Source organism: Aquibacillus kalidii, from assembly GCF_014280935.1.
Taxonomy (GTDB): Bacteria; Bacillota; Bacilli; order Bacillales; family Amphibacillaceae; genus Aquibacillus_D; species Aquibacillus_D kalidii.
This window is the reverse complement of record NZ_JACLZI010000039.1, coordinates 57672-109252: the sequence shown is the minus strand read 5'-3', so window position 1 is coordinate 109252 and position 51581 is coordinate 57672. Positions and strand designations below refer to the sequence as shown.

57 protein-coding genes (1 of these 57 only partly in view) are annotated in these 51581 nt (G+C 35.2%); 43 read left to right on the top strand and 14 right to left on the bottom strand.

Annotated elements, in window-relative coordinates; all coding sequences use genetic code 11:
• Positions 1–136: 136 nt before the first annotated feature.
• The 4 genes from H7K77_RS11600 (at position 137) to H7K77_RS11585 (ending at position 2813) form a co-directional block, all read left to right on the top strand.
• Positions 137–340, top strand: a complete 204-nt coding sequence (locus tag H7K77_RS11600) for a TNT domain-containing protein (RefSeq protein WP_186578013.1) — start codon at positions 137–139, stop codon at positions 338–340.
• A 13-nt stretch (positions 341–353) separates the two neighbouring features.
• On the top strand, positions 354–962 hold the full coding sequence (locus tag H7K77_RS11595) for a hypothetical protein (protein ID WP_186578006.1): 609 nt from the start codon (positions 354–356) through the stop codon (positions 960–962).
• 284 nt (positions 963–1246) lie between these two features.
• Positions 1247–1525 (top strand): hypothetical protein, encoded by a 279-nt coding sequence (locus H7K77_RS11590; RefSeq protein ID WP_186578005.1) that lies wholly within the window; start codon positions 1247–1249, stop codon positions 1523–1525.
• Between the two features lie 262 nt (positions 1526–1787).
• A complete protein-coding gene (locus H7K77_RS11585; RefSeq protein ID WP_186578004.1) occupies positions 1788–2813 on the top strand; it encodes an ADP-ribosylglycohydrolase family protein in 1026 nt (341 codons plus the stop codon).
• Between the two features lie 265 nt (positions 2814–3078).
• Here H7K77_RS11585 and H7K77_RS11580 read toward each other — a convergent pair whose 3' ends face one another.
• From H7K77_RS11580 to H7K77_RS11560, 5 genes are all read right to left on the bottom strand, one after another.
• Positions 3079–3996, bottom strand: coding sequence for a DMT family transporter (locus H7K77_RS11580; RefSeq protein ID WP_186578003.1), 918 nt, complete (start codon positions 3994–3996; stop codon positions 3079–3081).
• Between the two features lie 810 nt (positions 3997–4806).
• Positions 4807–5934: a GerAB/ArcD/ProY family transporter gene (locus H7K77_RS11575; RefSeq protein WP_186578002.1), complete on the bottom strand. Its 1128-nt coding sequence runs from the start codon at positions 5932–5934 to the stop codon at positions 4807–4809.
• A 32-nt stretch (positions 5935–5966) separates the two neighbouring features.
• Positions 5967–6203, bottom strand: coding sequence for a hypothetical protein (locus H7K77_RS11570; RefSeq protein ID WP_186578001.1), 237 nt, complete (start codon positions 6201–6203; stop codon positions 5967–5969).
• Positions 6204–6209: 6 nt separating this feature from the next.
• Positions 6210–7415: a Ger(x)C family spore germination protein gene (locus H7K77_RS11565; protein ID WP_186578000.1), complete on the bottom strand. Its 1206-nt coding sequence runs from the start codon at positions 7413–7415 to the stop codon at positions 6210–6212.
• A gap of 23 nt (positions 7416–7438) precedes the next feature.
• Positions 7439–8983 (bottom strand): spore germination protein, encoded by a 1545-nt coding sequence (locus tag H7K77_RS11560; protein WP_328701098.1) that lies wholly within the window; start codon positions 8981–8983, stop codon positions 7439–7441.
• 178 nt (positions 8984–9161) lie between these two features.
• On the opposite strand from H7K77_RS11560, the gene H7K77_RS11555 reads away from it, so the two are divergent.
• On the top strand, positions 9162–10256 hold the full coding sequence (locus H7K77_RS11555; RefSeq protein ID WP_186577998.1) for a GerAB/ArcD/ProY family transporter: 1095 nt from the start codon (positions 9162–9164) through the stop codon (positions 10254–10256).
• Positions 10257–11271: 1015 nt separating this feature from the next.
• Positions 11272–13542 (top strand): MMPL family transporter, encoded by a 2271-nt coding sequence (locus tag H7K77_RS11550; RefSeq protein WP_186577997.1) that lies wholly within the window; start codon positions 11272–11274, stop codon positions 13540–13542.
• Positions 13543–13710: 168 nt separating this feature from the next.
• On the opposite strand, the gene H7K77_RS11545 is transcribed toward H7K77_RS11550, so the two are convergent.
• Positions 13711–14226, bottom strand: coding sequence for a sigma-70 family RNA polymerase sigma factor (locus H7K77_RS11545; RefSeq protein ID WP_186577996.1), 516 nt, complete (start codon positions 14224–14226; stop codon positions 13711–13713).
• 371 nt (positions 14227–14597) lie between these two features.
• Here H7K77_RS11545 and H7K77_RS11540 point away from each other — a divergent pair, with 371 nt between their 5' ends.
• The 4 genes from H7K77_RS11540 to H7K77_RS11525 all read left to right on the top strand — a co-directional run bounded on the left by H7K77_RS11540 (position 14598) and on the right by H7K77_RS11525 (position 17204).
• Positions 14598–15062 carry a GNAT family N-acetyltransferase gene (locus H7K77_RS11540; RefSeq protein ID WP_186577995.1) on the top strand — a complete coding sequence of 155 codons (465 nt, stop codon included), beginning with the start codon at positions 14598–14600 and terminating at the stop codon, positions 15060–15062.
• Positions 15063–15268: 206 nt separating this feature from the next.
• Complete coding sequence (locus H7K77_RS11535) at positions 15269–16141, top strand: phosphotransferase family protein (protein ID WP_186577994.1); 873 nt, start codon at positions 15269–15271, stop codon at positions 16139–16141.
• Between the two features lie 270 nt (positions 16142–16411).
• Positions 16412–16711 (top strand): hypothetical protein, encoded by a 300-nt coding sequence (locus H7K77_RS11530; protein WP_186577993.1) that lies wholly within the window; start codon positions 16412–16414, stop codon positions 16709–16711.
• 181 nt (positions 16712–16892) lie between these two features.
• Complete coding sequence (locus H7K77_RS11525) at positions 16893–17204, top strand: inner-membrane translocator (RefSeq protein ID WP_186577992.1); 312 nt, start codon at positions 16893–16895, stop codon at positions 17202–17204.
• Positions 17205–17432: 228 nt separating this feature from the next.
• On the opposite strand, the gene H7K77_RS11520 is transcribed toward H7K77_RS11525, so the two are convergent.
• The 3 genes from H7K77_RS11520 to H7K77_RS11510 all read right to left on the bottom strand — a co-directional run bounded on the left by H7K77_RS11520 (position 17433) and on the right by H7K77_RS11510 (position 20749).
• Positions 17433–18569: a 5-methyltetrahydropteroyltriglutamate--homocysteine S-methyltransferase gene (locus tag H7K77_RS11520; RefSeq protein WP_186577991.1), complete on the bottom strand. Its 1137-nt coding sequence runs from the start codon at positions 18567–18569 to the stop codon at positions 17433–17435.
• Between the two features lie 96 nt (positions 18570–18665).
• Positions 18666–19583 carry a LysR family transcriptional regulator gene (locus tag H7K77_RS11515; RefSeq protein WP_186577990.1) on the bottom strand — a complete coding sequence of 306 codons (918 nt, stop codon included), beginning with the start codon at positions 19581–19583 and terminating at the stop codon, positions 18666–18668.
• 140 nt (positions 19584–19723) lie between these two features.
• Complete coding sequence (locus H7K77_RS11510) at positions 19724–20749, bottom strand: thermonuclease family protein (protein ID WP_235988916.1); 1026 nt, start codon at positions 20747–20749, stop codon at positions 19724–19726.
• Positions 20750–21149: 400 nt separating this feature from the next.
• On the opposite strand from H7K77_RS11510, the gene H7K77_RS11505 reads away from it, so the two are divergent.
• The 13 genes from H7K77_RS11505 (at position 21150) to H7K77_RS11445 (ending at position 31792) form a co-directional block, all read left to right on the top strand.
• The gene (locus H7K77_RS11505; RefSeq protein WP_186577989.1) at positions 21150–21338 is read left to right on the top strand and encodes a hypothetical protein; all 189 of its coding nucleotides are present in this window, start codon (positions 21150–21152) and stop codon (positions 21336–21338) included.
• Between the two features lie 465 nt (positions 21339–21803).
• Positions 21804–22088 carry a hypothetical protein gene (locus H7K77_RS11500; RefSeq protein ID WP_186577988.1) on the top strand — a complete coding sequence of 95 codons (285 nt, stop codon included), beginning with the start codon at positions 21804–21806 and terminating at the stop codon, positions 22086–22088.
• A 310-nt stretch (positions 22089–22398) separates the two neighbouring features.
• The gene (locus tag H7K77_RS11495; RefSeq protein WP_186577987.1) at positions 22399–22674 is read left to right on the top strand and encodes a hypothetical protein; all 276 of its coding nucleotides are present in this window, start codon (positions 22399–22401) and stop codon (positions 22672–22674) included.
• Between the two features lie 596 nt (positions 22675–23270).
• Positions 23271–23561 carry a hypothetical protein gene (locus H7K77_RS11490; RefSeq protein ID WP_186577986.1) on the top strand — a complete coding sequence of 97 codons (291 nt, stop codon included), beginning with the start codon at positions 23271–23273 and terminating at the stop codon, positions 23559–23561.
• Positions 23562–23778: 217 nt separating this feature from the next.
• Positions 23779–24504, top strand: a complete 726-nt coding sequence (locus tag H7K77_RS11485; protein WP_186577985.1) for a GntR family transcriptional regulator — start codon at positions 23779–23781, stop codon at positions 24502–24504.
• Positions 24505–24812: 308 nt separating this feature from the next.
• Positions 24813–26009, top strand: coding sequence for a NupC/NupG family nucleoside CNT transporter (locus tag H7K77_RS11480; protein ID WP_186577984.1), 1197 nt, complete (start codon positions 24813–24815; stop codon positions 26007–26009).
• 145 nt (positions 26010–26154) lie between these two features.
• The gene (locus H7K77_RS11475; RefSeq protein WP_186577983.1) at positions 26155–27459 is read left to right on the top strand and encodes a pyrimidine-nucleoside phosphorylase; all 1305 of its coding nucleotides are present in this window, start codon (positions 26155–26157) and stop codon (positions 27457–27459) included.
• Positions 27460–27549: 90 nt separating this feature from the next.
• Positions 27550–27723 carry a DUF1427 family protein gene (locus H7K77_RS11470; protein WP_186577982.1) on the top strand — a complete coding sequence of 58 codons (174 nt, stop codon included), beginning with the start codon at positions 27550–27552 and terminating at the stop codon, positions 27721–27723.
• Between the two features lie 32 nt (positions 27724–27755).
• Positions 27756–28937: a phosphopentomutase gene (gene deoB, locus H7K77_RS11465; RefSeq protein ID WP_186577981.1), complete on the top strand. Its 1182-nt coding sequence runs from the start codon at positions 27756–27758 to the stop codon at positions 28935–28937.
• 10 nt (positions 28938–28947) lie between these two features.
• A complete protein-coding gene (locus H7K77_RS11460; protein WP_186577980.1) occupies positions 28948–29772 on the top strand; it encodes a purine-nucleoside phosphorylase in 825 nt (274 codons plus the stop codon).
• A 19-nt stretch (positions 29773–29791) separates the two neighbouring features.
• A complete protein-coding gene (gene cdd / locus H7K77_RS11455; RefSeq protein WP_186577979.1) occupies positions 29792–30196 on the top strand; it encodes a cytidine deaminase in 405 nt (134 codons plus the stop codon).
• 26 nt (positions 30197–30222) lie between these two features.
• Positions 30223–30891 (top strand): deoxyribose-phosphate aldolase, encoded by a 669-nt coding sequence (gene deoC, locus H7K77_RS11450; protein ID WP_186577978.1) that lies wholly within the window; start codon positions 30223–30225, stop codon positions 30889–30891.
• 145 nt (positions 30892–31036) lie between these two features.
• Positions 31037–31792, top strand: coding sequence for a DUF4367 domain-containing protein (locus H7K77_RS11445; protein WP_186577977.1), 756 nt, complete (start codon positions 31037–31039; stop codon positions 31790–31792).
• Positions 31793–32417: 625 nt separating this feature from the next.
• Here the strand turns inward: H7K77_RS11445 and H7K77_RS11440 are convergent.
• Positions 32418–32780, bottom strand: coding sequence for a DUF2200 domain-containing protein (locus H7K77_RS11440; RefSeq protein ID WP_186577976.1), 363 nt, complete (start codon positions 32778–32780; stop codon positions 32418–32420).
• Positions 32781–33109: 329 nt separating this feature from the next.
• Here H7K77_RS11440 and H7K77_RS11435 point away from each other — a divergent pair, with 329 nt between their 5' ends.
• From H7K77_RS11435 to H7K77_RS11400, 8 genes are all read left to right on the top strand, one after another.
• The gene (locus H7K77_RS11435) at positions 33110–34066 is read left to right on the top strand and encodes a hypothetical protein (RefSeq protein ID WP_186577975.1); all 957 of its coding nucleotides are present in this window, start codon (positions 33110–33112) and stop codon (positions 34064–34066) included.
• Between the two features lie 263 nt (positions 34067–34329).
• Positions 34330–34668: a PadR family transcriptional regulator gene (locus H7K77_RS11430; RefSeq protein ID WP_186577974.1), complete on the top strand. Its 339-nt coding sequence runs from the start codon at positions 34330–34332 to the stop codon at positions 34666–34668.
• 1 nt (position 34669) lies between these two features.
• A complete protein-coding gene (locus tag H7K77_RS11425; protein ID WP_186577973.1) occupies positions 34670–35008 on the top strand; it encodes a DUF1048 domain-containing protein in 339 nt (112 codons plus the stop codon).
• Between the two features lie 218 nt (positions 35009–35226).
• Entirely contained in the window at positions 35227–35718 is a 492-nt protein-coding gene (locus H7K77_RS11420; RefSeq protein ID WP_186577972.1) for a DUF2975 domain-containing protein, read from the top strand.
• A 9-nt stretch (positions 35719–35727) separates the two neighbouring features.
• Positions 35728–35949: a helix-turn-helix domain-containing protein gene (locus H7K77_RS11415; protein ID WP_186577971.1), complete on the top strand. Its 222-nt coding sequence runs from the start codon at positions 35728–35730 to the stop codon at positions 35947–35949.
• 82 nt (positions 35950–36031) lie between these two features.
• Positions 36032–36787 carry an isoprenyl transferase gene (locus tag H7K77_RS11410; protein WP_186577970.1) on the top strand — a complete coding sequence of 252 codons (756 nt, stop codon included), beginning with the start codon at positions 36032–36034 and terminating at the stop codon, positions 36785–36787.
• Between the two features lie 113 nt (positions 36788–36900).
• Positions 36901–37008 carry a YjcZ family sporulation protein gene (locus H7K77_RS11405; protein WP_186577969.1) on the top strand — a complete coding sequence of 36 codons (108 nt, stop codon included), beginning with the start codon at positions 36901–36903 and terminating at the stop codon, positions 37006–37008.
• A gap of 404 nt (positions 37009–37412) precedes the next feature.
• Positions 37413–37574 carry a hypothetical protein gene (locus H7K77_RS11400; protein WP_186577968.1) on the top strand — a complete coding sequence of 54 codons (162 nt, stop codon included), beginning with the start codon at positions 37413–37415 and terminating at the stop codon, positions 37572–37574.
• Positions 37575–37604: 30 nt separating this feature from the next.
• Here the strand turns inward: H7K77_RS11400 and H7K77_RS11395 are convergent, their stop codons facing one another.
• The gene (locus H7K77_RS11395) at positions 37605–37778 is read right to left on the bottom strand and encodes an aspartyl-phosphate phosphatase Spo0E family protein (RefSeq protein WP_186577967.1); all 174 of its coding nucleotides are present in this window, start codon (positions 37776–37778) and stop codon (positions 37605–37607) included.
• A gap of 265 nt (positions 37779–38043) precedes the next feature.
• Here H7K77_RS11395 and H7K77_RS11390 point away from each other — a divergent pair, with 265 nt between their 5' ends.
• From H7K77_RS11390 to H7K77_RS11350, 9 genes are all read left to right on the top strand, one after another.
• Positions 38044–38427, top strand: coding sequence for a hypothetical protein (locus H7K77_RS11390; RefSeq protein ID WP_222599339.1), 384 nt, complete (start codon positions 38044–38046; stop codon positions 38425–38427).
• A gap of 40 nt (positions 38428–38467) precedes the next feature.
• Positions 38468–39001 (top strand): ClbS/DfsB family four-helix bundle protein, encoded by a 534-nt coding sequence (locus H7K77_RS11385; protein WP_186577965.1) that lies wholly within the window; start codon positions 38468–38470, stop codon positions 38999–39001.
• A 299-nt stretch (positions 39002–39300) separates the two neighbouring features.
• Complete coding sequence (locus H7K77_RS11380) at positions 39301–40308, top strand: DUF3231 family protein (protein WP_186577964.1); 1008 nt, start codon at positions 39301–39303, stop codon at positions 40306–40308.
• A 10-nt stretch (positions 40309–40318) separates the two neighbouring features.
• On the top strand, positions 40319–40798 hold the full coding sequence (locus H7K77_RS11375) for a hypothetical protein (RefSeq protein ID WP_328701097.1): 480 nt from the start codon (positions 40319–40321) through the stop codon (positions 40796–40798).
• A 1477-nt stretch (positions 40799–42275) separates the two neighbouring features.
• Complete coding sequence (locus H7K77_RS11370; RefSeq protein ID WP_186577963.1) at positions 42276–43352, top strand: HD-GYP domain-containing protein; 1077 nt, start codon at positions 42276–42278, stop codon at positions 43350–43352.
• Positions 43353–43612: 260 nt separating this feature from the next.
• The gene (locus H7K77_RS11365; RefSeq protein WP_186577962.1) at positions 43613–44002 is read left to right on the top strand and encodes a GntR family transcriptional regulator; all 390 of its coding nucleotides are present in this window, start codon (positions 43613–43615) and stop codon (positions 44000–44002) included.
• Positions 43990–44862 carry an ABC transporter ATP-binding protein gene (locus H7K77_RS11360; protein ID WP_186577961.1) on the top strand — a complete coding sequence of 291 codons (873 nt, stop codon included), beginning with the start codon at positions 43990–43992 and terminating at the stop codon, positions 44860–44862. Before H7K77_RS11365 ends, H7K77_RS11360 begins: the two co-directional genes overlap by 13 nt.
• Positions 44850–45455, top strand: coding sequence for an ABC-2 transporter permease (locus H7K77_RS11355; RefSeq protein WP_186577960.1), 606 nt, complete (start codon positions 44850–44852; stop codon positions 45453–45455). The genes H7K77_RS11360 and H7K77_RS11355 overlap by 13 nt, the downstream gene beginning before the upstream one ends.
• Positions 45456–45656: 201 nt before the next feature.
• A complete protein-coding gene (locus H7K77_RS11350) occupies positions 45657–46694 on the top strand; it encodes a TDT family transporter (RefSeq protein ID WP_222599338.1) in 1038 nt (345 codons plus the stop codon).
• 527 nt (positions 46695–47221) lie between these two features.
• Here the strand turns inward: H7K77_RS11350 and H7K77_RS11345 are convergent.
• Positions 47222–47602, bottom strand: a complete 381-nt coding sequence (locus H7K77_RS11345; RefSeq protein WP_222599337.1) for a hypothetical protein — start codon at positions 47600–47602, stop codon at positions 47222–47224.
• A 313-nt stretch (positions 47603–47915) separates the two neighbouring features.
• On the opposite strand from H7K77_RS11345, the gene H7K77_RS11340 reads away from it, so the two are divergent.
• From H7K77_RS11340 to H7K77_RS11330, 3 genes are all read left to right on the top strand, one after another.
• Positions 47916–48347, top strand: a complete 432-nt coding sequence (locus tag H7K77_RS11340) for a hypothetical protein (RefSeq protein WP_186577957.1) — start codon at positions 47916–47918, stop codon at positions 48345–48347.
• A gap of 57 nt (positions 48348–48404) precedes the next feature.
• Entirely contained in the window at positions 48405–49151 is a 747-nt protein-coding gene (locus tag H7K77_RS11335; protein WP_186577956.1) for a TcaA 3rd/4th domain-containing protein, read from the top strand.
• Between the two features lie 131 nt (positions 49152–49282).
• Entirely contained in the window at positions 49283–50104 is an 822-nt protein-coding gene (locus H7K77_RS11330; RefSeq protein WP_186577955.1) for a nuclease-related domain-containing protein, read from the top strand.
• Positions 50105–50205: 101 nt separating this feature from the next.
• Here the strand turns inward: H7K77_RS11330 and H7K77_RS11325 are convergent, their stop codons facing one another.
• Both H7K77_RS11325 and H7K77_RS11320 read right to left on the bottom strand, forming a co-directional pair.
• Positions 50206–51054 carry an alpha/beta hydrolase gene (locus H7K77_RS11325; RefSeq protein WP_186577954.1) on the bottom strand — a complete coding sequence of 283 codons (849 nt, stop codon included), beginning with the start codon at positions 51052–51054 and terminating at the stop codon, positions 50206–50208.
• A gap of 13 nt (positions 51055–51067) precedes the next feature.
• Positions 51068–51581: the 3' portion of an ABC transporter ATP-binding protein gene (locus tag H7K77_RS11320; RefSeq protein ID WP_186577953.1), read on the bottom strand. It continues 299 nt past the right edge of the window; 514 of the gene's 813 nt are visible here — the last part of the coding sequence; its start codon lies off the right edge, out of view; it ends in the stop codon at positions 51068–51070.

The window sequence follows — 51581 nt, the reverse complement described above, 5'->3', positions numbered from 1 at the left end:
CGCAAGAAAAAGTGGAGCAGATAGCTAAATCCGCGGCAACCGATGTGGTAAAGTCTCCTTACTTTTGGAAGTATATGGGGAGAGTAGATCCTGATATGAAGGAGTTAGGGGATAAGCTAGCTGATCGTTTCCAAGCATAGCTTTAGCCCCACATAGTGAAAACGCGCCTTATTATGTTTATGAGGTTATTGATGATTGTGAAGCAACTTTAGGGGAGATTGCTCCTTGGTTTGACCAACCTGGTGGAGGGACACAAATTATTAAATATAAACCTAATGGTCGACCTTATTCTATAGAAGAACTAATAGAGCTTGGTATGATTAAACAAATAAACCCATAAAGGAGTGTGTAATTTGGACATTAATGGCATATATCATTTAATTGAAACAGAATTTAAAGTGATCAAAAAGGAAAATGATACTATTTCAGTAGCCCCCTTAAGTGAAGGAGATTATTCCGAAACTACTGTTAAATTGACTTTAAATGAAGTAAATAATCATTATGACCTTTTTGAAGTTGTTAGAGGAAAAGAATACAAAGTAGATACTTTTTCAGATAAATATAATTCCTTAATAGCTTTATATATTTTCTCGAAAAGTAAATTAGAAGTAAGAAAATATAATACAAATGGTCAAAAGGAGATTGAAAGTGCAATATCATTAAATGATATTCAAAATATCTTAGAAAATTATTCAGATAAACATTATTATTCATTTTTCAATCTCAAACCAAATAGCATAATTTTAGAAAAAAGCGCGAATGATAGATATAATGTTTTATTTTTAGGAAAAGGCGACACTAAGATATACATAACTAAATCTAGAAACTTGAATAGTGCCTCGATTGTTCTTTACAATTTTTCTTTTAAACTAAGCCTATTTAATGATGCTATTAATCAGATTGAAGTAAGAAATGATCCTGAATTTATAGAAGCTCTAAAGGTATTATATCTTTTAGGGTGAAAGTGCGAATATGAGAAGTAGAGGAACGGTTCTTCTACTTCTTTTTAAGTTAATGAAGAAAAAGTGCCGTCCCCTTGCTTCCTTTAATACCCCATCCCCTTTATACTCAATTAAAATAGCCACACCATTTTCAACATTTGCTACTCTGGTAATTCAACAACCTCAGTTCTGGTATAGTTATATCATACTCTGTACAGGTTTCTAGAAATCAAGAACGAAGGGGTTTGTTCCCTTTAATATCGTTCAGTACCAATATAGCTATTGAAGTGATGAGGATGGATGCCATGAATAAAGAACTACAATTAATTGACCAAATAAAAATAGTGCTAGGGATATTGGAAAAAGATTATATCCAAGATATTAGTAGTGGTGTTTTGCAGCTTATATATAAACGGTACAAGAATGCAAGAGGAGTATTAGAGGCTAGAAAGGATATTAAAGCAATAAATATTAAAGGTGGCGTTCGCGCATATATGGATAGTTATAATGACTATAATAATCCATTATTAGAAGAAATGTATAAAGCTGAAAAATTAACTGAAGAACTATTGCTGCAATTATAAATTCTTTGTCCTTATTTCTTACCAATTAACGTCCATGAATTCAACATTTTTTTCTATTTCTATTAATTGGAGCATTGGATGTTCTGGGGAGATAAATATTCCAATTAATGCAGCCTATGTTGTTAAAATCAGTCATTATCCAGATGAAGCGGAGTTACTTTTGAATTCCGGGTAAGAGATGGTAATAAAGAGTGTTGATATTGATAGTAATGGAAGACTAGATATTGTTTTAGATTTGAAATTAGATAAGTAGGTGAAAAATATGTCTGGTAGAAGAATGACAGATAGATGGAATGATGATAATAAAATCTTTCTCGGTTTCAATATAAAGAAGAAAGTGCTTCCAACTATGTACGGTGGGATTATAGGAGATTTAATGGGGGTTCCTGTAGAATTTAAAAAAAGAGGTACCTTTTATATAAATGATGTAATGGGTTACGGCACATATAATCAGCCACCAGGTACTTGGTCAGATGATACCTCGTTAACGTTATGTTTGGTAGAGAATATCATAGAAAAAGGGACAATAAATAGTTTAATGGATAAATTTGTACGATATAGAGATTCTGGTTATTGTACCCCTTATGGCGAGACATTTGATATTGGTGTATCGACTAGCGAAGCCATTTCAAAATTTAAGAACGGTGTCCCAGCATCAAATTGTGGTGGAACCTCTGAGTATGAAAATGGAAATGGAGCAATTATGAGAATATCACCACTTGTTTTTCTACTCCATAATGAATTTAGTTTTGAGAAAAAAGTAGAATTAATTAAACAATATACGGAAATTACGCATTCTCATCCTCGCGCAATAGTAGGATCTATCATTTATGTTGAGCTATTACTTAGGTTATTTCATAATAATTCGCTAGAAAAGTCTATAAAAGATATAAGTGAATTATTCTATGAAAATTTTAATGATAATCATATATATAGAAAAGAGTTAAATCATTATAAACGTATTTTTGAAGAAAATTTTTGGGAGGTACCCATAGACGAAATTGCTTCAGATGGATATGTGGTTCATACTTTAGAGGCAGCGATTTGGAGTCTAGGAAATACCAAAAGTTTTAAAGATGCAATACTAACAGCTGTTAACTTAGGTGATGATACGGATACTGTCGCATCTATTACTGGTGCATTAGCAGGTATGTATTATAAAATGGATGGAATTCCAGAAGAATGGTTAGCAAAAATAGTTAAAAAGGAAGATATAGATCATTTAATAGAGAAGTTCTATGAATTTTGTGCCAATAAAGCCATTGTGGAAGAGTATGGTAATATCTAAAAAATAATAACGTATTCATTAGATATAGAAACAGAGTTAAAGGTGGACTATCCTCTAATGGACACTTGTCTAAAGGAAAGTCCAGCTTATTTGCTAGATATGTTTCGCTATACCCCTCAAATCCCCCTTTTTTGAATGTAATAAAGGAAGCATGCGTTAGTGATTTAGAATGGAGCTATGAAATAAATGTAATAATATGTGGTCACCATCTTAAACGCTACGAAAGCTATAAATAGTGAAAAAGAGCCTTCTCCTCATTAATTTTTCAAAGAGAAGGCTCATCAGATAAGAAAGCTTGTTTGTAAGTCTTTTGGGATTTTTCTTGAACAAAAATGACAGCTGAAATAACGAAAATGATTCCAACATATTGCCATAGGTTTAATTGTTCCTGAAATAAGATAAATCCTGTTAGCGCTGCTACTACAGGTTCAATGGTTGCTATGATGGATGCGCGACTGGATTCTATTACGCTTAATCCTTTTGTGTACAAGAGGAAAGGCAGCATGGTGGAGAGAAGGCCTAGACCAATGATATAAAGCCATACATGCAAGTTTGCAAATAAAGGGGCAACTTTCCAAATACCACTAAAAGGAATAATGGCTATTGCTGCGAATAAAAAGGTATAGATCGTGACCGTTAAAGCGTCATACTTTAAGAGCGCAAACTTCCCAAATATGCTGTATAGTGCATAAAAGAAACCTGAACCAAGTCCAAGAATTAACCCAAGAGTTGAGAAATTTCCATTGGAATGAGGAAGGATGCCAACCACGAAGGAGCAGCCAACAATCGTAATCATCAAAGCGATAACCTTTCGAGTCGTGAGAGATTCCTTGAAAATAATTCTTGAGAAAATCGTTACAAATGCTGGTGCAGTATAAAGAAGAATGAATGCAATTGAAATAGACGTTTCTTCCATGGCGCGAAATAAGCACCAATTAAAAAAGACAATACTAATCACACCAGTTCCAACAAAATACTTACTATCGGCTATCTTAATTTTGAACAGTTCTCGATTTTTAATGAGAACATAAACGGTTAAAAATATGGAAGTGGATATGACACGAATGGTCACGACATGTGTTGGTGTAAAGCCCATATCGTAAAGGTAGGTTACAAACACCCCGATAATCCCCCATAACGAAGCCCCTATACCAATATATAATAATGCTAAATTACTATTCATTATGCTCTCCTCTCCTATGTATTTGGTAATTTAATTTCGTTAAGTTTCATTATATGAAAAAGGAGAGCTTTAGAGAATGATAACATTCCCATTTGTCACTCACATCATATATTCTCCGTGAAAATGTAAGGTTTATTATCTCTGATTAAACACTATCACAAAGATTAAAGATAGAAAAAAGGTATCAAGTAGCAGTCAACTACTCGATACCTACAACTACAGACCGTATAAAGACGGTTGACCAGAAATGTTATATCTAAAGAAGAAGTAACCACATCCTTGGTCTGGGGCGGTTACTTCTTTTTTGTTTAGATAGACGACAATCGTAACAATGAATTACCCCTGCTGTAAGTAAAATGTTAGATTGTACTATTAAACTTAATGAATCAAATATCGTCATCTTTACTATCTCCCCTCTTGAAGGAAGATGGCCAACCGCCGACTAATGTAGTTGTGTAAATTATCTATCCTATTGTTTAATAGATTTTACACATAAATAAGAAGTGTATGTGTGGGAAAGGGAGGTGAGAATCTTACTTCATGCGATATAAGGGTCGGACCAATTGTGTAAAACTATATACATCGTTGGGGCTGAGGACGGAAATTAACGTTAAGAAGAACGGATAGGCACCCTGAACTGAATCGGGGTTGATAAAGGCTGACTCTCTGTACTAAACTAAGTCCGTAATTATAAGAGCTATTATACCAATAGCTATACTCGAAACCCCTTATATTTCCTTCCACGTTAAACAGTTTCCCTCTTCATTGATTTATGGAATAAAATAAATCACTAAGTCTTGTAAACACGTTTTATTTTTGAATAGTCTTACTCACTGTGCGTTTTACTAGATGTATAAGTAAAATTAATATCGGAACAAATACTTGGAGCGGAAGGTGCAAATATAGAGGTACAATTCTTATCCCTATCTGTAAATGTTCTGTTAGTCCCTCAGCCATCACTATAGACAATGTAAGAATGGATACTCCTGAAATTAGTAAAAGATACTTTCGCCTATTTTCCTTTAGTCTCCATATTTTTTCAAAACCATATACACTGCAAAAATAGAAAATTACAATCTTGAAGTATATGCCTATAATTAGGATGACAAGAGCAATTGGATCAAGACGTTGTATAATATCGGCAATACTTACTTTCGAGATTGCCTCCAAAAAAGGAAACTGAGTACTACTACTTAATGTAGGTCCAAGGATACTAAGAATAACAGTCATCGTTACAGTTAGTAGCAATCCACTGAATAGAAGTGCAATAAGACCAGTTTTAAATAGTGCTTGTTTTCGGTTTAAAAATGGGAAGATCATCGTGAATACAATGAGCTCTCCAAAAGGAAATGTTAACGTTGTGGGAAATGCTGCTTTTACAACAGGCATCCATCCATTCTCAAGAACTGGTTGAAGGTTTTCGACTTTAGGTAATTGAGCTACGAATACAAATAGGAAAAATAAAAAAGCCAACATAATCCATATGATAAAAAATATGTTTCCTGCCCTGGCGATCACTTCAATCCCTAGATGACAACTATACATGACTAACAGCACAATGATCAGGTTTATGACCAACAAAGGTGTTTGGCTAAGTGTGGTTGTAATAAGTAAGTCTCCGAAATCACGCAACACTCTAGCAGCAATATAAAGAAAATACATCACATAAACGAGTGCAACTAACTTACCAATTAGTTTCCCGAATACTAATTCTACGTATTCTGTCAGTACATAATTAGGGAATTGGTAAAACAATAGTGCATAAACAGTAAATAATAAGATACCGCCAATCAATGCTAGTAAGATTGCTAGCCAAGCATCTTGCTTGGCATCAAAACCTATCCCGACAACAATAGAACTTCCTACTTCGAAGAGAAAAATTAAAACAAATAATTGGGTTGTGTTTATTTTATAACTTGTAATAGGAAATCCCTCCAAAACTGCTACATTATCTACTAGCGATTATGGTGCTAATTTAATAGTGCCTGGACATAATCACTAATTGGTTTATAAATGATGATAAGTACTTCCAGAGGACTAGTAATGTTAACCTCAAAAATCAGAACGATATTCAATACCACACCAACAAGAAGTAGAACACTAAATGCACATAATTCCTTTATCCCTTTTTTTCGCACAAGTAACGGTACTTCAGTAAAAATAATGAGAGAAACAATGAGAGTTAAGCCTATTATTTTCCAAATCATAAAAAGTTACTCCTTTATTTCAGTAAGGAATGAATTACTGATTTTACCTAAGCGGCGTATTTTCACATCTACTTTTACGTCAACTTCAAGCTCAGAAAAATGCTTCTCATTCCATTCCTTTTTCAATGATTTCCAAGAATTCTTATCAGAACGATGAATAGTGTCACCGAATCCGAATATGTCAACACTATACTCATCTTGTACACTTTTAATTGCATCCTGTACAACATGTTTAAGATCTGACTCAATTAACTTCTGTAATTTCTCTATTGTAGTCTGCTTCGTTAGGTCAAGCTCACAATTCATTTCTCCAATATTTCCTTCAGCTTTAATAGAAACATTTATTTTAGGTGTGTTGTTTCTTACATTAGCTGTTACTTCTGCTTGTGATTTCTTAATTTCAAAGTTAAATTTTTTTTTATCTGGACACCTAACATCAGCTATAGTACTTTCCACATTATTCATAATTAGGTTATAGCCCTTACTTTGTTCTCTATCTAACCAACCTAACATTTTTCCCTTCTTGAAAACTGCGATACTTGAATATTTTAAATAGGAGGAAGGGGTTATACTTTCAATGTTCTGTTTAGACTTTCCATTAGAAGGGTCTCCAATAATTTCTATTCCAGGTAATACAGGATTTTTTCCTTCGGTTACCAAATCTTGAATAAGTTCATCTAATTTAACTGCAGTTGTTGGTGCCCATGTTTTCTCAGAAGTTTCAAGAGAAGAAACAATACTATTTGCGGGAATCTTTTCGATCGCAGTTAATATCGAAAGAACATTTTCAGCACTTGTATCCTTTGCTATAACAATATAAAAGTCAGTCCTAAGTTCATGATCTCTAGAGAAATAGTCTAAAACTTCATCAATACCTTTTCTAGCTAATTCTTCCCCTATTACTAGAACGCGAAGATGTGAGTGATATATTATTCTTGGGCTTACTGTTGTCATTTCTCGCATAGCTTCAAAAACAGTATCTTCTTTCGTAGTAAAGAGTCTAACAGGTATATTAGAGCTTGACCCAGTCGACTTTGAAGCAATCTCACCAGGTATGACAATTTGAGTGGATATCCTATAACTATCACCTTCTAAGTCAATTCCTTCACCCAAGCTTATTGCGAGGTCATTTAATTCACGACGATTCCAGCAACCAGTTATGAATAGAAGAAGGATACATGGAAGTAAAAGTATAATTATTTTTTTTGTCATCTAATAAAGCCTCGATTCTTTTTCTACTTATCAAATGGTGGTTTCGGATAACGACTTTCCATTCGTTTTCTGTTTTGTTGACTAATTAAACGTGGCCTAGTTTTGAATCCCCAAAGAGGGAACCTGAACAATGAATCTTTTTGATCCTGAACATTGAAAGGGCCAAATGGGCTCATATAAGGTACACCAAAGGATCGCAAACTACATAAGTGTAGGATCAGTCCAATAAATGCAATCGTAATCCCAAACAAACCAAAAGATGCAGCCAATCCCATAAATATAAACCGGATCATTCTTATAGAAATACTCATGTTGTATGCAGGTATGGTAAAACTGGCTATAGCTGTTATGGAAACAACGATTACCATAGCTGCTGAGATAAAACCAGCCTCAACCGCAGCTGTTCCAATAACTAATGTTCCAACAATAGATATGGATTGACCAACAGATTTGGGCATTCTGATACCGCCTTCACGTAAAATCTCAAAGGTTATTTCCATCATTAATGCTTCAATAAATGCAGGAAATGGAACTCCTTCACGTTGTGCTGCTAAACTAATAAGAAGTGGGGTAGGTATCATTTCTTGGTGAAAAGTAGTGATCGCAATAAATAATGATGGAGCTAATAAGGTAATAAAGAAGCTCATTATACGAAGTGTACGAATAAACGTACTAAAGTCCCAACGCTGGTAGTGATCCTCTGCAGCGTGAAAAAACTCAATAAATAAGGAAGGTACTACTAGAACAAAGGGCGTACCGTCTACGAGTATTGCTACACGTCCTTCCAATAGAGAAGCGGAGACAACATCAGGGCGTTCCGTATTATTTATCGTGGGAAATGGAGAAAAGGTTTTATCTTGTATTAACTCCTCAATATAATTACTTTCCAATATTCCATCAATTTCTATTTTGTCAAGACGTGTTTTTACTTCCTTTAATACCTTTTTATTGACAATACCATTTATGTACATAAGAGAGATTTTTGTTTCCGTGACTGTTCCTATATTCATCGACTCAACCCAAAGATTTGGACTGTTTATCTTTCGACGAATTAATGCTGTATTGGTTCGTATCGTTTCAGTAAAACCCTCCTTAGGGCCTCTAATTACAGATTCTTGAGAAGGTTCTGTTACATTCCTAGATTTTCCACCACTTAATCCAACAGTAAACCCCTTCGTAAATCCATCAAAGAGAATAATAACTTGTCCAGAGAAGAGTGACGATAAAGCCGTATCAAGATGATGTGCATCTTGAACCTTTGCGACTGAGACAATGGATTTTTGGATGACAGTAGGTAAATCATTTTGTTGGTCTATATTTTCTAATCGGACCATTAGCGGGTCTAGAATGAAATCATTTATATGTTGTGTATCTACAAGTCCCTCTATATAAAAAATACCTATTTCCATTCTATTTTCTTGCCCTACACTAATGATTCTTGAAACAAGGTCATCACTATTTCCTAATGTTTCGTTGATATACTTTATATTTTGATCTAAACTAATCTTTATTTTCTGCTGTTCCTCTGAGTTGGATGAAATGGAATCAGTTGTCTTCTGTTTAAACATTTTTTTGAAAAGCTTCATATATTCACCTTTTTTAGTATATTTGTTTTTTATGTTTCGCATTATGAAAGAACTTATTCTTCTTTTAAGTTATTAAGTTTCTAAATCTATTTCGGACATAAAAAGTAAAGTTTAGGACAATATTAATAATAGATATTTCCGATTTTTAAAGGAGAATGTAATGAATAATTCTAATCATAGAATTAGTGCACAACAGCTTACTGTGCTAATAATTATTTATGTCGTAGGTGATGCCATCTTAATAATGCCGTCTATTATTGCAGCGGAAGCTAAGCACGACGTATGGATTGCAGCATTATTCAGTTTGGTTGTAGGGCTCCTAATAGTAATGTTTTATTATCGTATTCATAAAGTATTTCCTGATTTAACATTAATTGAAGCTCTTCAGATGGTGATGGGGAAATTTATTGGGAATTTCATTGCTCTTCTTTACATATCTTATTCATTTTTGTATGCATCTGTAGCCTTAAGAGAAGTTGGGGATTTTATAACAACGGAAATGCTACCAGATACACCTATTGGGGCTGTCCATATTCTTTTTGCGTTAATCATTGTTATGGGTACCAGACTTGGTCTTGAAACCATTGCTAGAAGTGTGGAGATTTACTTTCCCTATGTCTTTTTACTACTTGTATTTACCATGCTTGCATTGATTCCACAAGTTAATTTAGACAATTTGAAGCCGGTTTTGGAGGATGGAGTAAAGCCAGTTGCTCGGGCTTCTTTAACATTTGTTACATACCCTTTTGTTGAACTGATTCTATTTATGATGTTCTTACCTTATGTTAATCAAAAGGATAAAATAAAAAAGAGTTTATTCGTGGGTACTTTTATTGGGGGGGCCATACTAGTTGTCTTTACTATTGTTACCGTCTTAGTCCTTGGTTATGAACAAACATCCAGATATATGTATCCGGGATATATCTTAGCCAAAAAGATAAATATTGGTGAATTTTTATATCGAATTGAAGTAATCCTTGCTGGAATTTGGTTTATAACTATATTTTTTAGAATTACTATTTATCTTTACTTTACTAGCCACGGACTAGCCCAAGTATTAAAACTTAAGGATTATAGACCGCTAGTTTATCCATTAGGATTGATTATGATTGTTCTTTCCATCATTATCTCACCAAGTATTACCTATATAAATCAAATGAGTTCTATTTGGCCATACTATGACCTTACAATGGGGATCCTTATACCCTTGATATTGTTGTTTGTAGCCTTAATAAGGAGAAAGTTTAGTAAGTAAAAGTGTCCAATGGAAATTGAAGATTTAATAACTAAGCACCTGTTGTTTAAATGCAACAAGTGCTTTTTGTTAAGAGTTCATAGGTACGTAAAGTATGTAGAGTAAATTCATTAATAGAAAAGTACATGATTTTCAAAATGGCAACATAGGTGCTTTTTTTACATGTGAAATAAACAGCCTTACAGAGTTTATTGATTAAGAAGGGATGGTCTGTATTTGGAGTCTGTTTGAGCTGTTTAAGTTAAAAACTTAGGAACAGGGTCAGCTCCTACGTGTGTACAGATGAACACTGGAAGGATCTGACCCTGTATTTGTTGGTTTGAACTCTCTATGACTATATTATAGCTCTTTATCTATACTTATTCATACATGCTGCCAAGTTGGGTCACATTACCCAACTCAAAACCCTCTTCTTCTACCATATAACTCCTAAAAAACTTCAAATCGATTCCGGAAATTCGATGAATAAAATTCAATTCGACCATCCAATCATTTTCAATCATGTGGCGAAAATCAATCATTCCTTTTTTAACAATAAGACCTATTATCGATTTTACTTTTTGAGGTTTCTGAATTGGTAATGTTTCATCTAGCGGCTGGACGGTTCTGCTGCTGTTTTTAGTTTAAGAGAAGCATCAGAAAAGTTCCCATGCTTCTTCACAGGTGAGGATAAATATTAAATAAATAATACATAAATAATACATAAATAATACATAAATACTTCCAAATTGATAATTTATTTTTGATATTAGGAGTTTAGACGTAGTGGGAAATGACTAAAGATCATCCCTGCAAGAACATAATTAAGTACATATTAAGTATAAATAGATGATGGTCTAACTTCATATTAAATCAATGTAAAATTTCTTTTACAAACAATTAATATTGTTAAGAATTCCAAGAAAAGTAAAATAGACATTGGAGAGCAATACTAATAAATTAAAACTATCATTAAAAAAGTATAAAAAATTTCTAGCTTTACTAAGAGAACTATAGTCAATAGAAAGGAGTATTTATGCATAATTTTTTTGATTTTCTAAGTAATATAATATCAAAATTAAGATGGGGAATCGTTACAGTATGGATGATTGTCCTTCTTGTCGCTGGAATGTTTGCTGGTCAATTGACCCCACTTTTAAGTGGAGGAGGTTGGACAGTTGATGGATCAGATTCTTTAAAAACTAATGAGTTGCTTTCTAAGGATTTTACAGGTCGTTCAGGAACATCCATTACCTTAGTCGTTAGAGATAAGGAGAATGGTGTTAAAACCGAGGCCTATCAGAAAAATTTACAAGAAGCAATTGATTATATAGAGAACAATAAAAAATTAGAAGTAGCAAGTATCTATACCTATCTTAATGCACCTGAAGATGCAAAGGAAAGTTTAGTGGGTGATGAAAATACAACTCTAGCATTTATTGGGTTTAATGAGGATGATGGTTTTGCAAGAAATGAATTACCTTCTCTTCAAGAGGATATTAAAAAGCACTTTAAAAACAGTGGTCTTGACATCTATCTGGTAGGTGCTGCCTCATTCTGGGGAGAAATTAATGTATTAAGCCAAGAAGGATTAGCTAAGGCTGAATTAATAACATTGCCATTGGTGCTTATCATATTATTGTTAGTTTTTAGATCATTGGTTGCTGCAGTTACCCCTTTAATTGTTGCTGTAGCATCAGTTGTGACAACTTTAGGGATTATGACATTTATTGCACAGCAAATAGAGCTGTCCATGTTTGTTACAAATGCAGCTACAATGCTTGGTCTTGGTGTTGGGATTGATTATTCATTATTTATGGTTAACCGCTTCAGGGAAGAAATAGCGAAGCATGGAGATAAGAAAAAGGCTCTATCTACAACAATGAAAACTGCTGGGGACGCTGTTTTCTTCTCAGCACTAACAATTATTGCATGTATGTCTGTATTATTCATGGTTGATTTAGGAGTTATTCAATCGATTGCAATCGGTGCAATCGCAATAGTTGCAATAACATTACTAGTGAGCTTAACATTATTACCTGCTGTTTTGTATATTTTGGGTACTAATATTAATAAAGGGAAAATTCCATTTCTATCAAGAAAGAAAGAAAAATCAAGTTTTTGGTACAATTGGTCTCACAAAATAATGAAGAGACCTGTGATATTTTTAATTCTTTCCTTGATTATATTAGGTATGCTGGCTATCCCTTCAAAAGATTTAAGTACATTTACACCAGATGCAAGAATATTGCCAGAAGAATCTGATTCACGAATGGGTTATGAAATTATTCAAGATGATTTTAGTGAAGGCTACACATCACCTATTTATGTTGCCGTTGAATCTAGTGGTGATAGCTTTGAACAAGTAAAAAACGTTGAGTATCTTATAACCTTATCCGAACGGTTAAGTGAACTAGAGCATGTAGATATCATTAATTCTCTTCCAGCTATCTTTAAAAATACTGATCCAAATACAATTGTTCAAACATTAAAAGGATTTGAACAAGTTCCAGAAGACTTACAAGGATTAGTGAATCGCTATTTAGATGATGAGAAACAGGTCGCGATTATAGAGGTTATTCCTGAACATGCTGCTGCATCGGACCAAACAAGAAGTTTAGTAGCTGAAATTAAAAAGGAAATAAAAGATATTAATATACCAGAAAACGTAAGTGCATACGTTGGTGGGGAAACAGCTGAAGGAATAGATAGTAATCAGGTCATTGAAGACAGCTTTACAAAGGTTCTTGTTGTAATGCTTATCATTGGATATTTCATTCTGTTATTAACTTTTAAAAGTGTATGGTTGCCGTTAAAAGCAATTTTAATGAATTTAATATCCCTTGGCGCAACTTATGGAATTCTGATTTTTGTATTTCAATATGGTTACGGTTCAGAATTGTTAAATTTCACACCTGCTGATTATGTGCAAAATTTTGTTCCCATTCTACTACTTACCTTATTATTTAGTTTAAGTACAGACTATGAAGTATTTTTAATTAGTAGAATAAAAGAAGATTATGAAAAAGGGTTTGATAATGAAGAAAGTGTTGCGACAGGCCTACAAGCCACTGCACCAATGATATCCGGTGCGGCAATCCTTATGATCGCTGTGTTTGGTGCGTTTACAATAACGAGTGTCTTACCAATTCAACAACTAGGTTTAGGAATGGCAGTTGCAATCGCTATTGATGCAACGATAATTCGGTTAATCGTTGTGCCCGTGACGATGCGGTTATTGGGGGACTTAAACTGGTGGTTCCCTGGTAAAATGGTAAAAAAACAAACAAGAGAAATGGCAAAATAGTAAAAGAAGCAGAGGGGACGATTCCTCTGCTTCTTGTTTTTAGGTTAGAGTAGCTACCAAGTTTAATTTGGAAATATGAACCTGTCTTTCATTATCTGAACCCTGCGCCTTTTAACCTCTAATAGAAAATCCATCTTATTATTGTTCTATTTTCCTAAAGTAGTTTGATCACATCAGGACAATTAACTGTAGCTTTTTCTTCGCAAGTCTACCCCAGTTCTTTACAGCAGTAGCCGATACTTTCTCGCGACTAGCTATCTCTTTAACAGAAAGATCTTCGAGGATATATAAGGTAAACCACTTCATTTGGTTATCTGTTAGCACCTTCCTTATGTGATCAAGCAGGTATGGATCAATACGATTATCATCTTCTATCGTAGTTGTTACCTGTTGCAAATCGGTAGATACCTGATTAAGGTAATTTTTTTCTTTTGTTGCACGGTTGGTTTTCGTACGTATTAGGCTTAGTAGAGTCTTTTCAACCATGAAGTAGGCATAACTAGAGAACTTCCCACGCTTTACATCATATGTTCTCATTGCGTTCCAAAGTGCAATAACCCCTTCCTGGTAGAACTCCCTTTCCGTATCCCAAATCCCGAATTTATTTATCAAGTGGTAAATAATATTTTCGTACTGCTGTAAAACCTCATTGAAATCATCTGTCACCTGCATTGCTTGCCCCATTCTACTAGGCGCCTGTTACGTTATTCCGCGGTAAGTTCATGATAAGAAATAGAATGGGTTTGGTCAGCTTAGCTAAGCTGATGTTTGGTAGGTTAAATTTGAAAAGTTCTGCATGTGTTTCTGTTTTCTAGAAAGGAAAATCCTATTTTGTGAGGTCTAACTTTATGTACAGTGATAAAATTGAACACAGGTTGTTTCGCCTTAAAATGACTCGTTTCATTATGTAATGATTGTGATGAACAATTTTAAAGAATTTTATTTAGCTAGACGCTTATTAAATTAATGGGAGCGAATGTTAAACAAGGGTATTCGCCTTTCCCTTGTTAAAGCAAAAGGGGCGGGATTATGGAACAAGAGGGAAGGAGATATTTATGACTTATAAGTTTGAAATTATGACTCAGGAACAAGCCGAGGACATTGCATTTAACTGGCATTATGATGGAGAATATTCTTTTTATGACATGGAGGCTGACAAAGAGGATTTGGATGAATTTATAGATCCAGAAAAACGAGGGGACTTGAAGTATGCTGTTATTAATAATGATGAATTAATCGGGTTCTTTAGTGTTAATGCGGTAGAGGATAAAACATGTGATATTGGAGTAGGGATGAGACCAGACCTAACTGGTAGAGGTAAGGGGTTAGATTTTCTAAAAGCAGGTTTAGAGTTTGTAATAAAGGAATATAAACCAGCAAAAATAACATTATCAGTGGCAACCTTTAATCAAAGAGCGATAAAAGTATATAGAAAGTTGGGATTTAACGATATTAATACTTTTATGCAGGATACAAATGGTAGTACATTTGAATTTCTAAAAATGGAATACGAATGTTAACTTTATTCTTCTTATTGTATTAACGGCTCCAATAGGTAAACAAGAGGAACGTCAATCGGCGTTCTTTTTCTTTGAAAGTAACAAGATTAATTGGAATTTTATGTTAAAATTAATGTATGGATAGTTGGTGTTAAAGTAACGGGCAGGAATGTTTAACAAGAATTTTGAGTAGAAAAAAATAGAAATACTGTAAAGGGAGATTTTTTTTGAGTAGTAAGCATATTGAGATAATTAAACAGGTTTATCCAAATTTTTTCATTGAGGACTTTTGCCATAATGAAATTGGACAAAATAATGATGTATTAATAATAAACAACTCTTTAGTATTTAGGTTCCCGAAATACCAAAAAGGAATATTGCAATTAAAAAGAGAGACGGAAATTTTGGAGCAAATCAAAGACCTTGTTCCAATTCCAATTCCAGAACCAATATATTGCTCTTTTGAAGAATTAGTGCCAGGAAGGGTCTTTACTGGTTACAGTCTAATAGATGGCGTTCCTTTATGGAAAGATAGTTTAGAAAAGATTAAAAGTGATCAATTGATAAAAAGGCTGGCATTACAACTCGTCGATTTTCTTATAGAAATTCATTCTATTTCAGAGGAAAGAGTAAAGGGTGTTTTGAAACTTGAAGATAACAATCCGCGAGAAGAAATGTTTAAACTATATGATAAAATACAAAACAAACTATTTCCTTATATCAGAAAAGAAGCTCTAATTGAAATTACTCAATCTTTTAAAACTTTTTTAAACGGGAAAGGGTTGGATATAAAAACTACACTAATACATGGTGATTTCGGAGCTTCCAATATATTATGGAACCCAGAAGCAAGTAGGATTACAGGGATAATAGACTTTGGTGGTTCAAGTATAGGAGACCCAGCATATGATTTTGCTGGATTATTTTCCAGCTATGGTAAGGATTTTTTTAATATGTGTATAAAGCTATATCCTAACGGAAATGCAATTTCTGAGCGTGTGATGTTTTACAAAAGTACATTCGCATTACAAGAAGCACTTCATGGGCTTGAAAATAACGATAGTGAAGCTTTTGATAATGGAATTAAAGATTATAGATGATTACTTATTCCAACTAAATCAGTTAATATAAACTTAGTGAATTTTTGTTGGTTCCAATCTGCTGCATCAGAGGCATTTATGGGAACAATTCCTTGGTTGTTTAATCAGGTGGTTGCTATCATATTATATTTTATATTAATCGTCATTACATGGTTTGTGTATAGGAAAGCAAATAAGAATGCTTATATAACGGAAGAATTGAAGAAGGAAACCAGAGCCAAATTCCTTAGCATCTAAATGCTAAGGAATTTGATTAGAGGGTGTGTTTAAATGCAACAAATATTACAAGATTTTTTAGAAGTTGAGATTTCGGATCAAGAATATTATGACGGCATTATTCGCTTTATTAATTCTGGTAATATCAGGTGTGGAGAATATGAATGCAATCAATTTGTTGTTAAAAAAATGGACTTATTAAATTTTATTGTCTTTGAAGAATATGTAATTGAGGGAGAGAGAGAGATCCATAATTCATTATCCGTATCTAAACATCAACTACTTAAAGAGATTAATAAATATGCCAAGAAACAAGGCTTTAACATGAGAAGTTTTGAGTGGGCTAATAGTTAATGTACACAAGAATTGACTGTCTACATGATGCTTGAGTCTTAGTGTTTTAACCTGTCGAAGTACTAATTTTGTTATTCAACCAACGAGGGCGAATGCTTAACAAGTCTATTCGCTTTTTCTTTAAGTAAAGAGGCATGTTTTATTTTTTGTGAAAAAATCAACTGATGAAGGGGGATATATTATGGAAGGGTTAATATTGGCATTATTTATCTTATTTTTAATATCGCTTAATGTAGTTTTCTTCATATTATTAAAAAAAGAAAAATTAAACCTTATGGTATCAGGCATCATTATGATGGTACTTGCTCCAGTTATTGGTTTTTTTAGTGGGGCATTATTTCTTCATTTCTATGACTGGAGTTCGGGAGGAACAGGAGAAGGTGCAGGGTATGGTGGAGCATTTCTTGGACTTATAACATTAGCTAATGGGCTTCTTATTCTTGTGATTGGAACTATAAGGTGGTTTCTACATTTCGTGAAAAAAGCGAGCTAACCTTCTTTAGTTGAAGAATAGTTTAATCCAAAATATATTATTTATAACTCGGTTCTCTGAATTGGGTTATTTTTTTGCAAACAAAAAGCACCGTGAATATGGTGCTTTTCTAGATAACAAATTGGTTCACATGATATAGTTTGGGAAACGAATTCCTTAGACGGTTCTGCTGCCTCTCTTTTAGTTTAATCGAAGCACAAGAACCGTCCTCTTGCTTCCATTTACTTTTTATCCCCAAATCTCGTCTGCTACTTCTTTAATGAGGCGGAGTTTATTCCATTGTTGTTCTTCTGTTAAGATATTTCCTTCTTCTGTAGATGCAAAGCCACATTGTGGGCTAATGCATAGGTTGTTGATGTCAACGTATTTTGTTGCTTCAGCGATACGGGCTTTAATCGTTTCTTTATCTTCTAATTCACCAGTTTTCGATGAGAAAAGACCAAGAACGACGAGTTTTTCTTTACTTAAGTGTGCTAATGGGGAAAAGTCACCAGCGCGCTCTGTATCAAACTCCAAGTAGTATGCTGACACATTTTCTTTTTTGAACAAAATCTCTGCAATTGGATCATAACCACCGGAAGATGCCCAAGTAGAATGATAATTTCCACGACAAACATGGGTGGTTACAATTAAGTCTTCTGGTGCATTCTCTATAGCTAAATTGTTAACGCGTAAAAATAGCTCGCCAACTTCTTTTACCTCAGCCTGGTCTGCTCGCATCGTTTTGCCAAAATTAGGATCACACAGCATACCCCAAGTGCAATCGTCCAGCTGCAAGCTTCTGCAACCAGCTTCGTATAAATCAGCGATAAACGTCTGATAGGCCTTGGCAATATCTTGAACTAGGTCTTCTGTGTCAGGATAGATTTCCAATGTACGCTTTATATTATCCGGACGTTGTAGCTCTGCTAGAAACTGAGCAGGAGCTGGGACTGTATGTCGGGCTACAACATCATCCGTTGCAAATTGTTGAATAAATGTAAAGTCTTCCACAAATGGGTGGTTATCCCCACTAATTTTTCCTATCAAATTAGCTGTTTCAGGTCTCGTTTCTTCCCCATGGAAAACATAGCCTCGTTCTACAGTATCCTTTTGTACGCCATTTAATCCCCACATAAAATCTAAGTGCCACCAAGAACGACGAAATTCTCCGTCTGTAATGGCTTGAAGACCTACATTTTTTTGTTTTTCAATTAAATCGATGATACACTCGTCTTCCACCTTTTTCAGGTCACTTGCTGAAAGATTGCCTTCTGCAAAAGAAGCGCGTGCTTTTAATAATTTTTCCGGACGTAAAAAACTCCCTACATTATCAAAACGAAATGGTGTTACCGTTCTTTTCCCTGCTTTGCTTTCTACTGCCATGCTAACCTCTCCCTTAATGCTTGTTGTTATGTAGTGTAGCATGGGGGAGTTACTATAACATAAGACATAAAATCTATGCTTTGGTATAGTTTGAAGCTATGGCAGAAGTTGTTCTGTTTCGATTGTTTCTCTTAGATATTGGATATAAATAGTAGCCAACGGACTGTTTGAAACATGTTTATGGGTAATAAATCCAACAGTGATCAGCTCATCCACTTTTAATGGAACAGCTACAATGTCGTCATCGTTTATATCATAGCTAATAATGCCCGTCGATATGGTATAGCCATTTAAACCAATAAGTAAGTTAAATAAAGTAGCCCGATCACTAACGCGTATATTTTTCTTTCTAGAAATCGTACTTAAAATCTCTTCAGAAAAATAAAAAGAGTTGTAGTCTCCCTGTTCAAAGGATAAATAAGGATAAGGTTCTAAATCGGATAGTGTTACATAATCCTGTTTTACGAGTGGGTTCTTGGAGCTAATGAAAACATGTGGTTTTGCTACGAACAGCTCATGAAACATTAGGTTCCCTTCCCTAAGAAACTTTTGAATCACCTTTCGATTGAAATCATTAACATAAATAATACCAATTTCACTACGTAGATTCTTTACGTCTTCGATAATTTCATATGTTTTCGTTTCGCGTAAGGCAAATTCGTATTCATCGCTATCGTAATCGGATAGTAACCGGACAAATGCACTTACCGCAAACGCATAATGCTGCGCCGATACTGAAAAATGGTGCTGTGGTGATTGTGTGTTGGAATAGCGATTTTCAAGCAAGTCTGTCTGTTCAATCACCTGTCTGGCATATTGTAGAAATTCGGAGCCTTCAGGTGTGATGATGATTCCTCTATTCGTTCGTGAAAAAATCGTGATACCAATTTCCTTTTCTAACTCTTTTAATGCGTTGGAGAGACTCGGTTGGCTAATAAAAAGGTTTTGTGCAGCCTTACTTATCGAACGACTTCTTGCCACTTCAATCACATACTTTAACTGCTGTAATGTCATCTTTTCCCCCCTCATGGAACAACTCTAATTAAGCGATACATTCATTTTAACAGAAGGAGGGAGCAGAGAGACGGTTCTGCTGCTTTTTTTTAGTTGAAAAAGGGAAGCAAAGGAACCGTCCCCTTGCTTCCCCCTTAATTCTACAGACTCTCGCACACGAGGCCATCGTTATCATTTCCGTCTAGTCGGTGTGGATCTTGTGTGGGACCGCCTGCTGCTTCATAGAAATCTTGTGCTTCTTGTTGGGTGTCAAAGTCACCGCAATTTCGATCGATTCCATTTGGATCATAGTTAAGACTGGAGCTATTGTTTTGTTCTGTTTCCGCATCTGGAGTCGGTTCGGGCTCTGTCTTAGCTACCGGTTCTGGTTGATTAAAGCCTTCTTCTGTCACATACCCATCGATCCTCCAAATTCCCTTACCAGCATCTTTTGCACGGTTCTGTGCCTTCATATATGCTTCGTAATGTGTGTAAGGTGGATCATACACATAGGCTAGTCTTGCGAGTCCTTCTTCTAACAATAGCTGATTAAACATTTTTCCATCTACCCATAAATAAGCAAGAAGACGATCGTATTTATCTCGCTCAGGTCCATCCTTTTCAATCTGAACATTTTTACCTGTAAGTGTGTCTTTCGCAAATTGGCTTGCCTCTGGACCGAAATCTTGTACAGGTAAGCTAGGGTGTTTTGTCTCTGGTGTATCAACTAATAATAAGCGGATCACATCTTCTTTCCCGTTTATACTAACCTCAATCGTGTCTCCATCCACAATTCTCGTAACGGTTGCTTCAACTAAATTAGAGTTCATTTCTGAAGTCACGTCTGATTCTACTTCTGTTGCAGACGAGGAGGTATCTTCAAGTGATTGTTTTTCTGTATTTTCCTCTAACGTGTCTGTTTCACCTTCACTAGATTTCGTTTCGTCAGACTGTTCTGCTGGTATCGTAGTTTCTTCCATATCAGCAGGGTTATCCTCATTAGTGGCTTGAGCAGAACAACCACTGAAGAGAATGAAGACACCAATAAGCGCAATCAGAGTTGGCATTTTGGACTTATTTTTCGTAGCAATACGCTGATTATACGAAATGCCGGTTCCAGGAATGGAAGTGCTGTCTGATAAATCTTTTGAACTAGTATTTATTTTTCTATGAAACCGAAAACCCATCTATAATTCCTCCCGACTTTTGCATACAAAATTACCAATCTAGCAACATATAACGATCCATTTGATAAAAATGGACAGTGTATGCTATGCAAAATTCCATTTTACATTAGTATAGATTGATAAACAAAGGGAAAATAAGCTAAATGAATGAGGGAATTATTTTTGGAAGATAGAAACGATAGAACGTAAATTAGTTAGACAAAATTTTCATCCAGTCATTTTATACCTATCATTCTATTTATTTAAAAAGTAGTTAGGAATTTATGTTAATATATCTAGTAAAGATAACATCCTTTTTTAATATGATAATATACTCATATAAAATAGAGCATTACTGGGTAAGGAAGACACTATTGTGAACAATTTTCAAAAAGAAAATAAATAGAAATACATTTTTAAAATGGCATTGTTATGGTCAATTATATTAGGATTTTTTAATTCACTTATTGGTGGACCTCTAAGCAATGAACCAGCAAAGCTTATAGTCGGAATTATTGTGGAAACGATTGCTTTCGTAGTAATTACCTTTCCACTTGGAATAATTGTAGGTTTATTGTTATGGAAATCTAATAAACGAAGAATGGCCTAAATAAGGTTTAGATAAGTGTTTAACTTAATGGTGTAATTTAAAGTGTAGGGTGCATTTCACAAGAATGCATCCTTTAATTTATTGATTGTGAGTTAGTATGAAGGTCATTTTAATGTACACAAAACTATTAACCCCCCAAGCAAATAGAAAAGGCCAAAAATGATTAATCCCATATTAATTAGTATGCGTCGGTTAAAGTTAAACATAAGTAAACTATTGAATTGCATTATAGAATAAGACCTTTCACTTTTTTTAGTAGTTTTTCTTGCATAGCATAGCGAGATTTGTAATAGGCGAGTGTTATCCATTAATAGAGATCAAGCAGCTATTTTTATATAAGGGTCTAATTGTGGAACAAGAAAGATGGATATTTATGTTAAAATAAGAGTGGCTTTGTGAAGAAAAACACTTAAACTAAATGGTAGAAGAGTTTAATATTTAAATATGGAAAGGATATCACGCATAATGAATTGGTTAAATAAAAATGACTTGGCATTACTGCTATCTGGGATTACAACAGTTTTAATTTGTGCCTTTGTATTCAATCCCTTAATAAAAGGACCGATTGATGAAAATGTATTCACAATAGTCCCAGTCTTATTTGTTATCCTTATAATTTTAACTGTATTAACATCAGGATTTCGAAGATTGTTAGGACCGAAAAATAAAACAATTGGGAAGGGTTACTTCGCATTAAGTGTAGCTTTATTAGCTATATTTATAACGGTAATGAAAACGCTAATTTTGTAAAAGGATGTTAAGCTATCGAGTGCTTATGTTGAACAAGATCACATAATAATATAAAGTGATTTGCTTCGAAGTATAAAACTACTAGTAACTATATACTATTCATTCCTTAATGACGATCACTTTTTAGGGTTATCGTCTTATTGTATTTGACCTATACTGCAAAGCGACGATTGCCAGTAAAATTGGAAAAATCAATCAACTATTTGGTATCTTCTGATATATTTTAAGTATGGAGATTTGTGACGTTGTGAAGTGTTGATCTTCAAGTAACGGGCAGTTAAGTTAAATAACAAATATTAGGGGGAATATTATGAGTAAAAATTTTCAGTCTATATCTATTATTATTTTAGGATTGTGTATTCTTGTGGGGTGTTGGTTTATCTCGCAATCGTTAAGTTCCAGTCAGGAAACAGAAGTAGAGTCACAACAAGAACAACTTAGGTATGAACTTATATCTCCAAATGAAACCAACATTATCATCTTTGATAAACAAACGGGTGATTATTGGAGAAAATTCATTGCACCAAATGAAGGACCAAGTAATTGGGAGAAACAAGATACACCTATATCTACTATTTCAGAATAGTGCAATCGTCATGTTAAGCTAAATGGTAGCAATCTTGAATAAGAATAATTTAAAGATTTTATACAAGGCAGGGATAATAGTGAATTTTAAGTGGTTAAATAGAATTTGGCTACCATCTACATTGATCGGTTTTTTTTATGTATTATAGTGCCTTCACTTCAGGTGCCTACAATTCTGTTGTTTATTCTTTTACCAATCAGTATCGTGTTATCTCTTTTTGGAATAGCGACATCAATTATTGCAATACAAGATAATTCCGATACTTAATACTTATAATTTGTCCAACTGATCGGGGCGATTATTTTATGGAAAAAGATAGTATGACCGTTTAAGAGGTGAAATAAATGATTGTCGTCATGTTTTTAATCATCCACATACTAATTGGTTTAGCTTTCATTTACTTTTATGGCGAGCTGCCCAAGTGGTTTATGACATTTATGATTGTCTTTTTGAGTATGAGTTTTACATATTTTGGAGTAGTTCTATTAAATTCATTTTTATAACTGTTGGGCAACAAATGTTTAAAAGGATTTTGGCCTGTTCTTGTATAGGTGGTTTTTAACAATTATTTTGACGATTAAAGTAGGAGGGTTAATATGCAAAGCGGAGAAGAAACATCCAACAATTCAAATAGATTTCTTTTTATTTGTAGAAACATAATTCTTGTTGCCATCCTCTTGGTAGCTGCACAGTTTTGGTTTGATGATATTCCCACAAATGACCATATTGGTTGGTTGGCATTCGTTGTTTTTTGGACTTTGAGAAGTTTGTTCGACTACATTGATGATAGAAAAAACGGTAAGAATAAGTCAGCAATTATAAATTTGCTTCTCATAGTTGTTGGTTTTGGTATTTTAATTTGGGGTGTAATAAAATACATGGTTTGAACGCTTCAATCATAGGGTGCATATATGAACAAGAGATACAGTCTTTATCTCGTTGCCGGATAGACAACTCTTTTTTTCAATAGTTGCATCCCGTTAATTTTATTACACCATCTTTCTTATACATAAAATTATATAGAATCCAGACTTGCTCGCATTTGTTTTAGCTTGTAACGTTTTCATAATCCATGTAAAATAATGTCATATGGGGGGCATGTCTATGAATTATGGCTATCAAACACCACGATACCTTGTTGTTATTGAACAGATTAAAGGTAAAATTAATGATGGAGAGTTAGAACCGGGGGAACGTTTGCCCTCAGAAACTGATTTTGCTAAAGAATTACGTGTTTCTAGAAATACATTAAGGGAAGCGCTTCGTATATTAGAAGAAGAGAATATTATTGTTCGCCGACACGGTGTGGGAACATTCGTTAATAAGAAGCCTGTTTTCTCTGGTGGGATTGAAGAGTTATTTAGTATTACGGATATGATTGAGCGAGAAGGAAAAGAACCGGGAACGGAACTATTGTTTACAGGATACGTGGATCCACATAGTGATGATATTAAAGAGCTTAATTTAAATCAAGATGAAAAAGTGCTGCTTGTTAAGCGAGTTCGTACCTCAGATGGACAGCCACTTGTTTATTGTATTGATAAAATTCCTGCTAATCTACTTGCAAAAGACTATAAACTCAAAGAAGAATCGATGCTAACATCGCTTCAAATAGATGCAGGCATTACGATTAGTTATGCTAAGGCTGATATAAAGACGATTGGTTATCATGAAGAAATATCAGAAATACTTAGTTGTGAGCAGGATACACCCTTAATGATTTTAAAGCAGATTCACTTTGATTTATATGACAATCCGGTGTTGTACTCTCTTAATTTTTTTCGATCAGATCAAATTAGTTTTACAGTACACAGAAAGCGAACGATATAAAAAAATAAAACCTATGTCAATTTCTTATACACTTGGCATAGGTTTTGTTGTGTTAAAAACCTATGCATGACAAGGGGTTTCCCCGATAACCACCTTAATTCCTATTTATGTAAACATAAAAAAAATATAAAATATAGTTGACTTGTAGGACGTCTCACCTTTATAGTATGAATGTAGCTACTTTTGAAAGGGCATACATTAACGTTTAGTTGTTGGACGTCCTACTGAAATATTGAAATAGTTTGAATGAAGTTTATTAATCTGAAGAGATTAAGAGAGACGATTAAGCATCGAGGAGGAAAAATAGCATGAATATTATTTGGGGTATTTTCGGTATATTTGTAGTACTAGCTATTGCATTTTTATTTTCAACAAAAAAGAAAGCGATTAACTATAGAACGGTACTTGGTGGAATAGGGATTCAATTATTATTTGCATTCATCGTACTAAAATGGGACGCGGGTCGCACGGCGCTTAAAAAGTTTACGTTGCTTGTACAAAATGTGATTGATTATGCGAATGAAGGAATTGGCTTTCTATTTGGGTCATTAGCCGATGGAGATAAATTTGGAACTATATTTGCTTTTCATATTTTACCTGTCATTATTTTCTTTTCTGCTCTAATTTCTGTTTTATATTATTTAGGAATCATGCAATTGTTTATTAGATTCATCGGTGGAGGGCTGTCTAAGCTATTAGGAACGAGTAAAACGGAGTCAATGTCAGCAGCAGCAAATATTTTCGTTGGGCAAACGGAAGCACCACTTGTAGTAAAACCGTTTATTGCTAAAATGACACAATCAGAATTATTTGCCGTTATGACTGGTGGTCTTGCTTCTGTAGCGGGTTCTGTATTAATTGGTTATTCCTTACTAGGTGTACCATTAGAATACCTTTTAGCAGCAAGCTTCATGGCTGCACCGGCAGGTTTGGTAATGGCAAAGATCATGATGCCAGAAACAGAAAAGTCAGAAACAGCTGATGAAATTAAATTAGAAAAAGACAAAGATACAGCGAACGTTATTGATGCAGCAGCAAAGGGTGCTTCAGATGGTTTGCATCTAGCGCTAAACGTAGGTGCGATGCTCTTAGCTTTTATTGCACTAATTGCTTTAATTAACGGAATCTTAGGTATCTTTGGTGGCATAACACTAGAAGGTATTCTAGGTTACGTCTTCTCACCAATTGCCTTTGCGGTAGGTGTACCATGGTCAGAAGCTATTACAGCAGGAAGCTTCATTGGGCAAAAGCTAGTATTGAATGAGTTCGTTGCTTATGCAGCATTTGCACCTGAAATGGAAAACCTTTCTGATAAGACGAATTTAATTGTTAGTTTTGCATTATGTGGTTTTGCCAACTTAAGTTCGATGGCGATTCTTCTAGGTGGATTAGGTGGACTTGCCCCAAATCGTCGAGGAGATATTGCAAGACTTGGACTTCGTGCTGTCGCAGCAGGTATGCTAGCATCCCTGTTAAGTGCAGCTGTTGCAGGAATGTTCTTCTAATAAATTAGGAAGCTCTGCAAGACCATTCAACGTAGTAATATTTTTGAAACAAGATAAAGTGTAACTAGGCTATCGCCTATGCCTATTGGCTATGGCGATAGCCCAGGTTTTTTTATAAAACTGTAGTAAAAGGATGATGATAGCAATGAGAATGGTGGATATTATAAGCAAAAAAAGAAATGGGGAAGCATTAACGAAGCAAGAAATCGATTATGTGATAAAAGGATATACATCTGGAGATATTCCAGATTACCAAATGTCTGCATTAGCGATGGCTATTTATTTTCAAGACATGACAACGGATGAGCGTGTCAATTTAACAATGGCAATGGTGGAATCTGGTGACCAAATTGATCTTTCTGATATAGATGGTATTAAAGTAGATAAGCATAGTACCGGTGGAGTAGGGGATACAACGACGTTAATCCTGGCACCACTTGTCGCGGCTGTCGGTGTTCCGGTAGCGAAGATGTCAGGAAGAGGTTTGGGGCATACAGGAGGAACGATTGATAAGCTCGAATCCATTGAAGGCTTCAAAGTGGAATTAGATGCTAAACAATTTAATGAACTAGTGAACCAAAACAAAATCGCAGTTGTAGGACAAAGCGGCAACTTAACTCCTGCGGATAAAAAATTATATGGCTTACGTGACGTAACGGGTACTGTTAACTCGATTCCGCTTATTGCAAGCTCGATTATGAGTAAGAAAATTGCTTCAGGTGCGGATGCAATTGTCCTTGATGTTAAAATGGGTTCAGGTGCATTCATGACCGAAATTGAAGATGCGCGTGAATTAGCTCAGGCGATGGTGAAAATCGGAAATGGTGCTGGTAGAAATACGATTGCTGTTATCTCTGACATGAATCAGCCATTAGGGTTTGCGATTGGGAATGCATTAGAAGTAAAAGAGGCCATAGATACGTTGAATGGTGAGGGGCCAGAAGACTTACATGAGTTATGTTTAACGCTTGGAAGTCAAATGGTGTACTTAGCAGGTGAAGCTAAAACATTAGATGAGGCGAGAGAAAGACTGGAAAACGCGATTGATTCAGGGGCGGCTATTGAAAAATTTAAGACATTCATTGCTTCACAGGGTGGAGATCCGACTGTGGTAGATGATCCAAGTAAGCTTCCAACTGCTGCCTATACGTTTGAAGTAGAAGCAAAAGAAGATGGCTATGTATCGGAGATTATTGCCGATGAAATTGGAAATGCAGCGAGCATTCTAGGAGCTGGCCGTACAACGAAGGATTCGGTTATTGATTTAGCAGTAGGACTTATTCTCCGTAAAAAAGTAGGAGAGAAAGTTCAAAAAGGGGAGTCACTTGTGACCATTCATAGTAATAGCAAAACTGTGGAGGAAGTCATTCAAAAAATTTATAACTCCTACCATATTACTAAAGAACCAGTGGAAGCCAATCCGTTGGTGTATGATATTATTCGTAAATAAATAGAAAGTGGGTCCAATTAGTTGGGCCCATCTTTCGCCATTAAGAGGTAGGACGTCTGATGACGTTGCTACATAAAGGGAGAAATATAAATGAAAGAATTGATATTAAGTCTATTAGCAGGATTAGTTATTGGAATTGTATTTAAATTATTACGTTTACCATTGCCTGCACCTCCCGTGTTGGCAGGTGTGATAGGGATATTTGGTGTTTTTTGTGGAGGAGTATTAGTAGATTGGATCGCTAAGACATTTTTCCAAGCATAAAGGAAGAATAAGAATAGAGGAGGAATGCTGTGATGGGAGCAGATTTTAAGCGAGTATTTTTAATAGTGCTAGATTCAGTAGGGATTGGGGAAGCACCTGATGCCGCTGCCTATAACGATCAAGGAGCAGATACACTTGGACATATTGCCTCGCACCGAAACGGATTGAATATGCCGAATATGGGGCAGCTAGGCTTGAGTAATATTCGTGCGTTGAAGGGAATTGACAGCAGTGACAATCCGTTAGCTTACTATACGAAGATGCAGGAAGCGTCTGCTGGAAAAGATACGATGACTGGACACTGGGAAATCATGGGTCTTCATATTGACACCCCTTTTCGTACCTTTGAACAGTTTCCTGATAAGTTAATAAAGGAAATTGAAATACGATCAGGAAGAAAAGTTATTGGTAATAAACCAGCCTCTGGAACTGGGATTTTGGATGAGTTAGGTGAACAGCATTTGAATACAGGGGATCTGATTATCTACACATCAGCTGATTCTGTCTTACAAATAGCTGCTCATGAAAATGTAGTCCCACTAGAGGAACTATATGAGATTTGTGAAATGGTACGTGAGCTAACGAAGCAACCAGAGTATATGATTGGTCGTGTTATTGCTCGTCCGTTTATAGGGGAGCCTGGTGCATTTGAACGAACACCGAACCGACATGATTATGCACTAAAACCATTTGGCAGAACTGTGATGAATGAACTAAAAGACGCTAATTACGATGTTATTTCGATTGGGAAAATAGCAGATATTTATGACGGAGAAGGGGTTACGAAATCGCTTCGAACTGTATCAAACATGGATGGGATGGATAAGTTGATCCAAACAATGGAGGTGGACTTCACTGGGTTAAGCTTTTTGAATTTAGTTGATTTTGATGCAGTGTATGGCCATAGACGTGATCCAGATGGATATGGAGAAGCATTAGAAGCGTTTGATAAACGGTTAGCAGAGGTTTTGCAAAAGATGACAGATGATGATTTACTCGTTATCACGGCAGACCATGGAAATGATCCGGTTCATCATGGAACTGATCATACAAGAGAGTATGTACCATTACTCATACATCATAAAGCAATTAATAAAGGGTTACCATTACCAATACGAGAAACATTTGCAGATATTGGTGCAACGATAGCAGACAATTTCGCCATTGCAAAACCGAAGTATGGAAAAAGCTTTTTACAAGATATCAAAGGTTAGGAGAATGATGATGAATATAGAAGCCATCCAACAGGCAAGTCAATATATAACAGATAAACTAAGCATTAAACCACAAATTGGTCTAATTTTAGGCTCCGGTTTAGGAATTCTGGCAGACGAAATAGATAATCCAACCAAAATCAAATATGAAGATATTCCTGGATTCCCTGTTTCAACCGTCGAGGGACATGCAGGACAACTAGTAATTGGAAGTCTGAAAGGAATGCAGGTCTTAGCCATGCAAGGTAGATTTCACTACTATGAGGGCTACGATTTACAAGAAGTGACTTTTCCAGTACGAGTTATGAAACAACTAGGAATTGAAACAGTAATCGTAACCAATGCTGCGGGTGCCGTTAATCCTTCCTTTGAACCGGGAAATTTGATGCTGATCACCGACCATATTAACCATACAGGGGTGGATCCATTATTTGGGCCAAATGATCCAACTTTAGGGGTTCGATTCCCAGATATGACGAATGCCTATACACCAGCCTTACAGCAATTAGCACGAAAGGCTGCTGCAAAGCTAGATTTGACGATACAAGAAGGGGTGTATGTTTGGAACAGTGGACCAAGCTATGAAACACCTGCTGAAATCCGTATGCTTCAAAAGCTCGGTGGCGATGCGGTTGGTATGTCAACTGTACCGGAAGTAATCGTGGCACGTCATGCGGGGATGAAAGTAATGGGGATTTCCTGTATTTCCAATATGGCAGCGGGTATTTTAGATCAGCCACTGTCTCACGAGGAAGTAATCGAAACAACTGAACGTGTAAAAGAGCAGTTCTTAAGTTTAGTAAAAGAAATTGTTGCTAATCTTGCTCACCAATAAGTGAAATGGAGGTAGAAAAATGTTAAATGAACGTTTGATTAATGAAGCCAAAATAGCGAGGGAAAAGGCGTATACTCCATATTCTAAATTTAAGGTTGGAGCAGCTTTACTGACCAAGGACGGGAATATCTATCACGGGTGTAATATTGAAAATGCAGCCTATCCTATGTGTAATTGTGCAGAGAGAACGGCATTATTTAGCGCCATTGCATCAGGGGAAACAGCCTTTGACTTATTAGTAGTCGTGGCAGATACGGATGGTCCGGTATCACCATGTGGCGCGTGTCGTCAAGTTATCTCCGAATTGTGTCCTTCAGATATGAAAGTGATTTTAACGAATTTAAATGATGCCGTTCAAGAAACAACGGTTGCAGCGTTATTACCAGGAGCATTTGCTCCAAGTGACCTATCAAACAGAAATTAGGCAAATGAAAGAAAAGGATGATGAACATGGAAAATCTAGCTAAATATATTGATCATACTGCTTTAAAAGCAGATACGACGAAAGAGCAAATTATCGCTGTTTGTGAGGAAGCGATGCAGCACAGTTTTTATTCGGTTTGTGTGAATCCAACATGGGTTGAGCAGGCAGCAGTACTTCTAAAGGACTCGGATGTTAAGGTTTGTACCGTTATTGGCTTTCCATTAGGGGCTAATACAACAGAGGTGAAAGCAGCGGAAACAAAAGATGCGATTGCCAAGGGAGCTACCGAAGTGGATATGGTGATTAACATTGCTGCTTTAAAAGATCGAGAGAATGAAAAGGTAGAAAAAGATATTCGATCAGTTGTGGAAGCAGCCAAGGGGAAAGCACTAGTGAAAGTGATTATTGAAACAAGTCTGCTAACAGACGAGGAGAAAATGGTAGCATGTAACCTAGCTGTAAAAGCAGGAGCTGATTTTGTAAAAACGTCCACAGGTTTCTCAACAGGAGGAGCGACTGTGGAAGATATCCGATTAATGAGAGAAACGGTCGGACCTAATTTAGGAGTGAAAGCTTCTGGAGGAGTTCGTGATCGTGAAACAGCCATTGCCATGATTAATGCAGGTGCAACGCGTGTTGGAGCGAGTGCTAGTGTAGCGATTGTAAAAGGTGAAAGTAGTAATAGTGATTATTAATATGTATCAGGGGACGGTTTTTTGCTTATATGGAAGCAGGAGAACCGTCTCCTTGTTTCCTGACTTTTGAAAGAGTCTGACCCACATTTCCAATAAGTTGAAATAATTTTTATTTTAAAGGGTAAGTTATTACTGGTGATGTGAAATGAAAAAATTACTGATAAAAATAACAATAGTAGGATTATTTTTCTTATGTACACAAACAACCGTCTTAGCTAAACCATTTAAAGGTGATGTAGTTAGTGAATTCGCGTATGCATTAATTTCAAAAGGAAAAGAAGAAGTAAATAACTATGTAGTTTCAGATGTTACTGTTCCGGAAATACGTGAAAACACACAATTACGTGAGGTATCCGAATATCACTCTCCAAAAGAGAATGTTAGTGTGCTAGTAGCAAATTTTGATGATGGTGAAAATAAGCCAGAAAGAACTGCTTTTATATGGGAAGTTACATCAAAGGAAGATAAAATAACAAATATTAGAGTTCTTTATGATGGTTCCAATCCGTTTATGAATGAGCTAAAGATTATAAAAGAGTATAACAATAAGTATGATAAAGAAATCCTTGGGTTATCCAAGTTTCCATTTGATATTACGCATATAGATGGAGAAATTTTAGGAAACAAGGCAACTATAAACTATATGAATCCAAAAAATAACCAAACATTACAGGTGGATGTAACTCCTACAGAAAAAAACATCTCTAGTTTAAAAGGTAAAGATGATGCTAATCAATATTATTTAAAAAATGGAACAAAGGCGTTGTGTTTAGAAGATAATTCAAATAATTATAAGCTAGTTTTTCAGTATGATAACCTACAATATACAATAACTATTGATGGGATAGACACCCATCCAAATGATTTAATTTATGTAGCTAATTCGATGTTCTTAAAATAATATAAATTTCTAGATCAACTAAAGGGTGCATTTCACAAGAATGCACCCTTTAATCTATTTATTGACATAGAATTGACCTTCACAATCGTGTGCTATCCTTTAATAGGATTAAACGCATATTTTCATATAAGAGACAGAATGTGGAAAAAGACAGATAGATATTTATGTTAAAATAATTGTGTGAATGTAAAAATTGTACTTAAACTACTGGTAGGTTAATTTAATTGGAATGTGAAACCAGGTTAATTTTTGAAGTATATATTGCGCTAAAGGGCTCAAATTGTTTAACAGGGATGGTGTTATAGATGGAGGTTATAAAGAAAAAATTGCAATTTAAATTATGGTTCATAGCTGTATTTGGGTCAATCATTGCCTTCTTTATTGTGAAACTCTTGTGGAAGAATGCTAATCCAATACTACTGCTTGTATTCTTAGTACTTGGTTTTCTTATAAATTTTAATATCACATTTCGTAATCAAAGAAACAGTGGAAACGATTTTTAAGTAACGGGAAGCAAGAGTTACAATAACTTAACGTAATAGATTAATGCACAATAATGAGTAAGGAAAATATAGTTAAGCTAGTTAAATAATTCAAAAAAAAGCACTGATCCTTCTAAATAGAATCAGTGTTTTTGTACTTTCCGTAAGATCTTCTCTAGTGCTTTACCCTTTGCCAACTCATCGATCAACTTGTCCAAATAGCGAATTTCCTGCATAGTAGGTTCTTCGATGTCTTCCACTCGAACGCCACAGACCACTCCTTTAATCAAATTCCTTGAAGGATTCAGATGGGGAGCTTCCGCAAAGAAGTTTTCAAAATTAGTTTCTTTTTTCAATTGTTCTACTAACTCTTCCTGACTATATCCTGTTAACCAACAGATAATTTCATCAACCTCTGTTTTCGTACGTCCTTTTCTCTCGGCCTTCGTAACATAATGGGGATAGACACTTGCAAAACTCATTGTATAGATTTTATGTTTGGCCATGATATTCCTCCATTGTATGGTTTTCTATATTATAGTACGAAAAATTGCTAGATTCAAACGGAGTAACGATCAAGAGAACCGTCGCCCAGCTTCCAAAATCTATTAATTTACATGATATTTACTAGTTAGTAATAAGAACTCAATAGTAACGGTTTAGTCTAGTAGATAGAAGGTGAGGTGGAATGAAAGATTTATTTGAGGAGATTTGGCACTAAGTAGGATGGGAGGGGAAATAACAAAATTTGAAGGAAATACTATTATTTTTGTAGTTTTCAAAAGGAAAGGTGATTTGTAAACGCACTAAAAACTTATAAAGGGATGTGGAGATCGTGATAAAAAGAACGTTACTAGCTTTCTTATTATTAGCAATAATTCTTGTACATACTTCGATAGGGCAACAAAAGGTAGAAGCTGCAAATGTATCTAAATCGGAACTTCTTACTTATTGGGCACCTCAGGTTTATCAGGATGTAAGACAAGATCGTGTATTAGGCTACAAGTACCATGAGGCAGGTGATCATATTACAAAAGCTAATTTTGATAATGATTGGGACTTAGGCAATAGCTGGGATCGAATCCGAGATGAGCAGGATAAGTATGGCGCATTACCTGCATACGCATATACTTCCTTTGTTGAAACATCCACTCACTATTTTCTAGGATATCAATATTATCATGCCATTGATGATGCATTGATTCCATCGGACAGGCATGAAAATGATTTAGAGGATGTCTATTTAGTTATTAAGAAAAATGGTGGATATGGTGAATTTGTACTGATGACCGCAAATAGTCATGGGGATATGATTCGTTACGCACCAAGTCAAATACGCTTCGATCAATCAAATGGCAACCATCCAAAAGTATTCATCTCAGCTAATGGAGATGTGATTAATAGTTCTTTTGATATAGGTGCTCGAGGTCACTCCATTAGTGCATACAATCCAGACAAGCATAACAAGTGGGTAGGCGGAGATTCTGTAATCTATAACGTTGGAAATACAGCTGAAACTCCTTTTGATAGTAGTGGTGTATTTGAAAAGTCCTACACATACCAGCTTCTAAGTATTAATGAACTGTGGGAACGAAGGTGGGATGTTGATTCTTCACCGGATGCTACAAGTACTTATGAGGCTTACAACCTTTTTAATGGAAGAGATGAGCGTTCAGGGGGAAATCCACCTTGGCAGAAGCTTTATTTTAATGATCCAGCCAAGTACTTTAACGATTTATATAATATTGGTTCTGATTTGAGATATATTGTAAATCCTTACAAAGTTAATTAGTATTGGCTTTACAACCAGTTATATAGCGAGACTAAAGGTGTGAAAAAGTAACCTTTAGTCTCGCTTTTGTTATTTTTTCTATTGAAGGTGCACGGTGTTCCATTAGTTTCCCAAAGCTTGCTGCAAGCGTCTTGGACCCCACAATATCGAACTTTTCAAGGAGAATAGGGTACTTGACAACCGATACTACTATGTAATACTATACAGTGGTAATAAGTGTTACTAAGTACTGGGAATATAGTGAGAAAGAATGAGGGATAGTTTTGGAAAATATTACAGAAATGCTAAAAGGAGTACTCGAAGGTTGTGTACTGGAAATCATCAGCCGTGGAGAGACATACGGCTATGAAATTACGCAACACCTGCGTGAACTTGGCTTCAATGATGTTGTTGAAGGCACCGTTTATACAATTACCATGCGTTTAGAGAAACACAATTTGGTGGACATTGAGAAAAAGAAATCCACTGTGGGACCTCCGAGGAAATTTTACACACTCAACGCAGCAGGTCGTGAAAAACTTGAAACTTTTTGGGGGAAATGGGATTTCATCTCAAGCAAAATGAACGAACTCAAAACTAAAGAAATCAAAAGGAGAAGATAACATGAGTTTTATTGATAAAATTATCGGAAATATGGATGACAAACGAGAATGGAAAGCGATGGAGGCCCGTGCAAAAATACTTCCAAGTGAGTATCTAAATGCTTACAAAGCAATTCAAAAATACATGTGGACTGCTGGTGGTCCTACCGATTGGAAGGACATCCACCATATCTTTGGTGGCATTCTCGATCTTTTCGAGGAAGGTGCAGCAAATGGCAAGAAAGTCACGGACCTCACGGGTGATGACGTGGCCGATTTTTGTGATGAACTAGTGAAGGATACGAAAACCTGGAGAGACAAATACCGTGAGAAGTTGAACAATACGATTGGTCGTGATTAACAGCGAAGCCGTTGTGGTCATTCATCTAGGAGAAGTAGTAGAACATTCTTAAATAGTAAAAGAGCAAAGAGCATTCTTATGTAATGAAGAATGCTCTTTATATATGTCTATAAATACATATTTTCAATAAAAAAGTTAACTTATTTAATAAAAGTTTATTGCAAAACGATAAATAACTTGCTAAAATCAAATGGAAAATGATTAGGTGAGGTGTATGTATGAAACAAGGAACAACACTCTTTTTAAAGTTAGCTGTTTTTCTAATTGGGACTCCCATTCTTGCTTTGTGTATTTTTTTATTGCCCCAGATAGCAAGTGAAGCAATCGAACAAGCACAAAAGGGAGCACAGTTGGGCTATGTAGTAATCGGTATTTTACTTGCTATGTATGGATCGGCAATACCGTTTTTCATTGCATTGTATCAGGCATTCAAGCTTTTAAGCTATATTGATAAGAACAAGGCTTTCTCCGAATTATCTGTGAGAGCACTTAAGAAAATAAAAAACTGTGCAATCCTCATTAGCATCCTATATGTTGTGGCGTTGCCGCTTGTTTTTATAATAGCACAGTGGGATGATGCACCTGGTCTCGTATTAATTGGTATGGTTATTGTTGGTGCTTCGCTGGTTGTAGCAGTCTTTGCTGCTGTTCTCCAAAGACTTTTACAAGAAGCTATTACGATAAAATCTGAAAATGATTTAACGGTCTGAGGTGATTAAATGCCGATTGTAATTACTGTTGATGTGATGCTAGCAAAAAGGAAAATGAGCGTAACTGAGCTTTCGGAGCGAGTTGGAATCACGATGGCTAACCTTTCTATTTTGAAAAATGGGAAGGCAAAAGCAATTCGACTATCTACCTTAGAGGCGATTTGTAAGGCGTTGGATTGTCAGCCAGGAGATCTTTTGGAATATAGAAGTGAGGAAGAAACTTTAGATTAGTAGTCTAAATTCCTGTTTTATAATCGAAACTTTATAACGTAGGGATATGGAAAGACAACAACGAATGTTGAGGGGATAGACAATGGTAATGAAGGTTCCTTTTTTAAAGAATAGAAATGAGAAAGTGCATGATAGGAAACAAAATATTCCAGAGCATATCGCGATCATTATGGACGGAAACGGACGCTGGGCTGGGAAGCGAGGTATGCCTAGGTTTGCTGGTCATAAAGAGGGCTTATCTTCCGTCGTGAAAATCGTCAAGGCAGCAGACAAATGCAAGGTGAAGATGCTGACATTGTACACATTTTCCACGGAAAACTGGAAGCGTCCAAAGCGTGAGATAGACTTTATCTTAAAGCTTCCCAAGGAATTTCTACATGTTTATCTGCCAGACATGATAGCCAATAATGTGCGTATTGAGGCAATCGGTAATATGGAGGAGCTTCCGGTTTCTACCCGTGAAGCGATCCAATTTGCAATCAATTCAACAAAGGATAATGATGGCCTTCAGCTGAATATTGCACTCAATTACGGAAGTAAGCAAGAGATTATGAATGCGATGAAGGATATGTTTGCCGATATACTAGATTCGAAATTGTCACTGGATGAAGTAGATGAACAACATTTTTCCGGATACCTCCATACAGCAGGCATGCCAAACCCTGATTTGCTGATTCGAACAGGTGGGGAGAAAAGGCTGAGCAATTTCTTACTCTGGCAGTTGGCCTATACGGAGTTCTGTTTTACCGATGTTCTTTGGCCAGATTTCTCCGAAAAGGAATTTATGGAGGCGCTTGGTGAATACCAGCAAAGAAAGAGAAGGTATGGCGGATTATAATGTGAGCTGTCTCCTTTGTAAAATAAAATTTTCTTAATCCGTGATGTCCGCCCTGACGAATTTGCTTTCTAAACATAAGGTATTAGTGTAGTAATCAAAAAGGAGGCTAAATAATGAGTGCAGGATACGGTTATAACGGTGGCTTTGCGTTAATCGTTGTATTGTTCATTCTTCTAATCATTGTAGGGACTTCTTATACAGGTGGATTTGGCGCATATTAATGTAAAGTAAGATATAAGTAGAGGGTATGATAGAAGTGATTGGCTTCTGTCATACCCTTATTTTGTGTGGGATTTAATGCATAAGCGATCACGGTCAAATACATATTATTGTTTTAGTTAGTTTTCTATTTTTTCTATGAGACTTTTTACATTAGACTTTTATGAGTAGGGTAGAAGATTAATAGGAGAAGGACTAGCTTTATGATAGAAGTTGAGTCACGTGTATTAAATACTCTATAGGTTTATTTGATAAAAAGAAGCTTTATTGGACAGGTGATATAGTACGGAAACACATGGTGGAGCAAAAATAAACAATTGCCGTTCCTTTCCGGAATGAAATGCATGAAATAAGAGTAACAGGGAATGTTCACGAAAATCAAGAAAAACTGAAAGAGGGTGTTTAAATGAGTCCAAAGCAAAGAATCCTATGCATTCAATGGCTAGCAGAAAACACCAAAGGTAATTATAAGTATTACGCTAGCCTATCGGATAAAGAACTAACGGAAGCTATTAAAGATTGTGAAGTACAGTTAATGAATAATGAAGCAGGGGAATATGATTGGTGATCAATCATGCGCCATCACGCTTCGCGGGACTTAACGGCCTAGTGACATTTTAACGCTATCGTATCTATTTAAAACTAAATCTAGAGTTTGGCTATGTTTGATAGTATCTGGGTGAGTAAGACCTTTTACTTTTCCTGTATGAATCATTATCTTTCTAAGGATATTTATTTTGAGTTTCAATAATACAACCTCAACTATTTTCATTGCAATTCCCTTCCTCTGTCTGTAAAAAAATAACATAAGCAGACTATATATTACCTAAATAATTGCCCGATGGGAAGGTTTTCGACAATAAAACAAATGATTCGACATAAGGATATAAGTCTTAATGCCTGTGTTGTAGGATCATCATTCAATAAATGGATATTTATGTTAAAATGAGATTAACATTTTGTAGAAATATACGAAACAAACGGCTCAGTAAAATCAAAAGGGAGGGTTGTTTATTAAATCAATCCTAGGCATTATTATGATAGTTTTATTATTCTTTATAGGTTTTTTGATAGGGTTAATGGCGTTTGGCTATAGAGTATTGATACTATCAGATATTCCTGTTTCTTATACAACCTCAGAAGCTGTTACGGCACAAATCTCATTCTTTATAGCAAGCGCCATGTTACTGATTGCTTTAGTCTCGCTGAAAAATAGAATAGGATTAGGGATTACAGCCATAATCTTTACCTTTTCATTTCTTTTTAATATTCAAGTTATTCCAAGTATGGTGCAAGGAACCAATTCTAATTCATCTATTGTACAACTTGAATTGGCACCAGTGCTGCATTTAGGGCTACTTCTTCTAGTTAACGTCTATTTACTTATCCAAAATTGGAAGCAAAAATTAGTTTTAAAATAAGGACTTGGGTGAAATTCCATTTTAGAAAAAGGGGATTACTATGACAGCGAAAAGTGAAAAAGAAATTCTATTGTTGGAAAGTGACATAAGATTTAAAGCATTATTTGAAATATTGGAATCTGTACCTAGCAGAAAAAGAAGCATCACTATTGAAACTGAAGAGAGAGATAAGAGTTTTCGTGATGTATTCATGCATCTTTATGAATGGCATGCAATGCTTGAGAGGTGGTACAGGGAAGGGATGGATGGAGATATTCCTTTTATGCCAGCCCCAGGTTATAAGTGGAGTAGTATTAAACTACTTAATAAACAAATTTGGGAAAGCTATCAAGATGTAACATTAAATCAAGCTATAAAAAAGCTGAAGTTAAGCCATGAACGAGTAATGGACCTGATTAGATTACATACCAACGAAGAAATCATGACAAAAAAATACTATAAGTGGACAAAAACAAGTAATTTATATAGCTATTTTGCAGCAAACACTTCCAACCATTATAAATGGGCTATAAAAAAGTGTGAAGCTATTGCAACTTCTATTATAGAAGGAGAAAAAATCAAGATTGCGAAATAATGTACTGCGCGAACGTTTCCTTATAAGTGCCAAGCAAGAAATAGGAGAATTGCTATCTGATAATCGATTAGCTAAAACTCGGAATGGAAGTTGTCTTGTTGAGCAGAAACGGGTTATCAGATCCTCCCACATGTACACAACGATAGTAATCATGTATTAGTGCTTTTAGCATTTTCGAGACAATCGTTAAACTCTTTTGTACGTTATACGAGGCAAAATATTTTTCTGTAAAGATTACAATAGTATAAATCTGCCATAAATGAAACAACCTAAATTTATCATTTTAGGGAGGATTGTTTATGCCAGAAAGACCACCCATTACATCTTCAGAGTTAGGTACGTTATGGCTAACCTATCAAGAAAAAACAATGATTCTGCGAATATTAGAGTATTTTATAGCAAAAGCAGATGATGAAAAAGCCAAAGGTATTATGACTGATTTGTATGAAGAACTCGAAATATATGTTGGTAAATTAGTTCAGATATATGAAGAGGAAGGTGCTGTTATACCAACTGGATATACAGCGAAGGATGTAAATAAGGATGTCCCAAAGTTATATGATAATGGCTTTGACATTATGTTTGTACGCCTATTAAAACAAATCAGTATGGGATTACATTCCTTAAATATTACAATGACGTTTCGAGAAGACATAAATATACTTTTTGAAGATCTTACTGCCATGACGCAAAAGTATTTCAGGATTTGTTCTCAATATTTGCTTGAAAAAGGGTTACTTGTCAGAACACCTTACGTGTCGATGCCAAAATCAGTTGAGTTTGTTCAAAATAATAGTTATCTAGGTGGGATAGCTCTAAATCCATTTAGCCAAAAAAGAACATTGAATACGATAGAGGTTTCACACCTTCATAAAGCTATTGAATCAAATCTAACAGGTTTACAATTGATTTTAGGTTTTGCACAGTGTGCAAATGATGGAGAGGTTAAGAAATACTTTAATGAAGGGGCAGAGCTTGCCAAAGGTATAGTCAAGGAATTGAGTGAAGTCATGATTCAAACAAACATTCCAAACCCTCAAACTCCGGGAGGGAATGCAACTGATTCAACTGTATCTCCATTTTCAGATAAGTTAATGATGTATTGCACGAGTCTATTTTGTAGTTTTTCCATGGGGAGCAATTCACTCGGATCTGCTTTTAGTTTACGAAATGATTTGCCCACAAAAAATGGGATCTTTATGAAGGATATTTTTGAATATGCTCATAATGGCGCCAAAATAATGATTAAAAATGGTTGGATGGAAGAGCCGCCTCAAATGGAAAACCGTAAACAAAAGATGAATTGAGTGATGTTGGGTGAGCCACATTAAGAAACCAAAAAAACATGAGGCTTTAATATGGAGCATAGCATTACCAGGATTTGGCCAGTTCTTAAATAACAAATTATATAAAGGCAGTATTTTTATTCTGTTGGAAGTTCTTGTGAATGTCTTAAGTAACTTCAATTTAGCGATTATATATTCCTTTACTGGAGACATACAAAAAGCCATTGATGTGACAAATCTTCAATGGCTAATGTTCTATCCTTGTTTGTATATGTTCGCCATATGGGATGCATATAGGGATGCAGAAGGAGAAATAAAGCCATATTCGTACATCCCTTTTGCATTCAGTGCTTTTTTTATTACAGTTGGGTTGATTTTTTCAACAAAACTAAAAGTAATGGGTGTCGTATTAGGGCCAATATTTCTACCTATACTTTCTTTAGTACCAGGTCTAGCGGTAGGATTAATCATTTATTATATTGTTCTAATTATTAGCAAAAGAAGCCATTAAAAGGTTACTTCTGTTTTTTAACTAAGGAGCTTTAGTTGAAAAAGGAATGAATTTTAATGGCTTCTTTTGCTGGGTAGTACAACGACACTATCAATAGATAATCGACATTTCACAACAAGGCGATCCCACTTAATTTATAAACGGATAGTAAGACAACTCTGCTAGGATCAATAAAATATACAAAAAAACAGCCGATATATATATATGGATCGACTGGTTTGGTTTGCCCAACATGGGCGAACTCTAATGGGTGAAAGTCCCTAGTACGACCTTGTAGCGGTAAGTACACAGCCAAAAGCAAGGGTGTTCACGGTGACGTGGAATCTGAAGAGCTCGAAGAAACCTCTGGTCTGATGAACAGAAACCATATAGGAGGCAACGTATGAGGACAAGACTGCCAAAGAAGTTAAAATCCAATAGCTACTAAAGTCATACGGTGTAAATATGGCAGATAGGTGGAGGGAAAGAGTTCGTACCTTAATTAGGGAGGTCTCACTGATCTGTACCAAAATCTTGTAGTGATACAAGACTGGATAGTGAGAAGTCAGCAGATGCCGTAGTAGTGAAGAGACTAACGAAAGTTAGAAGGAGCGAAGGGCTGAACAATTTTATCGTTATAGAAATCTCGATTGGAAGAGGAAATAGACCACTGGCATAAGCGGAAAAGAACTAGCTTCTTTGATAATGTAGGTACATTTTCTTCTAGCTAATTTTTTTGATACTTTTTCATATGTTGTTTGTTCTAACTCGTGAAGGAGTTTATAACTTGAAAAAAATTATTCCTAGTAAAGCGGGCTATAAATGGAAACGAAGAACCTTTGAAACCTTTGTCAAAAATGAAAGTGAGAAACTAACTGTATAAACTAGCTTATCTTTTTTCAAAGGGACGAAAATGGAAAATTGGATAAGAGCAATATAAAAGGTTGAAAGTCTAAATGTTATCTATTTACAAAATATGCATATTCCTATATATTGCAAATGTCTCCGCCTATGGATAAAAGCAAAGGGATTGTTGTAGGAAAGTTTAATAAGACCGATATATATTGTCAGAATAACTATATGGGAAATGATATATATAATTTGAATTTAATTTAGGGGAGGGAAGGGAGGAATTAACATTAGTGCCTTATTGAGCAATTTAGAATCTAGTAAAAGAAAATAGAATTAGACAATTCTTTTAATTTTCCTTTTAATCAAATCATCTACTTAAGAATATGAAAATAAAAAATATAAACAAATAACCAGGATAGATTACCATATACTAGTATGAAAGCTGTTTATTTAACTTTTTTATTATTTTCTATGTTTGAAGAAATCGACTAGAATTAGAAAAAAGTTAAGAATTTAAATAGTGATAAAATTTGCCACTTTTATTTTCACTGTTTAACCTATAAAATATTAAACGAATTGTTTTGGAAATAGTAAATATTGAAAAAACTTGTTGTTTCGAATAAGAGAAAGGTGGGTTGTGTGGGAAATGGATTCTACTAACGTAAACACGCCTCTTTCATTTGGTGATATATTAGAGCATGACATTGTTACTGAAAAAGGAGTTCTCCTTCTAAAGAAAGGGACACAACTGAGAGAAAGTCATTTACATTTACTAGATCACTTTAATTGGGATTATCGCATAAACTATAAAAAAGAGAGCGATGTCTTAGGTCAAAAAAACTCTCAAATAAAAATTGAAAAATTGATAAACGATTGCATCAATCAGTATAGTTCTATCTTAGAAAAAATTAAAATAGGTGAACTTCCGGATTTAAATGGATTTTTTAATGGATTAAAAGAAACTTATGATGAGATTAAAGGATTGGATAATGCAATTGATGTTATTTACGGATTTCAAGATTTAGATCAATATACTTATCAACATAGTGTGAATGTCAGTTTACTTGCAGGTCTAATTGGAAAAATAATGGACTTTTCTGACGCTGATATATGTTTGCTAATTAATATGGGGATTGTTCATGACATTGGTAAAGTTAAGGTTGATAACAACATTCTTAACAAGAATTGTAGTCTAACTAATCAAGAGTATGCCGAGATTAAAAAACATACATTACATGGTTACCAACTCCTTATAGATATATTGGGGAATGAAAAGATAGCAGAAGGAGCGCTTCTTCATCATGAAAGATTGGATGGTACTGGTTATCCTATTGGAAAATCAGGACAAAATATTCCATTTTTAGTACAAGTAATATCAATTGCTGATTCATTTGATGCGATTTGCACAGAAAGAAGTTACCATGAACAAAGATCACCTTTTTTCGCAATAAACATTTTAATTCAGGATGCGGTAAGTCATAAATTAAATTCAGAGGTTACTTATACATTTGTTCGATATTTAATGAATCAATATAAGGGTAAAAAGATTACCATTAACAATGGTGAAATCGGGGAAATTATTTATGTCCCTTATGATGAGCCACATAAGCCTATCGTTAGATGTGAAGATAGACTTTACGACTTACGTAATATCATGCTCAAAATAGTAGACTTTGTAGATTTAGGGCAAAAGGAACTTCGAAGTAAGAAGCCTACTTTATAAAAAAAGCTTTCATAGGGATTTGCAAAATTTCAGTCAATATTTTTTCAGAGTTTGTTTTGTGAAGTTAATCAGAACAAGCTCTTTTTTCTATTTCCAAAGTGGTAGTGCAAAACTAATTTTTATTAACCGAGTTGTACTTCGAATTCGGGTATATGTAAGATTACTTTACCTTGAGTTAAAAAGAGTTGCCTACTGCTTTTATATGTGTGTATAATGTATATGAAGTATATATACAATATCTAGGGTGAAGAGGGAATGGCATGCAAATAATTATCTCCAACAGTTCAAAGGAGCCAATTTATGAACAAATTACGAATCAGATTAAGACTTCCATTCTAGCTGGAGAGCTACAGGAGGGAACAGCATTACCTTCCATACGTCAGCTTGCAAAGGATTTAAAAATTAGTGTTATCACAACGAAACGGGCATATGAGGAATTGGAGAAGGCGGACTTTATTTATTCCATTGTTGGGAAAGGGTCTTTTGTCGCTGAGCAAAATTTAGAGATTATTAAGGAAAAGAAGTTGAAGGTCATTGAGGAGCAGTTGAGTGCAGTTATAACGAATAGCAAGGAAATCGGACTATCGCTGGATGAACTACAGCAATTATTGAAGTTCTTATATGAGGAGGGAAAGGAATGGGAAATGTAGTTGAGTTAAAAAATGTAACGAAAAAATTCAAAGATTTTTCCATTAAAAATATGGATTTACAAGTGAAGCAAGGCTTTGTAACGGGATTTATTGGAGCAAATGGTGCAGGCAAGTCGACGACGATAAAAATGATGATGAATCTATTAAAACCGGATAGCGGAGAGGTTAAGCTTTTCGGATTGGACTACAAAACAGAGGAAAAGGCGATCAAGGAGCGCATTGGATTCGTGTACGATGGTAATGTATTTTTTGAAGGGTTAAATTTAAAGGATATAAAGCGCATTGTTGGGCCTGCTTACAAACGCTGGGATGATACATTGTTTTATCACTATATCGAGCAATTCGAATTACCTCTTAATAAGGCGATGAAAACTTTCTCAAAGGGGATGAAAATGAAGGCATCATTGGCGATAGCTTTGTCACATAATGCAGAACTTATTATTATGGATGAACCTACCGCAGGTTTAGATCCTATTTTTAGAAGGGAACTATTGGATTTATTACAGGAACTAATGCTTGACGGTAGTCGTACCATTTTCTTCTCAACGCATATCACAATCGATTTAGATCGTATCGCAGATTATATCGCCTTTTTACAAAATGGGGAATTGGTATTTAACCATTCTATTCACGACGTAACTGAAAACTATGCGCTCGTTAAAGGAGGAAGGGAACTGTTAGATAGCGATACTAAAAAGGCTTTTGTGCATATTGATCGTGCATCAACAGGATTCGAAGCATTGACTAATAATATTAAATTAGTGAAAGATACTTTCGGAGACACTGTGATCATCGAACGTGCTTCACTAGAAGATATTATGAATTACTTTAAAGGGGGGTTTACAGCATGTTTAATCTAATAAGACGTGATGTTATCCTTCAGAAAAGACAACTACTAATCTTTATTCCTTTTATCCTATTCTTTATTATTATGAATGCTCATCCTGCCTTGACTTTTTTGGTTGCAAGCATCTTTATCCCTTTTAATACGTATGCTTATGATGAAAAAGCAGAAACAAATATTTTGTTAAATTCCTTACCTTACACACGGAAGGAAATTATTGCATCACGTTATCTTGGTGCGATCATTTACATGGTGTTATCCATTGGGCTAGCAAGTCTAGCATTGTTTGCTTTCCAAAAAAACTTTACGATGACTGATATTGCCATTGGTGCTGGCTTATTCTTAGTGTTTGCTTCGTTTACCTTTCCGTTATTTTATATCTTTAAACCAGGCTATATTTCAACTGTTGTAATGATCAGCTTTCTCCTGTTAGCGGGGATAGGACCAGCTATCGTAACATTTTTAGCTGATCATTTAACCGTTATAACAGATTTCATTACGAATTTAACTATGCCCACTTTATATACAGGAGTTGCAGTTGTTATCCTGGCACTTTATGCTATTTCTTGGGTGACTACCAATATTGTCTACCACCGAAAAACATTCTAAGTGCTGCAACATCTTTTGAAGAAGAGTGTATCCTATGAAGACTTATTATTATGTGGAAATAACTATAAAGTGGTACTATTAACTTCTATAATTTTTTTTACATAGGTGATAAGATTGCTCTATTTGGTGTTGGTTACTATCATGTGTTTGCTTTTGATTACGATTTTTACTTGGAAGAAAATTTACATAAAAACGTCTACTATGGCTGTAGTAATGGCAATGGGAATCATTACGCAAGGGGTTCTGACTAATTTTTTCAGTTCAGGGGATATAAGTATTTACGGCAAACTTTTAAGCATTGTTAATATTTCATTGTGGATTTCTTTTTTATTTTCCTTACTCTTATCCATTCAAAATAAACAATTTAGACACATCCATTATGAAAATCCGATTAATCGGTTCGGCATTGGAACGTGGATCGCTGGTACTTCGGTTTGTAGCATTCTAATATATAAAAATTTCCCGGAATGGCTTCTATTGGTTGAATGGCTTACTATTCTAAACGCTTTTCTATGGATGACCTACATCATAATCAGTATCATTGCCATAAGAGACATATACAGGTTGGATTTGACCAAGAAGGTTCATGGAATCCTTTTGTTGACTACAGTAAGCACACAATCCCTCGTGCTATTATTGAATACTGTTTTTAAATCGGAAAGGGTCTTTTATATAAATGTTTCCTTATTATTAGTTGGAATAATGTTCTATCTTGTATGTGTAAGTTTAATTCTAAATCGATATTTAAGAAATTTGACGAGTTTTAATATTGAGGTTGACTGGAACAATACGAATTGTATATTGCATGGAGCAGTATCGATTACTGGTCTTGCTTGTATTTTTTCGAATGCTGTTCATGATTCAATCATAGCATTCCTTTGGATAATCTCAGCTGCTACCTTTCTTGTTGTTGAATTAATTGAGATTTATAGATTCTTTAAGCGTATTAAACGATACGGGGTTTCAGAGGGGATTTTCATTTATGACGTGTCACAGTGGAGTCGTATTTTTACATTTGGAATGTTTTATACCTTTACATATAAAAGTTATACAGGGACAGGCTTATTATCCAAAATTCAATCACCAGTTATCCATATAGGTGTATGGGTTATCCTTTCCCTTATTATGATCGAGATCTTATTAAGTGTGAGGGAGATTCTATCCAATTATCAAATGAACCGTATGAGGATGAAGGGGATAGCGTATTCTAATATTTCCCCAGTAAAAGAGGATTTTTAGTGCCTCCTAAATTGGTTTGGTGAATGGACTACGACCTGTATCGTCTATTGAATATTATCCATCTAGTATTAGTGGCTAGCAAGAAGAGCATAGTAGATCTTAATTAGATTGAGTGATTGGCATATAAACCTAGTTAAACGTATATATTTTATAAATACCAGTCGAAGTGTGGAAAGTGGGGGGGCAGATTTGAGGGAGTATATCGGAGATTGCAAACGTTGCGGAAAAGAGATTTGTTGTGAGAATGGATTTTTTAATGGGGTATTCACTTCAGACAATGACTATCTCTGCTTTGAGTGTGAGGAAAAAAAGCAACATCATGCTCAAGAAAGCCGTTACGAGTGAGTGATTAGCAAAATATGAATTGTTTCATAAACCTTAATTTGGTTCCACCGTTTTAGACAGCCAAGGCTTAAATGAAAAAGTTTCTTAGAATGACTAAGAATAGAGAATCCTAATATAACGGTTATTGAAAACAACATGTCTAACAATTCCCCTTTTCAAAAGGACGCAACAAGCTATCTGTTTTATTCAAACCATCCTCTGCCAGACCGCTTTACTTTACGAGCTAGGAAACCATACAAATACAAACTCATCATATCTTTCGTTAGTTCACGAAGCTGTTCAGGTGTAAATAGTAAATCACCAGAATCAGTTGGTGTCTGCCAGTCATAACGGATATAACCATTTTGCTTACCAAGGTTGCGAACCTTCATGTGATATTCATTAAATATCGTTTTTTTGACTGCAGCAAGATCATCCTGAACAGATTCCATAACGGTATCTAATTTATCCAGATATAGAATCTTGGTAGTAGTAAATGGCCCGTTTTCAAAGGAAGCATAGTCTAGCTTAAATACTTTGAGCACCATTGGTAATACAATGTATGCATGTAAAGCCTTATTCATCTGTGGATTTAACATATGAAACACTCGCTTTTTATTTTTATTATAATGCGAACATGAGTTCTTGTAAAGGGCGGGAATGTACAAGAGGATAATACTAATTAGAGGAGTCAGGTACTAGGAAAAGAAAGTGGTCTTTTTCTAGCATCTGACTCTTTTCTCTGTTAACAAAAGATATCCTTTCCAATTAACAAAACTATCTTCAATATACAAATTGGATAATTATGTTAAAATTGTAGGTGAACTGATGAGTATTACTTACAACAAATATTGATAAGTAAATATTCTTTAAACATCAACTGAAAGGAGAATAGATATGCAAAATAAAGCTCATAACTTAATATTAGCAGGAATCATTCTAAATATTACACAGTGGGTTGTCATTTTTATCCTATTGCAAAACATATTCGGATACTTTGATGGCTACACTATTTTCAATCCAAATGTAACGAACGGCTCTATGCAATCTTTCAGATTCATAGATTGGTTGATGTCGATGATATATTCTGGTGTACCATTCAACTATTTAGTATTCATAGCTATCGTTACTTGTCTTTTGTATTTAATCCCGACTGCAATTTTTATTATTTTGGAGGTAGTAGCTTACTTTATGATAAGGAAAAACGATCATTCTTCTTGGTCAACATTTATCTTAGCGATGGGGATTAAAAATGTATTAATCGACTTATCTGGTATCCCTTTTCTTGTGGCAGGTTTACTCATGTTTAAAGAAAATAAAACTAGTTGACCTAGGATAATTGTGGTATAGGGAATTGGATTGAGCTTAAGAGGGGGGAAGCTATCGATGAAAAAATCGCGTATATTGCTCACACTATTTTTTTATTTAGTAATTGGTGTAAGTACGTATTGGGTGGCTTCCATCATTTACGAAGAACCGGACCAAAGCTTTCGGGGGACAGTAATCAATCTTCCGGAAGAGACAGAATTTAAAGAGAAAGTGCCTGTCACTCTAGTGTCCAATATTACTCATACTTCGTTTTATATCGATGGAGAAAGACAATCAACTTTGGCTAACCGGTTATATTTAGGTGAAGTGCCAGTTGGAGCAACCATCGAAGGGAAGGCCGATTTTTATTGGGGTGAAATGAAAAGTGAAAAACAAACGATTCAATATGGAAAAAAAGAGTATGACATCACCCCTAACATACCTGTAATGGATAAAGGGATGAAAACAATATTTAATGAGATTATCCATACGTTTGCAAAAGAAAGACTGCTTATCCTTGTTAATAAGAATCCTGATTTATTGACTAATGTATCGGACCAATTAAAAAATAGATACATAGAGCAAATGGCAAACACGAGAATTATAGAAGCGAAGTCAAAAGATGTTATTATTAACTTAAAAGGAACCATCTATGAACAAGGACCAGATTATACCGATAAGTTAGTTGTTCCAGTCACTTTCGTAAATCAAATTACAACAGAAGATGGAAGAGTTCCTGAAGAGGTGACACAAGAAGTAAAACTAACATTGTTGTACGAACAAGCATATCGATATTGGGAAGTGATTGAGGAAGAGGAATTATAATAGTTGTGCATCTGTAGTTTTATTTTGGAAATGTTTTAGGGATGGCTTGGCTATTCCAGTTAATTCCATCCAGAATATAGTAATTATTATATATTTATCTTATTTCAACTTTGAATATTAAGGAGTATCACATGTTTAATTTCTTCAAGAAAAAAACTAAACAACCGGAAGAGAAAGTAGAAGTTAAAAAGAATAGCACTAATCAGACTAGTTCTCGAAGTAAAGAAGAGTTAGCAGAAGTAAAAGGTCAAATTGGAGAACATAAAATTGATATACAGCTCTCACAATTTCCTAAAGAATATAAATACTTTAATGATTTGATGATTAAAAATCCCAAATCCAAAACAGGCTTTTCCCAGATTGACCATGTGGTAATTACTCCTTATGGAATATTTGTTATTGAAACAAAGAATTATCAAGGAACTATTTATGGTGGAAAAGATAGAAAAACATGGCTAGTAAATGGGAAATTCAAGTTTATGAATCCTTTCTATCAGAATTATGGGCATGTAGAGGCCCTGAAACAATTGTTGGATAACAAGCATGAAGAATCGTTCATCTCGATGGTCTCCTTTACAAAGAGATGTACATTTAAAATCGGTGTGGAACTAAGGAAAATTCAATCTAATGAAATAATAGTTTACGACATTGAGCTTTCCGATTTTATCCAAAGAAAAGTGAACGTCCAAAAAATGTTGTATAAAGAACCATTGCTCTCAGAAGCAGATATACATCAAATCTATCAATCTATAGCTAACGCAAATGTGGAAGATAAAACGATACGAGAACAGCATAACGACTCAATTAAAAATGCAACAAGCAAACAAAAAAGTAAAACAGCTACATGCGTAGTTTGTGATAAACCAGTTTCTGATAAAGTAAAGACTTATTGCTTATCTAATAAGAAGTTTAGTGGAAAGGTTTATTGCTTTGAGCATCAGAAAAGTGTGTAAAACAGAATGAAATGATCTTAATTAAGGTGTCAGGCATAAAGGGATAAATATCTTATCCCAGTGCCTGGCATCTCTTGTTTTCATGGACTTATAATAGTTATCTATCGATCGGTTCTGCCTTCGATGTCTATAAAGTTCTGCAGCGTAAACCGCAACCCTTTACTGATCACAGTTGGAACGATAGACATGTGGTTTTCGTTTTCACCCTCGATGTAGCGAACCTCAAAGCGGTTACTGTTATAAGATTCTAAGCGTGCTGTTAAAGCTTTTGCATCGATAATCAAATGATCCTTTTCCAAAGAACCAACAGATAGAAAAAGGCGAATCGCTTCCTTATTATTTTCAAGGTTGGCAAGGAAAGAGGGAACATAATCTAACACATTTCGCTCGTTCCACCAAATGGACGGACTCGTTGCAATATACCCTTGGAAGGTATCTGGCTTTGTAAACAAGGTGTATAGTGCAAACAATCCCCCTAAGGAATGGCCAAAGATGGTTTGCTGCTTCGGATTAATTTGATAATGCTCGACCAAAAAGGGTTGAATCTCTTCTCTTAGAAAAGAAAGGAATTGTTCAGCTGCTCCATTTTCTGGCCAGGGCCGTCCATCAGGTCTCGGTGGAAGAGTAGTAGATGTAGCCGGTGGCGTGTAATCGTAAAATCTTCGTTTAAGATTAAACGGTTGATCGCCTGGATACCCTATTCCGACTACAACAGCTGCAGGAACCCCTGTAGCATCTGTTCGTCGTGATTGTAGCGAGATAGCATGCTGCACGGTTTGAAAAAGTGCATTGCCATCTAGTACATACACAACAGGAAATCCTGAAGGGGGAGGAGGCTGATCTGGTGTATATATGTACAATTCATAGGGAGAATTCACTTGTTCTTCCGGGTAGATGTGTAATTGTTTTATCGTTGGATCCTTCCTGGAAAACTCTTCATATCTCATCATGCAATCACGTCCTTTATCCATGGGTGCGTTGTAATGTTTTTATGTTTAAAGGTTCGTATCCATAGCAAACAGGAGCCCCATTGTGTGGATCAATCATGACCCGTGCTTGTATTTCAAATACGTCACGCAAAACCGTTTCGTTTATAATATCAATCGGCTTACCAGTAGCCATAATTTCCCCTTTTTTCATGGCAACAATCTCATGGGAGAACCGAGCTGCATGGTTAATATCATGAAGCACCATGACAATGGAGCATTGATACTCGCGATTTAAGGTTTCAACAATTTGCAGTACCTCTAGCTGGTGTGCCATGTCTAAGTAAGTGGTTGGTTCGTCTAGCAATAGAATGTCCGTATTCTGTGCGAGTGCCATTGCAAGCCAAACCTTTTGCTTTTGGCCACCAGAAAGTGTACCGATACTTCTTGTCCGGAAAACACTTGTGTTCGTCATGTCCATCGCCCATTCTATCGTTTCTTTATCCTCAGTAGTCAGCTTATTTATATTTTTTCGATGCGGATACCGTCCA

Excerpts from the sequence above, each read along its gene's own strand:
- H7K77_RS11555 (WP_186577998.1), top strand. The coding sequence starts at position 9,162 with ATGAATAATTCTAATCATAGAATTAGTGCACAACAGCTTACTGTGCTA.
- H7K77_RS11590 (WP_186578005.1), top strand. The coding sequence starts at position 1,247 with ATGAATAAAGAACTACAATTAATTGACCAAATAAAAATAGTGCTAGGG.
- H7K77_RS11550 (WP_186577997.1), top strand. The coding sequence starts at position 11,272 with ATGCATAATTTTTTTGATTTTCTAAGTAATATAATATCAAAATTAAGA.
- H7K77_RS11495 (WP_186577987.1), top strand. The coding sequence starts at position 22,399 with ATGAGTAAAAATTTTCAGTCTATATCTATTATTATTTTAGGATTGTGT.
- deoB (WP_186577981.1), top strand. The coding sequence starts at position 27,756 with ATGGGAGCAGATTTTAAGCGAGTATTTTTAATAGTGCTAGATTCAGTA.
- H7K77_RS11570 (WP_186578001.1), bottom strand. The coding sequence starts at position 6,203 with ATGATTTGGAAAATAATAGGCTTAACTCTCATTGTTTCTCTCATTATT.
- H7K77_RS11505 (WP_186577989.1), top strand. The coding sequence starts at position 21,150 with ATGGCATTGTTATGGTCAATTATATTAGGATTTTTTAATTCACTTATT.
- H7K77_RS11530 (WP_186577993.1), top strand. The coding sequence starts at position 16,412 with ATGCAACAAATATTACAAGATTTTTTAGAAGTTGAGATTTCGGATCAA.
- H7K77_RS11400 (WP_186577968.1), top strand. The coding sequence starts at position 37,413 with ATGAGTCCAAAGCAAAGAATCCTATGCATTCAATGGCTAGCAGAAAAC.
- H7K77_RS11330 (WP_186577955.1), top strand. The coding sequence starts at position 49,283 with ATGTTTAATTTCTTCAAGAAAAAAACTAAACAACCGGAAGAGAAAGTA.
- H7K77_RS11500 (WP_186577988.1), top strand. The coding sequence starts at position 21,804 with ATGAATTGGTTAAATAAAAATGACTTGGCATTACTGCTATCTGGGATT.
- H7K77_RS11520 (WP_186577991.1), bottom strand. The coding sequence starts at position 18,569 with ATGGCAGTAGAAAGCAAAGCAGGGAAAAGAACGGTAACACCATTTCGT.
- H7K77_RS11380 (WP_186577964.1), top strand. The coding sequence starts at position 39,301 with ATGCCAGAAAGACCACCCATTACATCTTCAGAGTTAGGTACGTTATGG.
- H7K77_RS11325 (WP_186577954.1), bottom strand. The coding sequence starts at position 51,054 with ATGATGAGATATGAAGAGTTTTCCAGGAAGGATCCAACGATAAAACAA.
- H7K77_RS11485 (WP_186577985.1), top strand. The coding sequence starts at position 23,779 with ATGAATTATGGCTATCAAACACCACGATACCTTGTTGTTATTGAACAG.
- H7K77_RS11580 (WP_186578003.1), bottom strand. The coding sequence starts at position 3,996 with ATGAATAGTAATTTAGCATTATTATATATTGGTATAGGGGCTTCGTTA.
- H7K77_RS11415 (WP_186577971.1), top strand. The coding sequence starts at position 35,728 with ATGCCGATTGTAATTACTGTTGATGTGATGCTAGCAAAAAGGAAAATG.
- H7K77_RS11345 (WP_222599337.1), bottom strand. The coding sequence starts at position 47,602 with ATGAATAAGGCTTTACATGCATACATTGTATTACCAATGGTGCTCAAA.
- H7K77_RS11490 (WP_186577986.1), top strand. The coding sequence starts at position 23,271 with ATGCAAAGCGGAGAAGAAACATCCAACAATTCAAATAGATTTCTTTTT.
- H7K77_RS11365 (WP_186577962.1), top strand. The coding sequence starts at position 43,613 with ATGCAAATAATTATCTCCAACAGTTCAAAGGAGCCAATTTATGAACAA.
- H7K77_RS11445 (WP_186577977.1), top strand. The coding sequence starts at position 31,037 with ATGAAAAAATTACTGATAAAAATAACAATAGTAGGATTATTTTTCTTA.
- H7K77_RS11340 (WP_186577957.1), top strand. The coding sequence starts at position 47,916 with ATGCAAAATAAAGCTCATAACTTAATATTAGCAGGAATCATTCTAAAT.
- H7K77_RS11515 (WP_186577990.1), bottom strand. The coding sequence starts at position 19,583 with ATGACATTACAGCAGTTAAAGTATGTGATTGAAGTGGCAAGAAGTCGT.
- H7K77_RS11470 (WP_186577982.1), top strand. The coding sequence starts at position 27,550 with ATGAAAGAATTGATATTAAGTCTATTAGCAGGATTAGTTATTGGAATT.
- H7K77_RS11565 (WP_186578000.1), bottom strand. The coding sequence starts at position 7,415 with ATGACAAAAAAAATAATTATACTTTTACTTCCATGTATCCTTCTTCTA.
- H7K77_RS11585 (WP_186578004.1), top strand. The coding sequence starts at position 1,788 with ATGTCTGGTAGAAGAATGACAGATAGATGGAATGATGATAATAAAATC.
- H7K77_RS11350 (WP_222599338.1), top strand. The coding sequence starts at position 45,657 with ATGGCTGTAGTAATGGCAATGGGAATCATTACGCAAGGGGTTCTGACT.
- H7K77_RS11560 (WP_328701098.1), bottom strand. The coding sequence starts at position 8,983 with ATGTTTAAACAGAAGACAACTGATTCCATTTCATCCAACTCAGAGGAA.
- cdd (WP_186577979.1), top strand. The coding sequence starts at position 29,792 with ATGTTAAATGAACGTTTGATTAATGAAGCCAAAATAGCGAGGGAAAAG.
- H7K77_RS11395 (WP_186577967.1), bottom strand. The coding sequence starts at position 37,778 with ATGAAAATAGTTGAGGTTGTATTATTGAAACTCAAAATAAATATCCTT.
- H7K77_RS11385 (WP_186577965.1), top strand. The coding sequence starts at position 38,468 with ATGACAGCGAAAAGTGAAAAAGAAATTCTATTGTTGGAAAGTGACATA.
- H7K77_RS11440 (WP_186577976.1), bottom strand. The coding sequence starts at position 32,780 with ATGGCCAAACATAAAATCTATACAATGAGTTTTGCAAGTGTCTATCCC.
- deoC (WP_186577978.1), top strand. The coding sequence starts at position 30,223 with ATGGAAAATCTAGCTAAATATATTGATCATACTGCTTTAAAAGCAGAT.
- H7K77_RS11420 (WP_186577972.1), top strand. The coding sequence starts at position 35,227 with ATGAAACAAGGAACAACACTCTTTTTAAAGTTAGCTGTTTTTCTAATT.
- H7K77_RS11370 (WP_186577963.1), top strand. The coding sequence starts at position 42,276 with ATGGATTCTACTAACGTAAACACGCCTCTTTCATTTGGTGATATATTA.
- H7K77_RS11360 (WP_186577961.1), top strand. The coding sequence starts at position 43,990 with ATGGGAAATGTAGTTGAGTTAAAAAATGTAACGAAAAAATTCAAAGAT.
- H7K77_RS11355 (WP_186577960.1), top strand. The coding sequence starts at position 44,850 with ATGTTTAATCTAATAAGACGTGATGTTATCCTTCAGAAAAGACAACTA.
- H7K77_RS11390 (WP_222599339.1), top strand. The coding sequence starts at position 38,044 with ATGATAGTTTTATTATTCTTTATAGGTTTTTTGATAGGGTTAATGGCG.
- H7K77_RS11335 (WP_186577956.1), top strand. The coding sequence starts at position 48,405 with ATGAAAAAATCGCGTATATTGCTCACACTATTTTTTTATTTAGTAATT.
- H7K77_RS11545 (WP_186577996.1), bottom strand. The coding sequence starts at position 14,226 with ATGGGGCAAGCAATGCAGGTGACAGATGATTTCAATGAGGTTTTACAG.
- H7K77_RS11525 (WP_186577992.1), top strand. The coding sequence starts at position 16,893 with ATGGAAGGGTTAATATTGGCATTATTTATCTTATTTTTAATATCGCTT.
- H7K77_RS11480 (WP_186577984.1), top strand. The coding sequence starts at position 24,813 with ATGAATATTATTTGGGGTATTTTCGGTATATTTGTAGTACTAGCTATT.
- H7K77_RS11405 (WP_186577969.1), top strand. The coding sequence starts at position 36,901 with ATGAGTGCAGGATACGGTTATAACGGTGGCTTTGCGTTAATCGTTGTA.
- H7K77_RS11510 (WP_235988916.1), bottom strand. The coding sequence starts at position 20,749 with ATGGGTTTTCGGTTTCATAGAAAAATAAATACTAGTTCAAAAGATTTA.
- H7K77_RS11410 (WP_186577970.1), top strand. The coding sequence starts at position 36,032 with ATGGTAATGAAGGTTCCTTTTTTAAAGAATAGAAATGAGAAAGTGCAT.
- H7K77_RS11460 (WP_186577980.1), top strand. The coding sequence starts at position 28,948 with ATGAATATAGAAGCCATCCAACAGGCAAGTCAATATATAACAGATAAA.
- H7K77_RS11540 (WP_186577995.1), top strand. The coding sequence starts at position 14,598 with ATGACTTATAAGTTTGAAATTATGACTCAGGAACAAGCCGAGGACATT.
- H7K77_RS11475 (WP_186577983.1), top strand. The coding sequence starts at position 26,155 with ATGAGAATGGTGGATATTATAAGCAAAAAAAGAAATGGGGAAGCATTA.
- H7K77_RS11425 (WP_186577973.1), top strand. The coding sequence starts at position 34,670 with ATGAGTTTTATTGATAAAATTATCGGAAATATGGATGACAAACGAGAA.